46 protein-coding genes and 1 riboswitch (1 of these 47 running past the window's edge) are annotated in these 57,671 nt (G+C 62.1%); of the genes, 17 read left to right on the top strand and 29 right to left on the bottom strand.

The window, feature by feature from the left end; all coding sequences use genetic code 11:
• The 9 genes from folD to ndk all read right to left on the bottom strand — a co-directional run.
• Positions 1 to 831: the 5' portion of a bifunctional methylenetetrahydrofolate dehydrogenase/methenyltetrahydrofolate cyclohydrolase FolD gene (gene folD, locus HDE77_RS13940; protein WP_184418147.1), read on the bottom strand. 39 nt of this gene lie to the left of the window's left edge; only the first 831 of its 870 coding nucleotides appear in the window; it begins with the start codon at positions 829 to 831; its stop codon lies beyond the left edge, outside the window.
• A 77-nt stretch (positions 832 to 908) separates the two neighbouring features.
• Positions 909 to 2,078 carry a molybdopterin-synthase adenylyltransferase MoeB gene (gene moeB, locus HDE77_RS13935; protein WP_184418145.1) on the bottom strand — a complete coding sequence of 390 codons (1,170 nt, stop codon included), beginning with the start codon at positions 2,076 to 2,078 and terminating at the stop codon, positions 909 to 911.
• A 136-nt stretch (positions 2,079 to 2,214) separates the two neighbouring features.
• Positions 2,215 to 3,618, bottom strand: a complete 1,404-nt coding sequence (der, locus tag HDE77_RS13930; protein ID WP_184418143.1) for a ribosome biogenesis GTPase Der — start codon at positions 3,616 to 3,618, stop codon at positions 2,215 to 2,217.
• Between the two features lie 22 nt (positions 3,619 to 3,640).
• A complete protein-coding gene (gene bamB / locus HDE77_RS13925) occupies positions 3,641 to 4,837 on the bottom strand; it encodes an outer membrane protein assembly factor BamB (protein WP_184418141.1) in 1,197 nt (398 codons plus the stop codon).
• Positions 4,834 to 5,484, bottom strand: coding sequence for a tetratricopeptide repeat protein (locus HDE77_RS13920; protein WP_184418139.1), 651 nt, complete (start codon positions 5,482 to 5,484; stop codon positions 4,834 to 4,836). The genes bamB and HDE77_RS13920 overlap by 4 nt, the downstream gene beginning before the upstream one ends.
• A gap of 151 nt (positions 5,485 to 5,635) precedes the next feature.
• Positions 5,636 to 6,625, bottom strand: coding sequence for a RodZ domain-containing protein (locus tag HDE77_RS13915; protein ID WP_184418137.1), 990 nt, complete (start codon positions 6,623 to 6,625; stop codon positions 5,636 to 5,638).
• Positions 6,626 to 6,630: 5 nt separating this feature from the next.
• Positions 6,631 to 7,416 (bottom strand): type IV pilus biogenesis/stability protein PilW, encoded by a 786-nt coding sequence (pilW, locus tag HDE77_RS13910; protein WP_184418135.1) that lies wholly within the window; start codon positions 7,414 to 7,416, stop codon positions 6,631 to 6,633.
• Positions 7,406 to 8,536 (bottom strand): 23S rRNA (adenine(2503)-C(2))-methyltransferase RlmN, encoded by a 1,131-nt coding sequence (gene rlmN / locus HDE77_RS13905; RefSeq protein ID WP_184418134.1) that lies wholly within the window; start codon positions 8,534 to 8,536, stop codon positions 7,406 to 7,408. Before rlmN ends, pilW begins: the two co-directional genes overlap by 11 nt.
• Positions 8,537 to 8,563: 27 nt before the next feature.
• Positions 8,564 to 8,989, bottom strand: a complete 426-nt coding sequence (gene ndk, locus HDE77_RS13900; RefSeq protein ID WP_184418132.1) for a nucleoside-diphosphate kinase — start codon at positions 8,987 to 8,989, stop codon at positions 8,564 to 8,566.
• Positions 8,990 to 9,225: 236 nt separating this feature from the next.
• On the opposite strand from ndk, the gene HDE77_RS13895 reads away from it, so the two are divergent.
• The 5 genes from HDE77_RS13895 (at position 9,226) to HDE77_RS13875 (ending at position 14,352) form a co-directional block, all read left to right on the top strand.
• Positions 9,226 to 9,840, top strand: a complete 615-nt coding sequence (locus tag HDE77_RS13895) for a TetR/AcrR family transcriptional regulator (protein WP_343206115.1) — start codon at positions 9,226 to 9,228, stop codon at positions 9,838 to 9,840.
• Between the two features lie 93 nt (positions 9,841 to 9,933).
• Positions 9,934 to 12,321 (top strand): 3-hydroxyacyl-CoA dehydrogenase/enoyl-CoA hydratase family protein, encoded by a 2,388-nt coding sequence (locus tag HDE77_RS13890; protein ID WP_184418128.1) that lies wholly within the window; start codon positions 9,934 to 9,936, stop codon positions 12,319 to 12,321.
• A gap of 103 nt (positions 12,322 to 12,424) precedes the next feature.
• Entirely contained in the window at positions 12,425 to 13,630 is a 1,206-nt protein-coding gene (locus HDE77_RS13885; RefSeq protein ID WP_184418126.1) for an acetyl-CoA C-acyltransferase, read from the top strand.
• A gap of 135 nt (positions 13,631 to 13,765) precedes the next feature.
• On the top strand, positions 13,766 to 14,044 hold the full coding sequence (locus HDE77_RS13880) for a type II toxin-antitoxin system RelE/ParE family toxin (RefSeq protein WP_184418124.1): 279 nt from the start codon (positions 13,766 to 13,768) through the stop codon (positions 14,042 to 14,044).
• Between the two features lie 8 nt (positions 14,045 to 14,052).
• Positions 14,053 to 14,352, top strand: a complete 300-nt coding sequence (locus HDE77_RS13875) for a HigA family addiction module antitoxin (RefSeq protein ID WP_184418122.1) — start codon at positions 14,053 to 14,055, stop codon at positions 14,350 to 14,352.
• 90 nt (positions 14,353 to 14,442) lie between these two features.
• On the opposite strand, the gene HDE77_RS13870 is transcribed toward HDE77_RS13875, so the two are convergent.
• Positions 14,443 to 15,630, bottom strand: a complete 1,188-nt coding sequence (locus HDE77_RS13870) for a hypothetical protein (RefSeq protein ID WP_255482720.1) — start codon at positions 15,628 to 15,630, stop codon at positions 14,443 to 14,445.
• 250 nt (positions 15,631 to 15,880) lie between these two features.
• Between HDE77_RS13870 and HDE77_RS13865 the strand changes: the two genes are divergently transcribed.
• The 7 genes from HDE77_RS13865 to HDE77_RS13835 all read left to right on the top strand — a co-directional run bounded on the left by HDE77_RS13865 (position 15,881) and on the right by HDE77_RS13835 (position 24,812).
• Positions 15,881 to 17,461, top strand: a complete 1,581-nt coding sequence (locus HDE77_RS13865; protein ID WP_184418120.1) for an SDR family oxidoreductase — start codon at positions 15,881 to 15,883, stop codon at positions 17,459 to 17,461.
• A gap of 194 nt (positions 17,462 to 17,655) precedes the next feature.
• Positions 17,656 to 18,546, top strand: coding sequence for an oxidoreductase (locus HDE77_RS13860; RefSeq protein ID WP_184418117.1), 891 nt, complete (start codon positions 17,656 to 17,658; stop codon positions 18,544 to 18,546).
• A gap of 28 nt (positions 18,547 to 18,574) precedes the next feature.
• Positions 18,575 to 19,573 (top strand): AraC family transcriptional regulator, encoded by a 999-nt coding sequence (locus HDE77_RS13855; RefSeq protein WP_184418114.1) that lies wholly within the window; start codon positions 18,575 to 18,577, stop codon positions 19,571 to 19,573.
• Positions 19,574 to 19,800: 227 nt separating this feature from the next.
• Positions 19,801 to 20,799 carry an NAD(P)H-quinone oxidoreductase gene (locus HDE77_RS13850; RefSeq protein ID WP_184418255.1) on the top strand — a complete coding sequence of 333 codons (999 nt, stop codon included), beginning with the start codon at positions 19,801 to 19,803 and terminating at the stop codon, positions 20,797 to 20,799.
• Between the two features lie 122 nt (positions 20,800 to 20,921).
• Positions 20,922 to 22,880, top strand: a complete 1,959-nt coding sequence (locus tag HDE77_RS13845) for a serine hydrolase domain-containing protein (RefSeq protein ID WP_184418112.1) — start codon at positions 20,922 to 20,924, stop codon at positions 22,878 to 22,880.
• Positions 22,881 to 23,072: 192 nt separating this feature from the next.
• Positions 23,073 to 23,774, top strand: a complete 702-nt coding sequence (locus tag HDE77_RS13840) for a pirin family protein (protein WP_184418110.1) — start codon at positions 23,073 to 23,075, stop codon at positions 23,772 to 23,774.
• 105 nt (positions 23,775 to 23,879) lie between these two features.
• Complete coding sequence (locus HDE77_RS13835; RefSeq protein ID WP_184418108.1) at positions 23,880 to 24,812, top strand: MBL fold metallo-hydrolase; 933 nt, start codon at positions 23,880 to 23,882, stop codon at positions 24,810 to 24,812.
• Here HDE77_RS13835 and HDE77_RS13830 read toward each other — a convergent pair.
• From HDE77_RS13830 to cmk, 13 genes are all read right to left on the bottom strand, one after another.
• Positions 24,809 to 25,258, bottom strand: coding sequence for a GNAT family N-acetyltransferase (locus HDE77_RS13830; protein WP_184418106.1), 450 nt, complete (start codon positions 25,256 to 25,258; stop codon positions 24,809 to 24,811). The two genes, HDE77_RS13835 and HDE77_RS13830, sit on opposite strands and share 4 nt — an antisense overlap.
• Position 25,259: 1 nt before the next feature.
• The gene (locus HDE77_RS13825) at positions 25,260 to 25,616 is read right to left on the bottom strand and encodes a tRNA-binding protein (RefSeq protein WP_184418104.1); all 357 of its coding nucleotides are present in this window, start codon (positions 25,614 to 25,616) and stop codon (positions 25,260 to 25,262) included.
• On the bottom strand, positions 25,613 to 26,902 hold the full coding sequence (locus HDE77_RS13820) for an FAD-binding oxidoreductase (protein WP_184418102.1): 1,290 nt from the start codon (positions 26,900 to 26,902) through the stop codon (positions 25,613 to 25,615). The genes HDE77_RS13825 and HDE77_RS13820 overlap by 4 nt, the downstream gene beginning before the upstream one ends.
• A gap of 66 nt (positions 26,903 to 26,968) precedes the next feature.
• Positions 26,969 to 29,362 carry a penicillin-binding protein 1C gene (gene pbpC, locus HDE77_RS13815; protein ID WP_343206114.1) on the bottom strand — a complete coding sequence of 798 codons (2,394 nt, stop codon included), beginning with the start codon at positions 29,360 to 29,362 and terminating at the stop codon, positions 26,969 to 26,971.
• Positions 29,363 to 29,449: 87 nt separating this feature from the next.
• A complete protein-coding gene (locus tag HDE77_RS13810; protein ID WP_184418100.1) occupies positions 29,450 to 35,527 on the bottom strand; it encodes an alpha-2-macroglobulin in 6,078 nt (2,025 codons plus the stop codon).
• Between the two features lie 522 nt (positions 35,528 to 36,049).
• Positions 36,050 to 36,925 (bottom strand): UTP--glucose-1-phosphate uridylyltransferase GalU, encoded by an 876-nt coding sequence (galU, locus tag HDE77_RS13805; RefSeq protein ID WP_184418097.1) that lies wholly within the window; start codon positions 36,923 to 36,925, stop codon positions 36,050 to 36,052.
• On the bottom strand, positions 36,922 to 38,820 hold the full coding sequence (locus HDE77_RS13800) for a nucleoside-diphosphate sugar epimerase/dehydratase (protein WP_184418095.1): 1,899 nt from the start codon (positions 38,818 to 38,820) through the stop codon (positions 36,922 to 36,924). The genes galU and HDE77_RS13800 overlap by 4 nt, the downstream gene beginning before the upstream one ends.
• A complete protein-coding gene (locus HDE77_RS13795) occupies positions 38,807 to 39,829 on the bottom strand; it encodes a glycosyltransferase family 4 protein (RefSeq protein ID WP_184418252.1) in 1,023 nt (340 codons plus the stop codon). The genes HDE77_RS13800 and HDE77_RS13795 overlap by 14 nt, the downstream gene beginning before the upstream one ends.
• A gap of 7 nt (positions 39,830 to 39,836) precedes the next feature.
• Positions 39,837 to 41,009 (bottom strand): lipopolysaccharide assembly protein LapB, encoded by a 1,173-nt coding sequence (gene lapB, locus HDE77_RS13790; protein ID WP_184418093.1) that lies wholly within the window; start codon positions 41,007 to 41,009, stop codon positions 39,837 to 39,839.
• Positions 41,006 to 41,266: a lipopolysaccharide assembly protein LapA domain-containing protein gene (locus HDE77_RS13785; protein ID WP_184418091.1), complete on the bottom strand. Its 261-nt coding sequence runs from the start codon at positions 41,264 to 41,266 to the stop codon at positions 41,006 to 41,008. Before HDE77_RS13785 ends, lapB begins: the two co-directional genes overlap by 4 nt.
• Positions 41,267 to 41,541: 275 nt before the next feature.
• Positions 41,542 to 41,841: an integration host factor subunit beta gene (locus tag HDE77_RS13780; protein ID WP_184418089.1), complete on the bottom strand. Its 300-nt coding sequence runs from the start codon at positions 41,839 to 41,841 to the stop codon at positions 41,542 to 41,544.
• 111 nt (positions 41,842 to 41,952) lie between these two features.
• Positions 41,953 to 43,626: a 30S ribosomal protein S1 gene (rpsA, locus tag HDE77_RS13775; protein ID WP_184418087.1), complete on the bottom strand. Its 1,674-nt coding sequence runs from the start codon at positions 43,624 to 43,626 to the stop codon at positions 41,953 to 41,955.
• A gap of 177 nt (positions 43,627 to 43,803) precedes the next feature.
• The gene (gene cmk / locus HDE77_RS13770) at positions 43,804 to 44,484 is read right to left on the bottom strand and encodes a (d)CMP kinase (protein ID WP_184418085.1); all 681 of its coding nucleotides are present in this window, start codon (positions 44,482 to 44,484) and stop codon (positions 43,804 to 43,806) included.
• Positions 44,485 to 44,593: 109 nt separating this feature from the next.
• On the opposite strand from cmk, the gene HDE77_RS13765 reads away from it, so the two are divergent.
• The 4 genes from HDE77_RS13765 to ykgO all read left to right on the top strand — a co-directional run bounded on the left by HDE77_RS13765 (position 44,594) and on the right by ykgO (position 48,563).
• Complete coding sequence (locus tag HDE77_RS13765) at positions 44,594 to 44,851, top strand: acyl-CoA-binding protein (protein ID WP_184418083.1); 258 nt, start codon at positions 44,594 to 44,596, stop codon at positions 44,849 to 44,851.
• Between the two features lie 328 nt (positions 44,852 to 45,179).
• Complete coding sequence (locus HDE77_RS13760) at positions 45,180 to 47,198, top strand: NADPH-dependent 2,4-dienoyl-CoA reductase (RefSeq protein ID WP_184418081.1); 2,019 nt, start codon at positions 45,180 to 45,182, stop codon at positions 47,196 to 47,198.
• Between the two features lie 263 nt (positions 47,199 to 47,461).
• Positions 47,462 to 48,373: a LysR substrate-binding domain-containing protein gene (locus tag HDE77_RS13755; protein WP_184418079.1), complete on the top strand. Its 912-nt coding sequence runs from the start codon at positions 47,462 to 47,464 to the stop codon at positions 48,371 to 48,373.
• A 64-nt stretch (positions 48,374 to 48,437) separates the two neighbouring features.
• Positions 48,438 to 48,563, top strand: a complete 126-nt coding sequence (gene ykgO, locus HDE77_RS13750; RefSeq protein WP_184418077.1) for a type B 50S ribosomal protein L36 — start codon at positions 48,438 to 48,440, stop codon at positions 48,561 to 48,563.
• A 94-nt stretch (positions 48,564 to 48,657) separates the two neighbouring features.
• On the opposite strand, the gene HDE77_RS13745 is transcribed toward ykgO, so the two are convergent.
• The 5 genes from HDE77_RS13745 to carA all read right to left on the bottom strand — a co-directional run bounded on the left by HDE77_RS13745 (position 48,658) and on the right by carA (position 55,292).
• Positions 48,658 to 49,119, bottom strand: coding sequence for a hypothetical protein (locus tag HDE77_RS13745; protein WP_221444286.1), 462 nt, complete (start codon positions 49,117 to 49,119; stop codon positions 48,658 to 48,660).
• 68 nt (positions 49,120 to 49,187) lie between these two features.
• On the bottom strand, positions 49,188 to 50,351 hold the full coding sequence (locus tag HDE77_RS13740; RefSeq protein ID WP_184418075.1) for a glycosyltransferase: 1,164 nt from the start codon (positions 50,349 to 50,351) through the stop codon (positions 49,188 to 49,190).
• 96 nt (positions 50,352 to 50,447) lie between these two features.
• Positions 50,448 to 50,924, bottom strand: coding sequence for a transcription elongation factor GreA (gene greA, locus HDE77_RS13735; RefSeq protein WP_184418073.1), 477 nt, complete (start codon positions 50,922 to 50,924; stop codon positions 50,448 to 50,450).
• Positions 50,921 to 54,148, bottom strand: coding sequence for a carbamoyl-phosphate synthase large subunit (gene carB / locus HDE77_RS13730; RefSeq protein ID WP_184418071.1), 3,228 nt, complete (start codon positions 54,146 to 54,148; stop codon positions 50,921 to 50,923). The genes greA and carB overlap by 4 nt, the downstream gene beginning before the upstream one ends.
• 1 nt (position 54,149) lies before the next feature.
• Positions 54,150 to 55,292, bottom strand: coding sequence for a glutamine-hydrolyzing carbamoyl-phosphate synthase small subunit (gene carA, locus HDE77_RS13725; RefSeq protein ID WP_184418069.1), 1,143 nt, complete (start codon positions 55,290 to 55,292; stop codon positions 54,150 to 54,152).
• A 214-nt stretch (positions 55,293 to 55,506) separates the two neighbouring features.
• On the opposite strand from carA, the gene HDE77_RS13720 reads away from it, so the two are divergent.
• Positions 55,507 to 56,202: a 2OG-Fe(II) oxygenase gene (locus tag HDE77_RS13720; protein ID WP_184418067.1), complete on the top strand. Its 696-nt coding sequence runs from the start codon at positions 55,507 to 55,509 to the stop codon at positions 56,200 to 56,202.
• Between the two features lie 56 nt (positions 56,203 to 56,258).
• Here the strand turns inward: HDE77_RS13720 and HDE77_RS13715 are convergent, their stop codons facing one another.
• Positions 56,259 to 57,299 (bottom strand): sodium:calcium antiporter, encoded by a 1,041-nt coding sequence (locus tag HDE77_RS13715; RefSeq protein WP_255482719.1) that lies wholly within the window; start codon positions 57,297 to 57,299, stop codon positions 56,259 to 56,261.
• Positions 57,280 to 57,481: riboswitch (yybP-ykoY riboswitch) on the bottom strand. (Overlaps the previous gene by 20 nt.)
• Positions 57,482 to 57,671: the final 190 nt, after the last annotated feature.

The following is a 57,671-nucleotide window of genomic DNA, read 5'->3' as shown; positions in this document are numbered from 1 at the left end:
TTCCAGCGTGTTCTCGATCAGCGTAGCGACCGTCATCGGGCCGACCCCGCCAGGGACTGGAGTGATCCAGCTGGCCTGCTTGGCCGCCGCATCGAAATCCACATCGCCCACCAGCCGGCCATCGTCGAGGCGGTTGATGCCAACATCGATCGCCACCGCGCCAGGCTTGATCCAGTCACCCTTGACCAGCCCCGGCTTGCCCACCGCCACGACCAGGATATCCGCCTGCCGCACGAAGCCTTCCAGGTCGCGGGTAAAGCGGTGACAGCTGGTGGTGGTGCAACCGGCGATCATCAGCTCCAGCACCAGCGGACGCCCGACGTGATTGGACACGCCAACCACGACGGCATGCTGGCCGCGTACCGGCCGGTCGGTATGGCCAAGGAGGGTCATCACGCCTTTCGGCGTGCACGGGCGCAAGCCGAATCGGCGCAACGCGAGGCGGCCTACGTTCACCGCCTGGAAACCATCCACGTCCTTGTCCGGATCAATGCGGTCGACCAGCGCGTCTTCGTCGATATGGTGCGGCAGCGGTGACTGCACCAGGATGCCGTGCACGTCCGGATCGGCATTCAGCCGGTCGATCAGCTCAAACAGTTCAGCCTGCGTCGTGTTCGACGGCAGGTCGTAGTCGAACGAACGGAACCCGACCTGATGGCAGGCCTTGCGCTTGTTGCGTACGTAAACCGACGAGGCGGCATCGTCGCCCACCAGCACCACCGCCAGTCCTGGTGCGGCCTGCCCCTGCGCCAGCCGCTGGGTGACGCGCTTGCTGACTCTCTCCAGCAATTCCTGTGCGATGCGTTTGCCGTCGAGGATGCGTGCGCTCATGGGGATGCCTTGCAGGAGATGACTCATTATCGCGGCTCGTCCACACCCGCACAAACAGCCAGTCGCGAACAGGCAGCTCAGTTTGCGGCAGCGCAGAGCTCGGCAATGTCCTCGTAACCGCGAAAGACGACCGCGCGACCACAGCCCGGGCAATCCGGATCCCGAGGCAGCCGGGTCTCGCGAAAGTGCATGCCGAGCGCGTCGAATGCAAGCAAACGGCCAACCAGCGGCTCGCCCAGTTCGAGCAGCAACTTCAAAGCCTCGGTCGCTTGCAGCAACCCGACCATGCCCGGCAGCACGCCGAGTACGCCGGCCTCGCTGCAATTTGGCGCGTCGGTGGCAGCCGGCGGTTCGGGGAACAGGCAGCGGTAACACGGTGAATCGTCACGACGCGGATCGAACACGCTGACCTGCCCGGTGAAACGCTCCACAGCGCCATACACCATCGGCATTTTCAATCGAAGCGATGCAGCGGCCAGCAGGTAGCGCGCAGGAAAATTGTCGGCGCCATCGATCAGCAGGTCATGTCCGGCAAGCAGCCGCTCCACATTGTTCGCCTGCAAGCGCTCGGTGCATGTTTCGATGCGGATGCGCGGATTGAGCGCTTGTAGTGCGATCCGCGCTGACTCGGTCTTGGCCATGCCGACCCGTGCATCCGCATGGATGATCTGGCGATGCAGGTTGGAACGCTCAACTTTGTCGTCATCGATCAGCGTGAGCTTGCCCACGCCAGCGGCGGCCAGGTACAGCGCGACCGGCGCACCGAGGCCACCAGCGCCAAGCACAACCACCTTCGCCGCCGTCAGTCGGGCCTGCCCTGCCTCGCCCACCTGTGGCAGGCGCAGCTGGCGCGCGTAACGATCCACGGCATCCACGTCGAGCGTGCCGCTGGAGATCGGCAAGCCTTCGGTCTTCCAGCGGCCGAAGCCGCCCGCTACCGAACTGACCTGGCGATAGCCCATCCGCAGCAATGCCTCGGCAGCGAGCAGCGAGCGCTGCCCGCTGCCGCACAGCAACAGCAGGGGACGGTTGCGATCGGCCTCGATCTGTTCGATGCGCAATTCGAGGAATCCGCGGGATAGGCCGAGCGCATTGGCGGGCATGCCCGTCGCGCGTTCGGCGTCTTCCCGCACGTCGACCAGCAAGGCGCCTTGCGCCTGCTGAGCCAGTGCTTGCACCGGCGTTATTTCAGCAATGCGTTCGCGCAACGCGTCGAGCCAGGCTTCGCGATTCAGTGGTTCGCTCATGGGGTCAGTCTACGAGAAGCTGACGGGCGTGTGCTTGCGGACGATGACGGCACCGGATCACAGCAGACTCTTGCCCGTCATTCCTGCGCAGGGATGACGAGCTGGATGTACAGGGCGTCGACGGTATTCGAACGGCTCAGCGTGTGCGCTTGATCAGGTCACTGACCCTGCGTCGGGCTTTCTGCTGCTGCTCTTTGGTCAGTACCTTCTTGCGCCCTGCGTACGGGTTTTCACCCTCTTTGAAAGCAATGCGAACCGGAGTGCCTTCGAGCTTGTAGCGCTTGCGAAAGAAGTTTTCCAGGTAGCGCTGGTAGGCGGGTGCAATGTGCTTCGTGCGCGTGCCGTGAATAACAATGGTCGGCGGATTGTTGCCGCCCGGGTGCGCGAAACGCAGCTTGGGCGCATGACCATTCACCAGCGGCGGCTGGTAGCTTTCGTAGGCTTTCTCGAGCGTCTTGGTGAGATCCGAAGACACCAGCACCTTGGTCGCCGACGCATGCGCACGAACCACCGCACGCATCAGCTCGCGCAGGCCTGAACCGTGCAACGCGGAGATGTAGACCTGCTTGGCCCAGTCGACAAACACCAGTCGGCGATCCAGTGCGCGCAGGCACTCGTCGCGCTGGTATTGGTCCATGCCGTCCCACTTGTTGACGGCAATCACCAGCGCCCGGCCCTCGTCCATCGCGTAACCGATCAGGGTGAGATCCTGGTCGGCCAGGTTTTCGCGGGCATCGATCATCACTACCACGACCTGCGCGGCAGCAATCGACTGCAGCGTCTTGATGACGCTGAATTTCTCCACGGCCTCTTCAACGCGTGCCTTGCGTCGAATACCAGCGGTATCGATGAGTGTGTAACGCTTGCCGTCACGCTCCAGTGGCACCCGGATTGGATCGCGGGTGGTGCCGGCGACGTCGGAGACGATCAGCCGATCCTCGCCCAGCAGGCGATTGATCAGGGTCGACTTGCCGGCATTCGGACGGCCAACAATGGCAACGCGAATACTGCCGCTCTCGCCGTCCCCTTCAATCGTGCTTTCTTCGTCGACGGGCAGCAGCGGCAGGATGACCTGGATGAGATCGTCGGTGCCGCGATTGTGCGCGGCGGACAACGGTAAGGTAGTGCCGATGCCGAAGGCAGAAAACTCGGCGAGCACGGCCTGCTCTTCAAGTCCGTCGGTCTTGTTGACTGCGGCGATGATCGGCTTGCCGCTGCGACGCAGCTCGTTGAGGATGACGTAATCCTGCGGCAGCAGGCCATCGCGGGCATCGACCACGAAAACCAGCACGTTCGCTTCTTCGATCGCGAGGCGCACCTGCTTCGCGGTCAGGACATCCATGGCCTCTTCGACACCGGACAGACCACCGGTATCGACCACCACGAACGGCCGTTCACCGCTGCGGCAGACACCGTAGTGGCGGTCGCGGGTGACGCCCGGCATGTCGGCCACCAAGGCATCACGGCTGCGCGTGAGCACATTGAAAAGCGTCGATTTACCGACATTGGGACGACCAACTAGCGCGACTACGGGAAGCATGATTTAAGCAAAGTCCCCGCGATCAGTGCGCGGACAGACGGTAGGCGCCGATATGGCCCTTCACGTCCTCGACATAGACGATGTCACCCACGACCAGCGGCTGTGCACGGATCGCTTTCTTGGACAGGCGCTCGCGCCCGGCCAGTGCGCCATCACCGACCTGCAACCAGTGCACGTAGCCTTCCAGGTCGCCGACCACGGCGTAGTCACCCTGCACGGCCGGCCCGGTCACCCAGCGGTATTTGAGCGCGTCGTTCTTCCAGATATTGGCACCACTGCTCTTGTCGAATGCCATCACCTGGGAGTCGTCGTTGACCCCGAAAATTGCATTGCCGTTCGCAGCCAGCGCATCAAAAGTGGAGAGCGGGTGTGTCCACAGCGGCCTGCCGCTGGGGCCGTCCACAGCCACCAGGTTGCCGTGATAGGCCGCGCCATAGAGCGTGGTGCCATCCAGCAGGACCGAGCCGTCGACGTCATCCAGTCGATCGATTTCGGTGCGGCCGACGCCGCTGCCCAGCCGTTGTTCCCACAGCTTCGCGCCATTGTCCTGGCGCAGCGCGATCAGCTTGCCGTCGTCGCTGCCGTAGAACACCACGCCATTGGCTGCCAGCGGCGACCCATTGCCGCGCAGGCTCAGCAGCGGCACCGTGCCCTGGTCATAGACCCAGCTGCGATTGCCGGTTGCCCGATCCAGACCGTAGAGGCGACCGTCCTCGGTGCGCACCACCACGAGGTCACCGACGATGGCGGGGGAAGCGAGCACCTCGGAATTCAGTTCGGCCTCCCAACGCGGGGTCCCGTCTTTGGAATTGACCGCATAAACATGGCCATCCAGCGTGCCGACGGCGAGCAGGTCGCCATCGACGGCCGGACCACCGGCATACATTGCATCCTTACGCTTCTTGTCGCCCCAGCCGAACCAGCCATGGACGGTGGAATTTTTCGTCCACAGGGTCTTGCCGCTGGTGGCATCGATCGCTACCAGGTCACCGTCGGTGCTGTCGGCGTAAAGCACGCCGCCCTCGACGGTCGGACGCATACGCACGCCACTGGCGCCGGCGCCTTTACCAACGCTGGTACTCCAAACCTTGGTCACCTGCACGGTGGGCTTGAAATCCTTGTCCAGCACAGTCGGTGGCTGGACGTTTTCTTTCTTGAACGAATGGCAGCCAGCAAGGGCTACCAGTGAAGTCAGCGTGATCAGCAAAAATCGTTTCATGCACCCTGCTTCCCGGCTACGGCCAAATCATCAAGTTTCATCTTCAAGGCGCCGCGTTGCGGTGCCTCCTCGCTCAGGGCCGACAAGGCCGCCTGATAGGCCTTGCGCGCGTCGTCCGAACGCCCAAGCTTGACCAGCACATCGCCGCGGAGTTCCTGCACCAGCCCCTGATAGTCGTTGGCCGGGATGCGATCGAGCGTGGACAAGGCCGCCGCGGTGTTGTCGCGACCCAGCTCGACCTGCGCGATGCGCAGTTGCGTCAGCGACTTCAACGCCGGATCGCCTGCGTGGCTCTCGGCCCATGCGAGCGAGGCCTCGGCCTTGTCCAGCTGCTTGGCCTGCAGCTGCTGCTTGGCGCGGTCGCTGGCAGCAAAAATGGCGTACGGCGACTTCGCGTAATCCGTCATCAGCTGCTCGCTAAACTGCGCGGCGATGTCCTGCTTGCCGGACGCCTGCGCGATCTGCGCCTGCTTATACAACTGCGACGCCATACTTTCGTTGCGCGCCTGGTGGTTGCGCCACTGCTGCCAGCCGAAAATACCGACCAGACCGATGGCGATACCGGCGACTATGGACAGGCCGTTCTCACGCAGCCATTTTTGAACGCGTTCGCTTTGTTCATAGTTGTCGTATTCTTCAAATGCCATGCATTCACCGTTCATGAGGCTGCATACCTGCTGGCGCGTGAGGGCGGCCAGCGCGGTAAATAAAGGGTAAGCCGATCAGGTCCGCTCGTTACCAAGCAGACAGTGGGCAAGCATAACCGAAATGAACCGCCTGGAGCGGTCTGGACGGTGATCAGAGGCTGGCTGCGGAAGCCTTGCCGTCCTGCACCTGCACGCGGAAATGAGCCACGTTGGCATGCTTGAAATCGTCCAGCCCAACCTGCTGGCCATCGATGCTGACCTGCGCACCGACGGAGTTGCCGATGCGCACATCCAACGGTTGGTCACTGTGGTACGTCTTGTTGCTGCCAGCTGGCAGCAGACCGTATTGCAACCGCGTGCCATCGTGGTCGATCACTTCGACCCAGCTCGCTGAACTCAGATTCAGATTCAGGCTGTGACTGCCGGTACCCACACTGGCCGCGGGCACATCGGCAGGCTTGGGCGCCAACACCGGAGTGGCACTGTCAAGGCTCGGGAACGGTGCCATTGAAGCCATCAACGGCTGCTCTTGCGCCGGCGCTGGCGTCACTGACGGCGGCGTCGCCTGCGCGATGGCGTGAGTTGCCGAGCCGGCGCTGCTGCTGGCCAAGGCCGGCGCATCCTGCTGCGCCACGGGAGCGGCGTCCAGCGGGGCCAGGTGACTCAGGTCCCGATCCAGGGTGCCCCGTACACCCAGCCAGATCATCGGCACCACGATCACCGCGGTCAGGATGACGTAAGTGGCAGCGGTAGCGTAGCGATCCAGCAGGAAGCGCGAATGCGAGATGCCACCGGTCGCCACCAGGGTCGGCTCGATTTGCTTGATGCGATCGAGTTCAACCTGGATCGATGCCTCGTTGATGCCGAGGAATTGACCGTATTTGCCGATATAGCTGCCGAGGTAAATCTTCGAATCGATTCCGTCGTATTCGTCGCGCTCAAGCTGACGCAACACGCGAACCGGCAATTTCAGCGTATGCGCGCAGGTCTCCAGGTCCAGTCCGCGAGCTTCACGCGCACCATGCAGACGAGTGCCGAAACTAGGCACATGCGGCATCGTCGAGGGGCCATCCATGTTGAGCAGGTTGATCCCGAACAGCTCCGGTTCGCTTGAACCGTGTTCGGCCTTATGGGGCTGCATGGAGTTCATGGGCTGGCAGTCGACTCTAGGGCGCGCGCCTGCTCCGAATCCGGGAACTGGCTTTGCAGCCGCTTGCTATAGGTAAGGGCACCTTCCTGGTTACCCAGACGAGATTCAATATCGTGGCCGAGCTTGAGCGCCGCGGGTGTTGGCGCGCCCAGCGCATCAAAGCGCTGGATGAAAGCCCGAGCCCGAAACGTATCGTTGTTCAGAAAAAGCACATTGGCAAGCTGGAAGAGTGCATCCGCGTTGTTCGGGTTATGCGCGATCGCGTCACGAAAACTCGCTTCCGCCCCGGCAACGTCATGCGCGCTCAGCTTGCACACACCGGCATTTGTGAGCGCGACATCGGGCGTCTGGTAGAACGGGTCAGCCACGGCTTTCTGGAAATACACCTGCGCCTCGGCGATCTTGCCGGTATGGCACAGGAAGACGCCCAGGTTGTTGTTCGGGTCGCCCTTGGTCGGCTCCAGCTCAACCGCCTTGCGATAGTGCAGCTCGGCTAGCGGCAGGTTGTTGATGCGCTGGTACAGCACCGCGATGACCGTATGCGCCGGCACATAGTTGGGATCGTACTTGAGCGCCATGTTCAGCTTTTCCAGCGCCCCTTGCAGGTCGCCGTTGGCCATATAGGTCTGGCCCAGCTCGGTATGCACCTGAGCCGCACTCTCGGCCTGGCTGGTCTTGCTGCCTTGCGGCAGCTTGCCAAGGCTGTTGCTGTCGGTGTTCGTGGTGACGCAACCAGCCAGTGGCAACAGCAAACCGAATATCAGTGCCCGCTCAAAGCGCATGCATGGTCCCCTCATCCTGCCGTTTGCGAATATCGGCGCTGCGCCGAGTGCGATCCGTGACCTGCCCCGCCAACTGGCCACAGGCCGCGTCTATATCATCACCACGGGTACGCCGCAACATGGTCAGCACACCGGCATTCAATAATTGCGTCTGGAAGTCACGAATATCGTTCGCATCGGAACGCTCGAAGCGCGTGCCGGGGAATGGATTGAACGGAATCAGGTTGACCTTGCAGGTCGGCAGCTTGCGCATCAGCTTGATCAGCTGTCGGGCATGCTCGGGCTGGTCGTTGACGCCCTTCATCAAGGTGTACTCGAACGTGATCGAGGTACGCGGCTTGCGCGCGACCCAGCGCTGGCAGGCAGCCAGCAGATCGGCGATCGGATAGCGCTTGTTGAGCGGCACCAGTTCGGTGCGCAGTTCATCGTTGGCCGCATGCAGCGATACCGCCAGCGACACGTCGATAGCATCCGAAAGCTGGTCGATCAGCGGCACCATGCCGGCGGTAGACAAGGTCACGCGCTTGGCGGCGAGGCCAAACCCCAGGTCGTCGCGCATCAGGCTCATCGCCTTGACCACGTTGTCGAAATTGGCCAGCGGCTCGCCCATGCCCATCATCACCACGTTGGTGATGCGACGATTCTGGTGCGTGACATTGCCCAGGTATTTCGCCGCCACCCACACCTGACCGATGATTTCGGCGGTCGACAGGTTGCGGTTGAAACCCTGCGCACCGGTCGAGCAGAACTGGCAGTTCAGCGCACAACCGATTTGCGAGGACACGCACAAGGTGCCGCGGGTCGGCTCGGGAATGTACACCGTCTCGATCGCGTTGCCCGAGTCCATGCCCAGCAGCCACTTGTGCGTACCGTCAGTGGCGGCCTTGTCCAGCAGCGTCTTCGGCGCACCGATGTAGCAGACCTCGGTGAGCTTGGCGCGCAGCGCCTTGCCCACGTCGGTCATGTTTTCAAAGTTGTCTTCCAGGTCGTGGTAGATCCACTTCATCACCTGCTCGGCGCGATAGGGCTTCTCGCCGATTTGCGTAAAGAAATCACGCAGTCCCTGGCGATCGAAGTCGAGCAGATTGACCTTGGGGGGGTTCACAACAACCTGGTTCACAACCTGTGCCTCACAACAATGGATCGCTCAGCGCGAAAGTACGTCCGTCGCGGCGAAGAAATAAGCAATCTCCACCTTGGCGGTATCGACTGCATCGGAGCCATGCACCGCATTGGCATCGATGGAGTCAGCGAAGTCGGCCCGAATCGTGCCCGGCGCGGCTTCCTTCGGATTGGTGGCGCCCATCAGGTCGCGATGCTTGAGAATCGCGTTCTCGCCTTCCAGCGCCTGGATCATCACCGGGCCGGAAATCATGAACTCGACCAGCGCGTTGAAGAATGGACGCTCACGGTGCACGGCGTAGAAGCCCTCGGCCTCTTTGCGCGACAGCTGCTTCATCCGAGCGGCGATGACCTTGAGGCCAGCCTTCTCGAAACGTGCGTAGATTTCACCGATGACGTTCTTGGCAACGGCGTCGGGCTTGATGATGGAAAGGGTGCGCTCCAGCGCCATACGGGTCTGCTCCGGAAAAAGACAAATTCAGGTTAAAAGTCGTGGCCGAATGGCCGACAGATGGGCTAAACCTGACAAGGATTGAGGATTTAGCTCGCGAAAGTGTGACAGATTCTAACTCATACGGAAATACGCCGCCATTGACAACTACCCCATGGTTTGACGGTGGCGAAGCTGTCCGCGTATGCTCAAACGATCGTTTGAACCGGCCTGACGGCCGATGGATGATCCCGCTCGTGAACAGCTCCGGCTCGACCAAGGAACGCATACTCGGCGCTGCCGAGGTTTTGTTTGCCCAGCGCGGTTTCGACGGCGCGTCGCTACGCCAGCTGACGGCCGCCGCCGGCGTCAATCTGGCTGCCGTCAACTACCACTTCGGCTCCAAGGAAAAGCTGGTCGAGCAGGTCTTCCGCCGCCGACTGGACGCGCTGAACGAGCGCCGACTGACCGCCCTGGCCAAGGTAGCTGGCGCGGACGGCACCACCCTGGAAGACGTGCTCGCTGCCTATATCCGCCCCGCGCTGGAGCTGTCGCACGACGACAACGGCTCCCTGTTCATGCGCGTGCTGGCCCGCGCGTTTGCCGAGCATGACGACAGCCTGCGCCAGTTCCTGTCCGAGAACTACGGTCATGTGATGCGCCAGTTCACCGCCGAATTCGCCCGCCTGCTGCCGCAACTGAGCAAGCAGGAGCTGTACTGGCGCATCGATCTGGTGACTGGCGCGCTGACCCATGCGATGTCCGGCTTCGGCATGATCCAGCGCAAAAGCGACGTCAGCGAGCATGCCCATCGCGAGCAGACCGCGCAGCATCTGATCCGTTTCGCCGTCGCGGGCCTGAGCCATCCCTGATTCCGTGTCATCGGCCGGCAACGGCCCTTAGTCCCATCTCAACGTGCAGTCCCATTCCCCACAAGTTTCGTGTTCGCTCAATCGGAGAAGCCAATGACCGCAGCATCCCCACCCTCATCAGTGCTACGCATCCGCAAGGCTGCCGTGCTGGGCGCCGGCGTCATGGGCGCGCAAATCGCCGCGCACCTGACCAATGCCGGCGTCGAAACCGTGCTGTTTGACCTCGCCGCAAAGGAAGGCCCGAAAAGCGGCATCGCGCTCAAGGCCATTGCCAACCTGGCAAAGCTGTCGCCTGCCCCGCTCGCCGACAAGAACCTCGCTGCCGCCATCATTCCGGCGAACTACGACGAGGACATGGCGCATCTGAAGGACGTCGACCTGGTGATCGAGGCGATCGCCGAACGGATGGACTGGAAACTGGATCTCTACAAGAAGATCGCACCGCACCTGTCGAAGACGGCGATCATCGCCTCCAACACATCGGGCCTGTCGATCAATAGCCTGGCCGAAGCGTTACCCGAAGAGATGCGTCATCGCTTCTGCGGCGTGCATTTCTTCAATCCGCCGCGCTACATGCATCTGGTCGAGGTCATTCCCACCCGACTCACCGACGCCAACGTGGTCACCGGGCTGGAAGCGTTCCTGGTAACCACCGTCGGCAAGGGTGTCGTCATCGCCAAGGACACGCCGAACTTCATCGGCAACCGCATTGGCGTGTTCTCGATGCTGTCCACGATGTATCACACCGACCAGTTCAAGCTTGGGTTCGACACGGTCGACGCGCTGACGGGTCCGGCGCTGGGCCGTCCGAAGAGCGCCACCTACCGCACGGCGGATGTGGTCGGCCTGGACACTATGGCGCATGTGATCAAGACCATGGCCGATACCCTGCCGGACGACCCGTGGCACCAGTACTTCAAGGCGCCGGTTTGGCTGCAGGGATTGATCGACAAGGGCGCGCTGGGCCAGAAGACCGGCGGTGGTTTCTACAAGAAAGTCGGCAAGGACATCCAAGTCCTCGATGTCGCCAAGCAGGATTTTCGCCCGTCAGAACAGAAGCCGTCCGACGAAGTCGCCGCGATCCTGGCGATCAAGGATCCGGCCGAGAAGTTCGGCAAGCTGCGTGCATCGGGCGATCCGCAGGCGCAGTTCCTGTGGGCCAGCTTCCGTGACCTGTTCCACTACACCGCCTACCACCTGGCTGATATCGCTGACACCGCGCGCGACGTCGACTTCGCGATCCGCTGGGGATACGGCTGGAAGCTTGGCCCGTTCGAGACCTGGCAAGCCGCCGGGTGGCAGCAGATCGCCAGCTGGATTAATGAAGACATCGCCGCGGGCAAGGCCATGAGCAAGGCGCCGTTGCCGGCCTGGGTCACGGATGGCCGAAAAGGTGTGCATGGCAAGGATGGCTCGTATTCGGCCAGCGCCAACGCGGACAAGCCGCGCTCGAATCAGCCGGTGTACAAGCGCCAGTTGTTTCCTGATCCATTGCTGGGCGAGAAGTTCGACCAGGGAACCACGGTGTGGGAAAACGACGGCGTACGTTTGTGGACGCTGGGCGACGACGGCATCGGCATCCTTTCGTTCAAGACCAAGATGAACACGGTCAACGACTTCGTGCTCGACGGCGTGCAGCACGCGATCAAACTGGCCGAGGAAAAGCTCAAGGCCCTGGTGATCTGGCAGACCGGCGAACCGTTCTCCGCTGGTGCGGATCTCAAAGGTGCGCTAGGCCTGCTGCAAGCCGGCAAGATCGCCGACTTCGAGAAGATGGTGGAAAACTTTCAGCGCACCAGTATGGCAATCAAGTATTCGCTGGTGCCCGTAGTGTCCGCCGTGCGCGGCATGGCATTCGGCGGTGGCTGCGAATTCCAGATGCATTCGGCGCGTACCGTCGCTGCGCTGGAAAGCTACATCGGTCTCGTTGAGGCCGGCGTGGGCCTGCTGCCGGCTGGCGGTGGTCTGCATGAGCTGGCTGTGCGCGCGGCCAAGGCAAATCCGGGCGATCCGTTCGAGGAGCTGAAGAAGGTGTTCGAGACCATCGCCATGGCCAAGGTCTCCGCCAGTGCGTTCGAAGCCAAGCAGCTCGGTCTGCTGCGCGACAACGACGTGGTGGTGTTCAACGCCTACGAGCTGCTCTACGTCGCCAAGCAGGTGGCCAGCGCGCTGGCCGAAAGCGGCTACCGTCCACCGCTGCCGGCGCGTGCGATTCCGGTTGCAGGCGACGTCGGTACCGCCACGTTCAAGGCTTCGCTGGCGAACCTGCAGGCCGGTTACTTCGCGTCCGAGCACGATGTGGCGATTGCCACGCGGATCGCCGACACCCTGTGCGGTGGCGTGATCGAGCGTGGCTCGACGGTCGACGAGGAATGGCTGCTGGCGCTGGAGCGCAAGCATTTCGTGGAGCTGGCGCAAACGGAGAAAACCCAGGCCCGCATCGCCCACACGATGACCACCGGCAAACCGCTGCGCAATTAATCGATCGTCATTCCTACGAAGAGACAACCGGCCTAGCCGGGATGACGACCAAGAAAATCACAGGGCGTCGCCGCGAATCGCGCGACGCAACGGAGCAAATCCCATGACCAAGCAAGTGCAAGATGCCTACATCGTCGCCGCCACCCGCACCCCGGTAGGCAAGGCGCCGCGCGGCGTATTTCGCAACACCCGCCCCGACGACATGCTCGCCCACGTGATCCGTGCCGTGATGGCGCAGGCGCCAGGCATCGACCCCCATCGCATCGGTGACGCCATCATCGGCTGCGCCATGCCCGAGGCGGAGCAAGGCATGAACGTGGCGCGCATCGGCGTGCTGCTGGCCGGCCTGCCCGACACCGTGCCCGGCGTCACCATCAATCGCTTCTGCTCTTCCGGCCTGCAGGCCGTCGCGATGGCGGCCGACCGCATCCGCCTCGGCGAAGAGCACCTGATGCTCGCCGGCGGTACCGAGAGCATGAGCATGGTGCCGATGATGGGCCACAAGATCGCCATGAATCCGGCGATCTTCAACGACGAAAACATTGGCATCGCTTACGGCATGGGCATCACCGCCGAGAACGTGGCGAAAAAGTGGAAGGTCAGCCGCGAGCAGCAGGACGCCTTCTCGGTGGAAAGCCACCGTCGCGCGCTCGCCGCCATTGCCGCCGGTGAATTCAAGGAAGAGATCAGCCCGTTCGCGCTCGATGATCACTACCCGAATCTCGTCACCCGCGGCATCGTCACCGACAGCCGCCACATCGACACCGACGAAGGTCCGCGCGCCGGTACCACGCTCGACGTACTGAGCAAGCTCAAGACCGTGTTCCGCAACGGCCAGTTCGGCGGCACCGTCACTGCGGGCAACTCCTCGCAGATGTCCGACGGCGCCGGTGCCGTGCTGCTCGCCAGCGAACAGGCGATCAAGGATTACGGCCTCACACCGCTCGCCCGCTTCGTTGGTTTCTCCGTCGCTGGCGTGAAGCCGGAGATCATGGGCATCGGCCCGAAGGAAGCGATTCCGAAGGCACTCAAGCAGACCGGGATCACCCAGGATCAGCTGGACTGGATCGAGCTCAACGAAGCATTCGCCGCACAGGCGCTTGCCGTGATGGGCGACCTCGGCCTGGATCCCAGCAAGGTCAATCCGCTCGGCGGAGCGATCGCACTCGGCCATCCTCTCGGTGCCACGGGTGCCGTGCGAATCGCCACGTTGCTGCACGGCATGCGCCGGCGCAAGCAGAAGTACGGCATGGTCACCATGTGCATTGGCACCGGAATGGGTGCGGCGGGGGTTTTCGAAGCGCTTTAACCTTGTTGCTGCTCATGTAGATATCCAGCTTCTTCCTGGTGACGAACAACGGCGCCGCAGCAATGCGGTGCCGTTGTTCGACACGGCATGCGTGCCCTCTTTGACGTATTACGCCAAACGTAATAGCCTCCGCCCATGATCAGGAGCTTCCGCTGCAAGGACACGCAGGCGCTTTTCGAGGGTGGCAATCCGAAACGATTCCGCGCCATTGAGGGCGCGGCCATCCGCAGGCTGTCCCAACTCGACGCTGCGCATACACTGGAGTTCCTACGCTCGCCACCGGGCAACCAGATGGAAGCGCTGAAACACGACCGCGCAGGCCAGCACAGCATCCGCATCAACCGGCAGTGGCGAGTATGTTTCGTCTGGACAGCCGCCGGCCCGGAATACGTCGAAATCGTGGATTACCACTGAGAATTGCCATGAAGCCACCGGTCAATCGCATGCGTCCCGTACATCCCGGCGAAATACTGCGCGAGGACTATCTCGTGCCGCTGGACATGAGTGCCAACGCATTGGCCCTTGCGCTCAGCGTACCGGCCACACGCATCCATGAAATCGTCAACGAGCGGCGCGGCATCAGTCCCGATACCGCCGAGCGTCTGGCTCGTTACTTCGGCGGCGATGCCGTGTCGTGGCTCAATCTGCAAGCCACTTACGATCTGAAAACTCTGCCCACTCGCGAGGAAATCAAGCGACGAGTGGAGCCGAGGGCGGCTTGAGTTTCCTTATGGCAGCCACATCCCTTTAGCGCTTCAGGCAAGGACATACGCGGCGGGCGAAACGTGGGCATCGATCAGTAGCGGCCCCGCTCAACCCGGCAATGAAGTTTTCGACAGGGCATCCGCGGTGCGTGAGCGGGTGCGATTCCAGCCGTTCACGAACGTGCGCAGCTTCCCGCCTACGACGGCGATCACCGGATATGCCGACAGGCGTATGGCCGGGAACGTCCCCGGCGACGTGGCCAGGCCGATCTGATGCTCGGCTCGCATCCTGGCCGCCTTCGCGGCAAACAAGGCCTTGGTACCCGATCGGGACACATCCGAAGCGGAAGCCGCCTGGCGCGAGGTCTCGATGCTCTGATGCAGGTGGGCGAGATGAAGTTCGCTGAACGCCTGGCTCAGTGCGGGAATCTTGAAGGGTGATGCAATGTACTCATCCAGCAAACTGCCCAGCATGGCGGCGACGCGTAGTGCGATCTGACGATTCGCGCGCTCCACGTGCGCCACACTGACGGGCACCTGATAGGCGCCTTCAATGGCGGTCACCAGTGCCTGGAACTCGGCCTGGTTGAGCGGGCGATGATCCAGCGGCGTCATTCTGCGATTTTTCAGCCACGCCTGATCGGCGGCGGCAAGCGCGTGCGAGCGATGGGCTGCACGGTGCATAGCCTCTTCCATCGACAGACCGTCAGTGACCGTCAGCCGTGTGGCCAGTGCCTCCTGAGTCAACGGTTGCGGCCGTGCCGTGCCGTCGTCTTCGTACCAACGGCGGTACTCCAGCGTGGAAGCATAGAAGAGATTCACTGGCGGGCGAACGGTAGCCAGTGCCTCGGCGGCATAGTCAAGCGCGGGAGCGATCGGGCGCAGCCCGACGGATCGGGCGCCCAGCACGCGGTCAAGCAGAACCTCCGCCGTAACCAGGTGCAAGTGATAGGGCGCTCGAGGATCGTTCTCACCAAGCACCGGAAAGTAGACAAAGCGAATGCGTCGGGCGTGGGTTGCGGTTGCTGCCGGACGCGTGTCGGCAGTCCCGGTGGTCTTTCTCGCGCCATGACAACCGTGGCCGGCGATCCGGTGCCCGATGGGCGCCCGATGCGCCGTAGGCAGATTCCCCAGGATGGCGTCGACGGTCGGGTTGGAAACAACGACAGACTGGGCCGGCGTGGCCTGTTGTACAGCTGAGGTTACCGCGACCTGCGCACTCACATAGCGACCTTTTTGTGTGTGGCCACGGCGCTTGTCTTCGCAAGCGCCGTGGCCACCTTGGACCCGCGTCATCCAGCCTGGACAACTTCGGCTTCAAGATCGCATTCCGTCTGCTTTGAAAGTGTGCTCCAGATACCAGTAACCGAACTCCGTCGCGGCTTCAGGGGAGGATAAACGGCCGACGGCCGCTAACGCTGGTGCGCCGCAATCCCCGAAAGGCACCCAAAACAGGCAAAATAGCGGGTTGGCGACGTGCGCCGACGGCTCACCGCATGCAGCGGAAGCGTCCCCGCGCTCCCCTACCCGACGACGGATAACACCTTTGACGAACACCCACGCCACCCCACAGCCAACCGACGATGCGGACCTCGCACTGCAGAAACGTCTGCACGCCGCGCTCGACTTGCTTGAGTCGGTGGCATCCGACCGGCAGCTACTGGATCGGCTGCCTGCGCAGGACCGTGAGCGTCTGCACCAGGCGGTGGCGCAGGTGTATCACCCCGATCCTGTCGCCCGCCGGTTGAAATTGAAAGCCGCCGAAAAGGCGCGCAACGCGGCCCAGGTGCGAGCCGACGACGAGGTACTGCACCAGACCGGCATCCGCGCCTTGCGCCGCAAGCCGGTGTTCACCACGCCGAATGTGTTTGCGCCGCAGGGTTTCGAGCCGCACGACGCCGATCGCGGCACCGATGACGTGCAGCCGCGCGAGTCGATCGAGCCCCAGCATTGCTACGTGTGCAAGCAGAAGTACTCGGCGATCCATTTTTTCTACGACCAGCTTTGTCCCACCTGTGCCGCGTTCAACTACGCCAAGCGCACCGAGCTGGTGGACCTGCGCGGCCGCGTCGCGCTGCTGACGGGCGGTCGCGTGAAGATCGGCTATCAGGCAGGCCTGAAGCTGCTGCGCGCAGGTGCCGAACTGATCGTCACCACACGATTTCCGCGCGACTCGGCTGCGCGTTACGCCGAGGAAGCTGACTTCGGTGACTGGGGCCATCGGCTGCAGATCTACGGTCTGGACCTGCGCCACACACCCAGCGTGGAAGCTTTCTGCCAGGAGCTGATCGCCACCCGGCCGCGCCTTGACTTCATCATCAACAACGCTTGCCAGACGGTGCGCCGTCCGCCGGATTTCTACGCGCACATGATGGACGGCGAAACGGCGTCGCTGCACGATGTGCCGGAACACGTGCGCCAGCTGGTCGGCCACTATGAGGGGCTGCGCACCTCGCACATCCTGCCTGAAGCGGACGCCCCCGCGATGGCGCTCACGGGTCATAGCTCGAAAGTCCCCGGCCTGACCCGCGCCGCCGAACTGTCGCAGGTACCGCTGCTGCCCGAAGAATTGCTGGCGCAAAGCCACCTGTTCCCCGAAGGTCGGCTCGACCAGGATCTGCAGCAGGTCGACCTGCGCGGGCGCAACTCCTGGCGGCTGCTGATGGCCGAGGTATCGTCCGTCGAATTGCTGGAAGTGCAATTGGTGAATGCGATCGCGCCGTTCATCATCAACGCACGCCTCAAGCCGCTGATGCTGCGCACGCCCGATCGCGACAAGCACATCGTCAACGTGTCGGCGATGGAGGGGCAGTTCTATCGCAGCTTCAAGACCACCCGGCACCCGCATACGAACATGGCCAAGGCCGCGCTGAACATGATGACGCGCACGGCCGCGACGGACTATCACAACGACGGCATCCACATGAACAGTGTCGATACCGGTTGGGTGACCGACGAAGATCCCGCGGAGCTGGCTGCACGCAAAGTCATCGAAGAGCGCTTCCACCCACCGCTTGACATCATCGATGGCGCCGCCCGCATCGTCGATCCGATCATCAGCGGCATCAACAGTGGCGAGCACGTGTGGGGGCAATTCCTGAAAGACTATCGACCCACCGACTGGTGAGTGTCGGCGGTAGGCTCAGACGAACATTCGACTCCTGAGTAGGGAGCCGGCCGCCCAAGCCGGTATCTCGATGCGTTCCCTTTCGCCGCACTTTTGGCGCGATCGGATTTTTTGTCATGCGACATGGCGCCTACAGTCGTGTCCTGAAGTGGCCCTCCCGGGCCATCACCATGACAACGCACAAGGAGACTCCCATGTCCCAGATCTGGCTTATCACCGGTAGCTCGCGCGGCTTTGGCAAGGCCCTTTCAGAAGCGGTGCTTGCCGCCGGTCACTCACTGGTCGCGACAGCCCGCGACCCCGCCCAGCTCGCTTATCTGAAAGAGCAGTACGGCGACAAGGTAAGCACCGTGGCGCTGGATGTCACCGACGCATCGGCTGCGCAGGCCGCCGTTCAAACCGCGGTAGATACCTTCGGCCGGCTCGACGTACTGGTCAACAACGCCGGCTACGGCAATCTCGCGGCATTCGAGGAGATGGACGAAGCGGATTTTCGCGCGCAGATGGAGACCAATTTCTTCGGCGTGGTCAATGTCACGCGTGCTGCCTTGCCCGTCATGCGTGGCCAGCGCGCTGGCCGCATTCTCCAGTTCTCATCCATTGGTGGCCGCACGGGTGCACCCGGCCTTGCGGCTTACCAGTCCGCCAAGTGGGCCGTCGAGGGGTTTTCCGAGGTACTGACGAAGGAAGTTCGTCCGCTCGGTATCTACGTCACCCTGGTCGAACCGGGTGGCTTTCGCACTGACTGGGCAGGTTCTTCCATGAGCATCAAGGACCCGGGCGAGGACTACGCCAGCACGGTGGGCGCACTGGTTGATTACCGGCGCAGTCACAACGGCCAGCAGCCCGGCGACCCGGCGAAGGCCGCGCAGGCGCTGCTATCCATAGCCAGCGAAGCCCAGCCGCCGTTGCGCCTGCTGCTCGGTGCCGACGCGGTGTTCATGGCCGAGCAGCAACTGAAACTCATGGCCGCCGAGGACGCCAAGTGGCGTACGCTCAGCCTGTCGACGGACTTTGACAGCACACCGGAAACCCTCGAAGCCAATCGACGGAAACTGGAATCACTTCTGCTCAAACAGCCCTGACCAGCGTGCCTGCGATAAAGGCCACGGTATGAAAACCGACCACATCCCACTGAGTCGCAGCCTGTTCGACCGGATTGCCGCGCAGGGACTCGACGCACGGGCGATCTTGCAACAGGCCATGCTTCCGCCCGAACTGGTCACGCAAGCGCGTGCCACGCTCACCACGGCACAGTACTTTGCGTTGTGGCGGGCGATCGAGGCGGCGAGCGACGATCCGGCGCTCGGGCTGCGCATCGGTGCGGCAACGCTGTCGGAAATCAGCGACGTTGCGTCGATGGCCGCGCTGCATTCAGCCAATCTCGGCGACGCGTTGCAAAAGCTTGCCCGCTACAAACGGCTGACCTGCCCGGAGGACATCAGTGTCGAAAATGAAGGCGGCGTGGCGGCCATAAGCTTCCGCTGGATGCTCGCTGAGGGACATGCCCCGCCGTTGCTGATCGATGCCATCTTTGCATCCATGTTGGCCCTGGCGCAGCGCGGTGTCGGCGAGCGGGTCGTGCCGCGACGCGTGGAACTTACCCGTCGCACGCAGCATACCGGCATGTACTCGTACCACTTCGGTGGCGAAGTGCGGTTCAACGCCGGGCAGGATCGACTGGTGTTCGATCAGGGCGATCTGGCCCGGCCTTTTCTCAGCTACAGCGAAGACCGACTGGCCACGCTGATGCCGTCGCTTGAAAGCGCATTGCGCGAACAGAATGAGAGTCTCACCCTGCACGATCAGGTTCGTCACGTGCTGGCGCGCGGCATGCGCGGCGAACCCCAGCGAATGGCGGAAATCGCCAGTGTCCTGCAGCTCAGCCCACGCACGCTTCAGCGGCGGCTCAGTGAGATGGGGACCAGCTATCAGGACGTGCTGAACCAGGTGCGCCGCGACACCGCTCGGCACCTGCTCGACGCCACCGACCTGGACACCGGCGAGATCGCGTTCCTGCTCGGCTTCGAGGAACTCAACTCGTTCACCCGTGCGTTCCGACAGTGGGAAGGACAGACACCGCAACGATGGCGACGGCCTGTGGGCGACTGAAGGAAGGTCCATTGCCACAGCCTGTGTGCCTGTCACCGGTGACTCACCCAGAAATACACCATACTCAGCACCTCAAGGCGCCGCGTCTCGGGGTGAGTGTCTTCGCGGTAAATATCGCCCCCTGACGAGGAGTTCCGCCGCGGGGTGAAACCAGAAAAGCCGTGCGCTCAATCCCGATCGAGCCGCGCGAATCACTGACCAGCCGGAGCACGACCACGATGTCCACCATGCAAGCCATCGAGATCACCCAGCCCGGCGATCCGGATGTATTGAAGCTGACCTCTCGGACGATTCCAAAGCCGGGTGCTGACGAAGTGCTGATCAAGGTAGCGGCGGCCGGAGTCAATCGGCCGGATGTGTTTCAGCGCCAGGGCAACTATGCGCCGCCGCCGGGAGCCTCCGATCTGCCGGGGCTGGAGGTTGCCGGTGAACTGATCGATGGCGACCTGGGCGGCAACAACCCGTTCGGATTGCGCCGTGGCGACGCGGTGTGCGCGCTGCTGACGGGCGGCGGCTATGCCGAGTATGTCGTGGCGCCACTGGCGCAATGCCTGCCCGTCCCTGTCGGTTTTTCGATGATCGAGGCCGCTGCACTACCGGAGAATTACTTCACCGTATGGAGCAACGTATTCGATCGCGGCCAGCTGGGCCACGGCGAAGGCGGTGCCGACGAATCCCTCTTGGTGCAGGGCGGCTCCAGCGGTATCGGCGTCACCGCCATCCAGCTCGCACACACCTTGGGTCATCGCGTGTTCGCTACCGCCGGCAACGCGGAGAAGTGCGCCGCATGCGAGAAGCTCGGCGCCATTGCGATCAACTATCGCAACCAGGATTTCGTGGAAGAAGTGAAGCGCCACACCGATGGTCGTGGCGTGGATGTGATTCTCGACATGGTGGCTGGCGACTACGTGCCGCGTGAACTCAATGCGCTCGCCGAAGGTGGCCGGCTGGTTTTCATTGCCACACTCGGTGGCAACAAGGCCGGTATCGATGCGTCGTTGATCATGCGCCGCCGCCTTACCGTCACCGGCTCTACCCTGCGCGCGCGATCAGTCGCCTTCAAAGGGGCGATCGCCTATCAGCTGCACGCAAAGATCTGGCCCCTGCTGGAAAGCGGAAGGGTGCGTCCGGTCATTCATCAAGTGTTCCCCGCTGCCGAAGCGGCGAAGGCACACGCACTGATGGAGAGCAGCGCACATATCGGCAAGATCATGTTGCAGTGGTGAGCGAACGCCGCATGGCTCACTTGAGCCTCAGCTGAAATGACGGGTTTCGCGAAGCTGCTGTAGGATTCCACAGTTGCATTGCCGCCCCTGGCGATCGACCGGTCATCGTGGGAGTTCCTGTGTTGAAACGCTTCGTCTGCACTCTCCTGTCAGCTGGCCTCTCGCTGTTTGCCGCCAACGGCACAGCGCAAATTCAAATCAACCCGCTGCCTGAGTCCAAGCCCATTGTTCCGATCACGATCGGCAGCCACGAGCTGAGCGCCGCGGATGCGGGGGCCTGGCTGGATGGTCTGTTCCCCTATGCACTGCGCAAGAACAATCTCGCGGGTGCCGTCGTCGTCGTCGTGAAGGACGGTCAGATTCTCGTATCCAAGGGTTACGGTTACGCCGATGTGGCGGCGAAAAAGTCCGTTAATCCAGCCAGCACGTTGTTTCGCCCCGGCTCGATCTCCAAGACCTTCTTGTGGACGGCGGTCATGCAGCTGGTCGAGCAGGGCAAGCTCAATCTGGATGGGGATATCAACCAGTATCTCGATTTCGCGATACCGCCGCGCGACGGCAAGCCGATCACGTTGCGTGACCTGATGACGCACACGGCCGGCTTCGAGGAAACAGCAAAGAACCTGTTCTCTGGCGATGTGGCCTTGCCGATGAGCAATGAGACCTGGCTGAAGGAATGGGTGCCCGCACGCGTCTTTCCGGCAGGCGAAGTCTCGGCCTACTCCAACTACGGCGCCGCACTGGCCGGCTATATCGTGCAGCGCGTGTCGGGCCAGCCATTCGATGAATACATCGAGCAGCACATTTTTCAGCCGCTGGGAATGCAGCACGCGACGTTCCGTCAGCCGTTGCCGACCACCCTCAAAGCGGATATGGCCCAGAGCTACGCGTCGGCCACTACACCGCCCAAACCCTTCGAACTGGTCATACCCGATGTAGCCGGTGGTATGTCGGTAAGTGGCGAAGACATGGCGCGCTTCATGATCGCGCAGCTGCAGAACGGCCACTACGACAATGTGCAGATTCTGCGGCCGGAGACGGCCAAGCAGATGCATGAGTTCACGCACTATGCGATACCCGGGCTGCTGCCGATAGCGCTCGGCTTCTACCACATGGATCGCAACGGCCAGACGATCATCGGTCACGCTGGCGACACCGAGCTGTTCCACAGCAACATGATGCTGTTCCTGCAGCAAAACGTCGGCGTCTTCGTGTCTGTTGACGGAGACAAGGACGGCGGCCTGCGCAGACAGCTGCTCGACGGCTTCACCGATCGCTATTTCCCGGCCCTGCCGCAACTGCCCCAACCGACCCTGGCCACGGCGCGCGAGCACGGTGCGCTACTGGTTGGCCGTTACGTGTCCAGCCGTGCCTCGTTCGACAACTTTTTATCCCTCGGGAACCTGGTGCAAGCGCAGGTCCGGATGGCAGCGGATGGCACCTTGATCACGCCGTCCTTCAAGGATCTTGCCGGAGAGCCGAGGCACTGGCGCGAGGTGAAGCCGTTTATCTGGCTGGATGACGTCAGCGGCAGCCACCTGGGCGCTCTGATGCAAAACGGCAAGCCGCGCTGGATATCCGTCGATGAAGCCTCACCGGTCGCCGTTTGGATACCGGTAACCGGCTGGAACTCGGCCGCTTGGAACTTGCCACTGCTATTCGCCTCGCTGCTCGTTTTCCTGCTGACGGCGCTACTGTGGCCGATCGCCAGCGTGGTACGTCGTCGCTGCGGGAAGCCCTTTGCGCTCCAGAACCCTGCGCGGCGCTGGTATCGATGGAGCCGTGTTGCCGCGATAGTGAGCCTTCTATTCGCTGCTGGCTGGTGGTTCGTCGTTATGCGATTTGACGATAGCGCCGCAAATGCCAACGACCGCTTCGACGTCACACTGCGGCTGATCCAACTGGTTGGCGTACTGGCGGTCATCGGCACGTTTGCGGCGGTCATGAACGCCTTCCATGCCTGGCACGAGCGCGGTGGCTGGTGGCGTAAATTGAATAGCGCGGCCCTGGTGCTCGCCTGTTTCGCCATGATCTGGTTTGCCTTCAGCCTGCATCTGTTGAATCTGCACCTGAACTATTGATCTGCCGGAGGATGAGGGTGCCAAGTGCTTTTCCTGTCTATCGGATTATCCGATGTCTTGGCACAAACCTTCGAATCATGCCGATTGGGCAACAATCCGTTTCCTTGAGGCCCGTTTAAGTACGTACCGCCCCCCACTACATTGTTGAGTCAGGCGCCGATGATGGCGCGATGCGCGTACCGGAGAACCCTCATGATTGAACGCCGATCTTTTGACAGCCTGGGTGGAGCCGACCACGGCTGGCTCAACGCCAAACATCATTTCTCGTTTGCCAGTTACAACGACGCCAGGCGCATGGGCTGGGGCGCGCTGCGTGTGTGGAACGACGACACGATTGCGTCGCAAACCGGCTTTCCGCCGCATGCACATGCAAACATGGAGATCATTACCTATGTTCGCGAGGGTGCGATCACCCACCGTGACAGCCTTGGCAACGAAGGGCGCACCGCGGCTGGCGACGTGCAGGTGATGAGTGCCGGCAGCGGTATCACCCACAGCGAATTCAACCTCGAACCAGGTACCACGCGCATCTTCCAGATCTGGATCATTCCGGACGAACAGGGCAAGCCACCGTCATGGGGTGAAAGGTCGTTCCCGGTGGGCGATCGCTCCGGCCGCTTCGTGGCGCTGGCCAGCGGTTTCAAGGAAGACGCCGACGCCCTCCCCTTGCGCACCAATGCCCGCGTACTCGGCGCCACCCTGAAGGCCGGCGAGACAACCGAGTACACACTGACTGACGGCCGCTATGGCTACCTGGTGCCGGCCAAGGGCAGCATCGAAATCAACGGCGTCAAGCTCGATGCGCGCGATGGCGCCGCCATCCGCAATGAATCCGTACTGCGGGTGAAGGCGCTGGAGGATGCGGAACTGGTGCTCGTCGATACGGCGGAGTGACTCAAGTGGGCGCTTGAGTGGGCACTTGGTATCCTCACTAGATCGAATCCGCGCTGGATGAGTCAGCGCGGATTTGCATCACGAACGGGAGCACCGCGAGACAGCATGTCTACCAGCCACGGCATCCACACCATCGACACCGGTTTCGTGCGACCGCAATTCGACGCGGCGTACCTGATTGTTGAGAACGGGCGCGGCGCGTTCATCGATTGCGGTACCAACCATTCGGTGCCGCGCATGCTGGCCGCACTGGAACCGGCAGGACTCACCCCGGCGGATGTTGACTGGCTGATCCTCACCCACGTGCATCTGGATCATGCCGGCGGTGCGGGCGAGCTGATTTCAAACCTGCCGAACGCGACCTTGGTGGTGCATCCGCGCGGCGCACGCCACATGATCGACCCATCGCAATTGTGGGCCGGCGCCAGCGCGGTGTACGGCGAAGCGGTGATGGAGCAGACGTATGGAAGGCTGCGGCCGATTCCATCCGAGCGCGTCATCGAGGCAACGGATGGACACGTGGTGGATCTGGGCGGCCGTCCGTTGCGCTGCATCGACACGCCGGGTCACGCGAAGCATCACCTCACGGTATATGACGCTCGCGCGAACGCGTGTTTTACCGGCGATGTATTTGGCCTGTCCTATCGCGAATTCGACACGGCGAAGGGCCCCTTTATCCTGCCAACCACGTCACCGGTGCAGTTCGATCCCGAAGCGCTGCATGCTTCGATCAACCGGCTGCTGGCACTGCAGCCGGCGGGCATGTACCTCACCCACTTCAACCGCGTTGAAGATGTTCAAAAGCTGGGCGCCGACCTGCACGTGCAGATCGATGCGATGGTCGCGCTGGCGCATTCGGTACACGGCAAGCCGGACCGGCATGTCGCGCTGACGGACGCGCTTACTGAGCTTTACGCCAGCCGCGCCGAAGCTCATGGCTGGATGCAAGGCCGCGACGCGCTGCACCAGTTGCTCGCCATGGATATCGAGTTGAATGCCCAGGGCCTGGAAGTGTGGCTGGATCGGGAACGCGGCTAGCCAGCCTGACCGAGCGGCTTGCTGTAGAGATGCTGGGTCTTGCGCCTGACATAACCCAGGCTCTCGTAAAACGGATGTGACTCGGCGCGCGCCACATTGGAACGCACGAGGATAGAGTCGAAACCCTGCGCCAACGTCCAGCGTTCGGCGTCAGCCACGAGGGCTTGCCCGATGCCGCCGCGTCTGGCGATGGGACTCACTACCAGGCCGACAATCTCGATCCGTTCACCAGATTCCAGCGTCAGCCGACGCTCGACGGCAATCCAGCCAAGCAGTCCGTCGTCACCTTGCGCCACCACCACATGATGATGCGACTGTGGCAGCAGCGTCGTGAGGCGCGCGGCAATGTCCTGTGTCGTCGAGGGATAGCCGAGCTCATCGGCTAGCCTTGCGATTTGCGCGGCATCGTCCTGCCGTGCGGGACGCAGGAGCAGCGATTCGCCCATCTCAGGCCAACCGGGTGCCGTTCGGTACCGGCCGTTCGATGGCAGTGATCACCACGCCGTCGTCGGTGTGGAAACCCGTGAGCAGGAACTGCGAGCGGAACGGGCCAATCTGCTTTTCAGGGAAGTTGATCACGCCGACGATCTGGCGCCCGACCAGATCCTCGGCCTTGTACAGCGCAGCGATCTGGGCGCTGGTCTTCTTCTCGCCGTAGGGTCCGAAATCCGCCCACACTTTCCATGCGGGTTTGCGCGCTTCAGGGAACGGCTCCACCCTCGTCACGGTGCCGGCAACGAGCAGTACCTTCTCGAATTCAGCCCAACTTATTTCCGCTGTGTGCTGCAAATGTTGTTCGCTCATCCTTCCAGCCTCGTCTTGAACCAGTCGTTGCTTTGATGCCACCAGTAGCTGGCCTGCGCCCCAAGAAAGCCCAGGGGTCGGTGGGTGCTGTCCAGACCGTAGTTGGAAAACTGCTTCCAGCCCTCGTCACCCTTGGCGATGGCGGCGGCCAGCAATTCGCCAGCCGCACATGTCGGTGCCACGCCGTGGCCACCAAACGCCTGCGCCCACCAAAGCCCATCGCCATTGCTTCCGACCTGAGGCATCTGATGGCGCGCGTAGCTCATCAATCCGGACCACGCGTAGTCGATCTTCACACCTTTCAGCTGTGGAAACACCCGCAACAAGTCATGTCCCAGCAGCCGTTGTACCGCATGTGGAGAGCGATTGCGGACGGAAATGCGGCCACCCCATAGCAATCGCGTGTCCGGCAGCGGGCGGTAATAGTCGAATGCGAAGCGGCTGTCATAGACCGCGGCGCGCGACTGCAGGCACTCATCAAGACGATCACCCAGCGGCTCGGTCGCCATTACATAGGTGGCGATGGGCAGGATCGCGCGGTCGATCTTCTTTTGCAGGCCGGCCAGATAGCCGCCGCAGGCCAGTACCACCTGATCCGCCAGCAATTCACCTTGGGATGTGCTCAGACGCCAGCGCGTACCTTCGCGGCGCATCCGCCAGACATCGCTGTCTTCATGTATGCGCACACCCTGCCCGGCTGCAGCCGCGGCGAGGCCGATCGCGTAGTTGAGGGGATGCAGATGCAGCGCGTTCCGTTCATACAGACCGTCGTAGTAGCGCTCGCTGCGCACGCGTTCGCGTAGTTCTTGCTGTGGCAGCCAATCCCAGTGTGTATCGAAATGATCGGCGAGCAACTGCTGGCGCTTGCGTAGTACGCCCGGATCGCGAAACCAGTTAGCCCAGATCACGCCCTGGTCGACCATATCGCAGTCGATCGCGTATTTCTTCACGCGTTCGCGGATGCGCTCAACCGCCGCCGTGGTGAGATTGAACAGCGCACGCGCACGCTGTTCCCCAAGCTGATCAAGCAGCGCCTGCTCACCCAGCGAATAACCGCCGAAGACGAAACCGCCGTTGCGGCCCGAGGCTCCGAAGCCGACCTGCTCGCGCTCAAGCAGGACCACATCGCGCACGCCGCGTTCGGCCAGGCCCAGCGCCGTGTTGAGGCCAGCATAGCCACCACCGACGATGGCGATGCGTGTCTCGTGCTGGCCTTGCAATGGTGCGTACGGTACGTACGGCGTAGCGGTGGCGCGATAGTAGGAAGGAGTCGAAGGCTGCTTCATGCTCGGGCGTCTGCTCGTGGGGCTCAGGGGCGACGGCCGAGCATAGCGCGGCTCATTCGATCAGGTTCATTCAACCAGACTTACCCCCAGCGGTCGCTGGTCGCTGCGCCCGTGGTCGTCCACCACGCGCACGCTGTACCGGGCCGCGCCGGGTGGCTGCCAGAACAACGACTCGCCCGGTGTGCTGCTGCCGATATAGGCATCGTCGACGAACCAGTACAAGGCGTGCGTATCGGCATCGGTAGTCGCGGTGAACGCAATGCGTTCCATCCCCTGCTGCTTGAGGCGCAGCGCGTACGTGCTTCCGCGTAGCGGCGAGGTAATCTGCGGCGGATCGCCGTCCGCCTGACCGGCGCCGGTACAGGACGGATTTTGCGGCGGCTTGCGCCGGGGAATGCCGGCCTGCGCAAAGACCTGCTGCAAATCGGACGGCCAGAATTCGTAGACGTCTACATGGGTCTGCTTGCCGGCATAGGGCGGACACGCGGGTTGGCCGGTCGCATCGTCGATCACTACCGGCCGATGCACGTTACTGACCTTGATCGGCGACTTGCCCGGGATGAACCAGGTCCAACCCTTCTGAGGGCACCACCGGTTCGGCAATTCCCCACTTGCCAGGCAGATCTCCACGCGCTTGAGGTTGGCAGGCATGTGCCGAACAGGTTCCTGCAAGTGCGGATGTTCCGCATGCAAGGCATCGACTATCTGGAAGAACAGCGGAGCCGCTGCTTCTGCGCCGACAAAGGCAGGATTGCCGGTACTGTCGAAATTGCCGACCCACACCACCAGAACGTACGGACCGAAGCTGCCGGCCGTCCATGCATCACGGAACGCCCACGACGTGCCGGTCTTCCAGTACACCGGCCATGGCGTCGGCTGCGCGCCGGTGGTCTCGTCCGGGCGCGGATTCTGTCGCAGCATGTCCATCACCATGAAGCTCGCTTCGTCACTGAGCAGGCGAGTGCCGGGCGTCGGTGGATCGTCCGCGCGCAGCCGTAGTGGCTTTAGTACGCCACGATTGGCAAGCATCGCGTACAGGCCAGCCAGTTCCTGCATGGTGACTTCCCCACCACCGAGCACCAGCGCAAGACCGTAGTGCTGCTCGCTCGCCATATGGCTGATGCCGGCTTGACGCAAGAGGTCGTAAAGGTTGGGATGCTGAAGTTGCGAGGCAACCCACACCGCAGGAATGTTGCGGCTGCGTATCAACGCTTGGGCGGCGGTGATCGGGCCGAGAAAATGGCCGTCGAAATTCTCAGGCGTGTAAGGGCCGAACGCGGTCGGCACATCGCGCAACACCGTCTGCGGATGCAGCACGCCTTGATCGAAGCCCAGTGCATAGATGAACGGCTTCAGCGTAGAACCTGGCGAACGTTTCGCGAGCGTGCCGTTGACCTGCCCCTGGATCGATGAATCGGCGTAGTTCACCGAGCCGATCATCGCCTTCACGCCCATGTCGCGTGTGTCGACCAGAATCGCGGCCGTATTGCGGATGCCACGCGACGCATTGCGCTGCACGTAACGCGTCATCTGCTGCTCAAGCGTGTGCTGCAAATCAAGATCGATGGTGGTGATCAGCTTTGCCGAGTCTTCGTCCGCCGTAACGTGCTGCGTGGCGAGGGCCTGCTCCACGGCATGCGGCGCTTCAAATGGCAGCTTTGCGAGCGGACGCAGATTCAGTGGCAATGCAAACAATGGTGTCTGCGACACATCGAGCGGATGGTTGTGCAGCCAAAGCGCATACAGCCGGTTGCGTGCCAGCGCCAGCGACGGATTGATCATCGCGTCGTCGGTCCCGTGCGTGGCATGCAGGCGCCGCGCCGGATCTTGCGGGACAACGGCAAGCGTCAGCGCCTCCGGCAGAGTGAGTTGATCCGGCGGCTTGTCGAAATAGGCCAGACTCGCGGCACCCACACCTTCCACATTGCGGCCGTACGGCGCATCGTTGAGGTAAGCCTCGAGAATGTCCTGCTTGGAATAAAACAGCTCGAGTTGGATTGCGCGCGCCACTTGCCGTAGTTTGCCGCCGGGCGTGCGCGTGTTGAGCTGCCACAACAGGCGCGCCAGTTGCATCGTGATGGTCGAGCCGCCTTGCGGATGGCCGTGCCGCGCATACGTAACCCATGCGCCACGCAGCAAACCGTACGGATTGAAGCCCGCATGCGAGTAGTACCAGCGATCCTCATGCAGCAAGACGCCCTCGACCAGTTGCGGCGAGATGTCCTTCAGCGGCACCCACAATCGATAGCGATCGTCACTGGCGAGCGTCAGCCGCAGCAAGCGACCGTGATCGTCGTACACCGCCGTGGACGATGGCAGCCAGCCGCGCAATGGCGGATGTGGCCATAGTCGACAGCCGATCATCACGGCGGCGATCAGCGTGAGAGCGACGAGCCAGTTCTGCCAGCGATGGAGCCAGCGGCTTAGCGTACCGAACAGGTCGGGCTTTATGGCAAGCACCCGCCCCTCACCCCAGCCCTCTCCCCGATGGGGAGAGGGGGTAGATTCCCGCCTTCATGACGGGAAGAGTGAGATCGGTGCGGCGGGTCACGGCTTTTGCGTCACGGTCAGAGTGGAACCGCCGGGCGAGCGGGCCTGGATGGCGCGGTCGTACATCGATTCGCCGTAGGCCGGTGGCACGATGAACTTGCCGGCATTGGTCGCCTTGATGCGGTAGACGAACTCACGCACGTCGGGCGTCGCCGTACCGTAGATCACCACGCGATCCTCGCGGATATCCGCGTATTCAGGCTCCCACGTCGAGCTGGAGAGGCCGATCGGCGAACGCCATGCCTGCGGCTTGACCTCGCTGTCGCCCCCTTGATCGCTACCCTGATCGCCTGCGCCTGGCGAGCTGTCGCCCTGTTGGCCGGTTACCGCTGGCGGTGGCTGGATCACGGGCTCGAACCCGCCCGGCAGCAAATCGACAATCGACACGTTGCCGACGCCGCTGTCACCGGTCGCGCGAATCTTCACATGTACATCGATCTCGTCACCCACGTTGATTTGCGTAAGCGCTTTGCCCTGTGCATCGGTGTAGTCGCGCACGATCTCGATGCCATCCTTGATCGCCTTGTCCGCTGCCGTGCTGTCGTAACCACCCTGGCTCGCGACATACCACGTCGCTACGTCGCCATGGTTGATGAAACGCAGCTTGCTCGCTGCCGCATCCCAACTACCGGCCTGCAACAAGTTCGCCTGCAGCGCCGCGATCGACTTCGCGCTGCCATCGGCGTGCACCTCCTGGATATCAAGCTTGTCCAGATCGCCTGCGGTCTGTTTGGAGTAGCTGTCCAGCGCAAGTATCGTCATCGACGCCGACAGCGTGTTGTACCTGTCTTGACCGAGTGGCCACGCGATGTTTTCCATCACACGCGGCGACAGAGCCTTCGCCCGCTCCGGGAAATGTTTCGTCAGTAGGTACAGCACGCTTGCGTCACGAGTCAGCGGATCGTAGTAGTAGCCATAGATGAAATACTTGTCCCCCAGCTTGCGCTCCAATTGCTGTTGCGGGCCGGCGATCAACTTGTCAGCTTCGTCGTCCTGCTTGAGCATCTTGTACGAGGCGGCCAGCCAGGCGGCGGCCAGATCCTTCTTCCACTCTTTCGGATCGACTTCATCCAGCCGCTTCTGCACGGCGGCCAGATCGTTCGTCGTGACATTGCCCTGACGCGTCAGCAAGTACACCGCGTACGCGCGCTGACGCAGATCGTCGAGCGTGTTCATGCTGTCGTCGGCAGCCATTTTCTTCAGGTACTTGTTGCCACCATCGAGCATGTCCTGCGGCACGCTCGTGCCGCGATCGCGTGCTTCCAGCAGGAAGTTCATCGCATAGGCCGACACGAACGGCTCGGATTCCGGCGTCGCTGACCACAGGCCGAAGCCGCCTTCGCTGTTCTGACGTGAATGCAACGTATCGAGGAACTTGGCGAGAGCTTCGTCATTGCTGATTGGCTTCTCGCTGAAGGTCGGCTGCAAGGCATGCGCGAATACCGGCACGACCGGCCACTTCGCAACCACCAGCAACGGCATTGCCGAGCTGATGATCTGCTCGCTGCAGTAATTCTGGTAGTTCACCAGATAGCTCGTAATGCCCTGGGCGAGCACCAGCGGCAAGCTGGATGTCGCTGCGTCGCGCGACGCATGCGCGTCATACATCGAACGCAGATGTGCAAGCTCCGCCTGACCACCCGCATCAACGCGCCCCCCATCGACCTGGGTGCGGTAGGCCGCCGCCGGGCGCACTGACAGATCGACGCTTTGCTTCGCCGACTTGCCGCCATAGCCAGCCGTAAAGCTCAGGTTACCCGAACCCAGCTTGTCGGTGGCCTTGACCCGGAACGACAGCACGCCCTCGCGCATCTCGCCGAGATTCAGACTCTTGCTAGCGGGCCCAAGCACCTGCAATTGCGGGCCGACATTCAACGCAACCGCGACCGGCACAGTCTTGCCAGCCAGGTCAGTGAGATTGTTCGCGACACCGACGCTGATTTCCGCTTCGTCACCGGGCGCCAGGGTAAGTGGCACATTCGGCGACAGCACGAAGTCGGCTCGCACGGTCGTCGAGCCTTCAAAGGTGCCGATCTGATCTGGCGAAACGGCAACCGCCATCACCCGCAGCTTGCCGTTGAAATAATCCGGCACGGCATAGCTGAAGTCCTTGTCACCATCGACATCCACGATGCCCGACCAGAACGCGACTGGCTTGTCACGCTTGCGCTTGAACGGATTGAGCTGGCGAGCCATTGCCGCATCGGCATCGCCACCCGGCGCGGCCATCGCCATCATCTTCTCGAACTCCGGCAGGATCAGGTCGAGGATCTGCGAAGTGTTGACGTCCAGCATTTTCTTGCGGAAGAAGAACTTCAGCGGATCGCCAAGCTTGTAGCGCGCTACCTGCAAGATGCCCTCGTCCACCGCGAACAGCACTACCTTGGTCGGCCGCGCGGCATGCAGCTTGAACGTGACGGTATTGCCCGGCTTTACCAGTGCGGGGGAGTCCACTGTGATCACATCGCGCCGTGCATCGAGATTCACCGAGAACGGCACCACGCCGTAACTCAATGGGCTCATGAACACTTCGTCCGACGACGGATCGCGGACGTACTGCACGTTGATGTAGCCGTTGCCCTCGAAGTCTTTCGGCACGGTGATATGTTGCACCGAACTGGTGGTATCCGCGTGGAACCATGCATGCGCGTAGACCTTGTCACGCTCGATCGTGATCAGACCACTGCCGGCATACGGCGCGCGTATCGCGATTTCCACGGATTCGCCCTGAGCGTAATCCTGCTTGCTCAGGTTCAGCTGCAACTCCGCATTGCGATCGAGCGAGCGCGTGACGTTCGCATCGCCGGCGACCGCGTATTCCACCCGGTTGATCTCGATGTTGTCCGCCGCCCGACGAATCACCAGCGCGTAATTGCCCGGCTTGTCGGTGGGCAGCGTGTAATCCATGCCGGCAGCGGGGATCGTCAGCGGCTGTTCGCTTATCGGAATTTCCTTGAGCTTGGAGTCGTATTTGTAGACGCCCGAATCCTGCTTGGTCAGCACCGACACATAGCGCCGTTCGATCAACTGCGCTTTCAGGTCCTTCAGCTCAAAGGCTTTCGCCTGCGGGTTGATCGCGACCAGGTGCACCGCGCGCGGGCTGCTGCGCGTGATGTAGTCGAGACTGTCAACCGACTTGTAGCCGACCAGCCAGTCATTGCTGGATACCAGTGTCTGCGCGGCAGCCGCTACGCTGCGCCCGCTATCCGCTTCAAACGCCTTGCCGAGGAAGTACAGCTGATACGTCGCATCCGCGTATTTCTTCAGATCAAGGTCGAATTCGGCATGACCCTTGTCGTCGGTCTTGCCATCTTGCAGCGACTCCTCATAGCCTTCCTTCGCACGACGCACGTCGTAGAAGTGGTAGTCGGGCCAGCTATGGAACGCCGGCCATGCCGGACGCAAGGTCAGCGATGCTTCGACACGACGATTGGCGGCTGGCGTGCCGAACAGATTCTGCGCATCGACCACACCCTTCAGCTGATCGGGCTTCACCCAGCCTTCTATCACCTGTTGCGACAGCGTGGCGGTGACCTTCATTCGGTCGGGAAGGAATTCCTTTACCTGCACCGTCGTGCTGCCGATCTGCGTGTCGGCCTTGTCGTCCTTCACGATATACAGGTTCACTGTCCAGGTGCCGGTCGGCGCGGTCTCGGCGGGCGTGTAGTCCAGCTCGCCGAAACCGGAAGCGTCCATCTTCATGTCCTTCCACGTCACGCTGACGCCACGTGGATCGACAATCTCGGCCTTCAACGGAATACCGGCGACATTGCGCGACCAACTCGCCGCACGAACGATCAAACCGATATGGAACAGATCGCCCGGCCGGTAAATGCCGCGATCGGAAAACAAATAAGCGGAAAGCTGGCCCTGGTTCAAAGCGTTTGGCTCGCCGCCAATATCGAAGCGAGAGTAGTCGAGCTGGCGATCACTGCCACCGATCGGCAGGAACGACAGGTCGTCGGCCTTCTTCACCACATACAACTCCGGCGTCTTCTCGTGATCCAGTCCCTTGAACGTCGGGAAGTGCACCATGCCGTCGGCTGCCGTGGCCTGCGTGTAGAGCGTCTGGCCGTTCATCGAAAGCACGGAAACAGTCGCGCCCTCCACGGGCTGGCCGGTGTGGATCGACTGCACGAATACGTCCTGGCTGCCGTCCAGTGCACGCTTCACCAGCATGCCCAGGTCGGTGACCACGATCATTCGCGTGTCGGTCGCGCTGACGTCTTGCGTATCGCCGTTGTCGTTGTCATTCGAGCTGTCGCTGGATGACGAATCGCCGCTGCCGTCAGCGGAGCTCGCCGCGTTCGAGCTGTCAGCATTGGCATCGTCCGTGCTGCCGTCAGCCGCATGCGCGATGCCCTGCTGCGCGCGGGCCTTCACCTTCGCTGCGGCAACTTCTTTCTTGTGCTCCCCTACAGGGTCGTAACTGGACAGGTGCAGCAAGAACACGCCGCGCTTGCCGTCTTTCAGATACTGGCCGAGATCGACGCCCTCGTAATGGGGCTTGCCCGGATCGATTGGGGGGAATGCGCGCTTTTGCTCGAAGCGCTCGACGATGTGATCTTCACTGAATGCGTAGCCGAGGTCCGGCTTGATATAGGTTCCCTGATTGAAACTCACCAGGTGCTGCAGCTGATCTGGCAAGACGCGGCCAATCTCCAGCTTCATGCCAGGCAGGTTGCGTCCTACGACGGAAATCCGCTTGCTGCCGCTCAGCGACAGCAGCGAACCATTCGCCATGAAGCGCAGCAGTTTCGGGTAGTCAGGCACACCGAATGTCTGCGTGGATGACTTGCCGAGGATGTAGCCACCGAACGATTTCAGGCCGTTGCCGATGCGCACGTAGACACGCTGGCCGGGTTCGGCGTGATATTTGAAACTCTGCAGCGCGGCATAGTCGTCTTCAGTCGGAACCAGCTCCAGCTTCAAAGGCTGCGACTGGCGCAGCACGGCCTCGCTGACCTCTCTGACGCCCCAACTGTAGGGCGCATCGTCGTCCGCCTGATTCTCGCCAGGCTTGCGCTTGGGCAGGACCCAGGCCTTCGTCAGCGCAGCCAATTCGCTGCCGCGCACGGTACCGCTGAAATTGGCGACCAGCACCTGCTCGGGTTCGTATTTATCGTTGTCCACGAGAGTCGGGCTGAGTTCGTCCGCTCTGAGGCTGTACAGACCCGGGACGCGCACACTCGCCTTCAGCGGCTTGTCGGTGCCGTCACCGCCGCGCGAACTGCGCACACCACTGTCGATCGTCAGCGCTACCGCGCCGTCGTCATGCGGCAGATCCAACGGCTGCGAATGCACCCACGCCTGCAACTTGTTCTTGTCGTAGGCCACGCTGAATTTCAGCGCCGGTCCACTTTTGCCATCCTTGGCCATCAACGCGAGCGCGATGCGTTTCTCAAACTGCGCCGGATCGACCGCATAACTGAAGGTGATCGGGAAGATGACTTTCTTCGCCGTCGCATCCTGCGGGTCCTGATAGAACTCGCCGGCGCCAAGTTTCGCTGTAAATGAAATGGTATCGAAATTGAAGTGATCGTCAGCCATAAGCACGTGGCTGGCAAACGCCTTGGCAACGTCGAAGCTCACCTTGTAGTGCTCGCCTACCGGCCAGTCTGCAGCGGGGACGAAGCGCAGGGTGCGGTCGTCCGTCCAGCTCCACTGCCCCTTGGACTCAGGCGACATTGTGATTCCGACGGTGACCGGCTTTCCGACCAGCTCGATGGGCGCTGCCGAACCGGAAAAGCTCAGCTCCAGCGGATGGATGACGATAGGCTGCACCGTGTAATCCGTCAGCTCCGGCGCCTTGACCTCCCAACTGATGCGCTCCGGCTCCGGCGGCCGCGGCCGATGCTGGTACCACTGCCAGCCAAACCAGCTGCCCCCGGCAAGCAAGACAAGCGCAAGCAATGCACCTGCGGAATGCAGCGGTCTACGCTTTACCAGCAGCACCCAGCCTGGCGCCGACCAAGACATGTTGCCAACCAACGGGCGTAGCACCACGCCGATCATGTGCAACAGGGCGCGCAGCAAGCGCACCGGCAACAAGAGAAGAAACCGCAGCAAATCCATCGTGCTTTCCCTGGTTTTCGCCCGCTAACCCCATTTGCGTCATCGCAAATGCCGAGTTATCTGCCATTGGCCAAGCATCACGAGCAGGCGCGATGCTTGGATAAACGAGTTTTCCCCTTGCGTATCCTGCACGGGAGACATGGCAGAACACGGCTTCAATTCTGGCACGATTCAGACACGGTCCGGCGGCGCGTCAGTCAGACCCGCTACCTGATGATGCCTCGTCTCAGCTGATTGACGCCCTGCCTCCATCAGGGAGAAAAGGTGCCCCTTTGATCGTGGCAACGCCATACGAATTGTCTGAAATGCTGATCTGGCTAGCGCCGGTCTCCAGCTATCGTTCGCCTGATGTGAGGCTGCCGTAGCGGTTCAACAGAACAACCTGCTGATTCAATCGACGCTCCCGTCTGATCGGTGCCGTAAAACCTTGGCCGCGCGCCACGATCCTTCAACCTTGCGCAGAATTGCTCTGCGCAAGGGCAACTCAAGCCTTGGCTGATCCCGACGCTGATCAGCGCTACCTCAAAGCTGGCTGAGGAACTCACGCACGGTTGGCGCAAGCTTCGGATCCTGCATCGCCATGTGCATCGTGGCTCGCACCAGGCCCGCCTTGTTGCCGCAATCGAAGCGCGTGCCCTCGAAGCGATAAGCCAGTACCTTGCCCTGCTCCTTCAGCAGCGCATCGATCGCATCGGTGAGCTGGATCTCACCACCGGCACCCGGCGTGGTCTGCTCCAGCAGATGGAAGATGCGTGCGGGCAGGACATAGCGGCCGACCACGGCCAGGTTCGACGGTGCGTCGGCGGGTTTGGGTTTCTCCACCATGTGGCGGATCTGCGCGCTGCGCTCATCAATCGGCGTGGCATCGACGATGCCGTATTTGTCGGTTTCGTTGTGCGGTACTTCTTCCACCGCGATCACACCGGCTTGCTGCGCCTCGGCGAGTTCGGCCATCTGTCGCAGCGCGCCCTTGCCAGTACCGTTCCAGATCAGGTCGTCAGGCAGCACCACACCAAAGGGTTCGTCGCCGACCACGGGTTTCGCGCACAGCACGGCATGGCCAAGGCCAAGTGCTTCGGGTTGGGTCACGAAGATTGCCCGCACATGCCGCGGCAAGGTGCCCTGCACCAGCGCGAGCAACTCGTCCTTGCCCTTTTCCTGCAGCTTCGCCTCAAGCTCGTAAGCCTTGTCGAAGTAGTCGGCGATGGCGTGCTTATAGCGATTGGTGACAAAGATAAGCGTGTCGGCACCGGCGTCCACCGCCTCGTCGACGGCGTACTGGATCAACGGCTTGTCGAGTACCGGCAGCATCTCCTTGGCTACCACCTTGGTCGCCGGGAGAAAGCGCGTGCCAAGGCCGGCAACCGGAAACACCACTTTGCGTAGAGGTTTGCTCACTCACTTTTCTCCGGATTCGTGCGGCGGATCGACACCACGTTGTCCGGTTGCGCCACTTCGCTCCAACGGAACGAAGGCAGCAATCCGGATACGCAGCGTCGAAGTTCTTCTTCATTGAAAACGATCACCGCCTCGGCAGCCTTGCTCAACAGTGCCTGCAGCAGTTCCCACGATACTTCGCGATGTTGCGCGAGAAAGATCTTGGCATGTCCCGTGGCACTGTAATTTTCCAGCGGGTGGAACAATTCCTCGAACAATTTTTCGCCGGCGCGCAGTCCGGTATAGACGATCGGAATTTCGCTGCCGGGTTTCTTGCCGGCCAGACGGATCATCTGCTCGGCCAGATCGCGGATCTTCACCGGCTCGCCCATGTCGAGCGCAAAAATCTCGCCGCCCTTGCCGATGCTCGCCGCCTGCAGGATCAGCTGGCAGGCCTCGGGAATCGTCATGAAGTAGCGCGATATCTCCGGATGGGTCACCGTGACCGGACCACCATCATTGATCTGCCGCCGGAACAACGGCACCACCGAGCCCGCCGAATCCAGGACGTTGCCGAAACGCACCGTCATGAAACGGGTGTTGGCATGCGCGTTGAGATTCTGGCAATAGATTTCGGCAACGCGCTTGCACGCGCCCATGACACTCGTCGGATTGACCGCCTTGTCGGTGGAGATCAATACAAAGCATTCGACCCCGGCTTCGCGCGCCGTGTCAGCCACCGTGCGTGTGCCCAGCACGTTGTTGCGAAACGCCGAGCGCAGTTGCCCCTGCAGCATGGGTACGTGTTTGTAGGCGGCCGCATGGAACAACACTTGCGGCTTGGCCTCGGCAAACGCCTTCTGCATGGCTACCAGGTCGCCACAGTCCGCCAGGATGCCTTCAAGAATCAGCTCAGGGAAATCCGCGCGCAGTTCCTGGGTGATGCGATACAGGTTGTATTCGCTCTGCTCGACCACGGTGAGTGACTGCGCCCCCAGTCGGGCGATCTGCCGGCACAATTCCGAGCCGATCGATCCGCCGCCGCCGGTCACCAGCACCCGACGCGCCGTAAGGGTTTCCCGGATCGCGGTCCAGTCCAGCTCCACCGAATCGCGACCGAGCAAATCCTCGATGGCGACTTCCTTGATCTCGTTGAACTGCGCACGGCCGGCGACCACGTCTTCCAGCCGCGGCACGGTGCGATACGGCAGACCTGTCGCGTCGCATAGCGCCACCACCCGGCGCATCTCGGTGGTCGATGCCGCAGGCAGTGCAATCAGCAGCATTTCCACGGCTGCCTCACGCGCGACCTCGGTCAGCTGATCGAAACGCCCAAGCACGGGATGACCATTGATGCTGGCGCCGCGCAGACTCGGCTTGTCATCGACAAAGCCGACCACAAGGTAACGACTGTCATGACGAAGGTCGCGCGACAGAACTTCACCGGCGCGATCCGCACCCACGATCATGACCCGCTTGGCGGTGCTGTTCTGCAGCAGGTCGCCGCGGCTGTCTTTCCAGAATCTATAGGCTAACCGTGGCCCTCCGAGCAGCACCGCCAACAAGATCGGATACAGCAGCAGTACCGAGCGCGGCACACCGTCGAGCCGGTTGTACAGAAACAGCGAGAGGTAGATGGCCACGGTTCCCAGCACCACGGCGCGCAGGATATTCCACAGATCCGGCAGGCTGGCAAAGCGCCACACGCTTTTGTACAACCCCGTCCAGCGAAAAATCAGGCCTTGCACCAGCAGCACGATCGGAAATTCAAGCAAGTGATAGCTGACGATGTCGTCCGGTCTGAAGGTGTAGCGCAGCAGCTTGGCGATCCACCACGCAAGCGCAGCCATCGTCAGGTCGTGAGCCACGACGGCGATACGCGGGTGAATGATGCCGACAAATTTACGCAGCGACATGGCGGCCTCCGGGCAGATTGCGTCGCAGACAACGACGTTTCAGCGCCAGCCATGCGGCCGCCGCGATCAGATATACAACGATGGTAATCGGCAACGCGATCTGCAGATGACTGTAGGCCAACCAGGTCAACGGTGCCGCGATCAACAGATTCCACGCCAGATAAGCCACATCCGCCTGGGCGTGCGTTCGATCAGAACGTACCAGCCACTGGTACAGGTGTTCGCGATGCGCCGTGTGCCAACGGCGGCCACGCAGCATGCGCGTCAACAAGGTCAGGCTGGCATCCACCACGAACGCCGACGACAGGATCAAGGCCGGCCACAGCAAGGCAGGCTCCACCCGCCACAGCATCGCGGTGAACGCGAAGATCAACAGACCGATACTGCCGCTACCGACATCGCCCATGAAGATCTGCGCCGCCGGGCGGTTGAAGAACCAGAAACCCAGACTGGCCGCGGCCAACGAACCCGTAGCAACCGCCAGCGCAGGCTGCGCCGCCACCCACGCCATCCATGCCAGACCGCTGGCCACGAAGATCGCCTGCTGCGCCAGCAGGCCATCGATGCCATCCATGAAATTGTGCAAGTTGATGCTCCAGGTACCTGCGCCCAACAATAATGGCAACCACCACCAGGACAAGCCCGTCGCCATCAACGTGAACGAGAACCAGAGCACCGCGAGCAGCTGGGCTCCCAGTCGCGGCAACACCGGCAGGGGTCGGTGGTCGTCCCACCAGCCAGCCAGTGCCACCAGCAGCAGCGCACCCAAAAGGCTTGCGATCACGCTGACCGGCCATGCCGCGGGCAAGCTCCACAACGCACCGGGCAGGCAAATCAGCATCGCCACCACGATGCCGATACCGCCGCCGCGCGGAGTCGGCGTGCTATGCGAACGACGTTGCCCCGGCTGATCGAGCATGCCACGCCGATGGGCATAGGCGATCGCGCCGCGCACCAGCAACAGGGTGATCAGCAAGGCAGCCAACAACCATCCCATGGTCATGAACATCCTCATGTCACTCGCTGGCAACGCCGTGGATCGGACGAATCGTGCTCCAGCTCTTGCAGCTTGGGCATTGCCAGTGATGCGCTTTGGCACCGAACCCACACCGGCTGCAACGGTACATCGCCTGCCCCTCCAGCAGTTTCTTGGTGAGATCGCGCAGGATCAGGAAGTTCTCGCGCGCCTCACCTTCGATCTTGTCCATGGTCGCGTCGATCAGTGCCATCAGGCCGCGCACCGACGGCCGCATGCGCAGCTGCGACGTCAGGAAGTCGATCGCCGCCCGTTCGCCGTCACGCTGCTGGTAGAGATGGGTCAGTGCCAGTACCGGTGAAATGCCGCTATAGCGGCCCAGCATATCGCGCAGAAAGACCTCGGCACGCTCCATCTGCTGCGAGCGGGCATAGCTGTTGAGCAGCGGCGGCAGGATCTCCGGAACGAACGCGATGTCGGCATCGACCGCCGCTTCGTAAGCCGTCACTGCTTCGGCATGATGGTCATCCTCCGATTGCAGGCGACCGGTCAGCATGAAGGCGCGAACACAATCTGCCTGGCATTCGAAGGCCTGGCGCAAATAGTCGCGTGCCTCGGCGCGGGCGCCGTGCTGGCGCGATCGATCGGCCAGCTCGCAGTAGAACTGGGCAATCATCGGCCGCTCGTCCTCGCCGGTCATTACCTCCAGCCGGCGCGCATGCTCGATTGCCTTGTGCCAGTCGCGCTCGTGCTGGTAAATAGCAATCAGATGACGCAACGCCGATGGAGCATGTGCGTCCATTGCCACCAGATCGGAGAACAGAGCCTCGGCGCGATCGAGCAGACCGGCACGCATATAGTCCTCGCCCAGCTCGAGCAAGGCCACGGTCTTCATCGCGTCGGACAGGCCCGGTCGCGACACCAGATGCTGGTGCAGCCGGATCGCCCGATCCACCTCGCCGCGACGGCGAAAAAGATTGCCTAGCGCAAGGTGGGTTTCCACCGTGTCGCGGTTGTATTCGGCCAGCTTGAGGAAGACCTCGATCGCCTTGTCCTGCTCTTCGTTAAGCAGGTAGTTCAAGCCGCGAAAATAGTCCGATGAAAGCTCGCTGACCTCTGCCCCGGAGCGGCGCGCCCCCACCCTGCGGGAGGCCCACCAGCCCAGCACAAAAGCAGCTGGAACCAGCACAACCAGCTCATACGCAGGATTCATGAATTGACCGGCAGGTTCTTGTCTGCACTGCGCAGTTGCCGGCGCCGCAAGCGACGCTGCTGCGTCGTCACCCCAAGCCATGCAGTGAGGCCGCCAAGCAGCCAGCCGATCACCAACGCGCCCAGCAGCGCGGCGCCTTTAGGCAGTCGCATCTGCACGAACGCGAGGTCATAGCTGACCAGGTCGGCATTGAGCGCGCCCAGCACAACGCCAGCGGCAATGAAGATCACAAGGATGAATATCACGAGCAGTCGCATCCTGAGACTTTACCCGATTGGTTGTTACAGGCACAGATAGTGCAAGCGAAAGATGCGGCAATAGTTCAGACGATCGTCCGAATCAGGCTGGATTCTGCGCAACACGAAGGCAGAATCGACTTACGTCGCCGGTCGCTTAAAGAAGACGAAGGCAAACCTGGCCTGCGCCGCTGCTGCGCAAAAAGAAGGCAGGATCGGCTTACGCCGCCTGCTGCGCGCAAAAAGAAGGCAGGATCGGCTTACGCCGCCTGCCTTCGTTCATCTGGCTTGCCGTCTTACTGGCTTGCCTGTTCCAGGTTTAGATTGACGCGTTCGCGCAACTCCTTGCCTGGTTTGAAATGCGGAACGTGCTTGCCCGGCAATGCTACGGCGTCGCCGGTCTTGGGATTGCGACCCATGCGCGGCGGCCGGTGATGCAATGCAAAGCTGCCGAAACCGCGCACCTCGATACGCTCACCATGAGCCAGTGCATAGCTCATTTGTTCGATCACGCTCTTGACGGCCATTTCGACGTCAGCGAACGCAAGGTGGGTCTGGCGCCTGGCCAGCGCCTCGATCAATTCGGATTTAGTCATGGGGCCCCAATGTCCGTGACATGAAACAACGGGGCGGCGATGTGCCGCTGCCCCCTGATACTAAACAGCGGGGCGGCTTTACGCCGCCCCGCGTCAAACGCTTGCTTACGATCAGTCAGCCTTGTCGAACTGCTCTTTGAGCAGTGCGCCAAGCTTGGTCGTACCGGTGGAAGCGGATGCGTAGTCGACGATAGCCTCCTGTACATCTTCCTCGTCCTTTGCACGGATCGAGAGCGCCAGCTGGCGACCCTTGCGATCCATACCCGTGAACTTGGCTTCGACCTTGTCGCCCACCTTCAGATGCAGTGTGGCATCTTCGATGCGCTCCTTCGCGATGTCGTTGGCGCGCAGGTAACCCTCGACGCCCTCGCCCAGATCGATCACAGCGCCCTTGGCGTCAACTTCCTTGACCGTGCCATTGACGATGCTGCCACGCGGATTTGCTGCCATGAACTGACCGAACGGATCCTGCTCCATCTGCTTGATGCCGAGGGAGATGCGCTCGCGCTCCGGGTCCACTGCCAGCACCACGGCCTCGATCTCGTCGCCCTTCTTGAAGTTGCGCACGAGGTCTTCGCCAGACATCTGCCAGGAAATGTCGGACAGGTGCACCAGACCATCGATGCCGCCGTCCAGACCAATGAACACACCGAAGTCGGTGATCGACTTGATCTGACCGGAAACCTTGTCGCCCTTCTTGTGCATGGCGGCAAACGCTTCCCACGGGTTCGAGCGGGTCTGCTTGATACCCAGCGAGATGCGGCGACGCTCCTCATCCACGTCCAGCACGGTGACTTCTGTCTCGTCACCGACCTGAACCACCTTGGCCGGGTTGACGTTCTTGTTGGTCCAATCCATCTCGGACACGTGCACCAGGCCTTCCACGCCCGGCTCGATCTCGACGAAGCAGCCGTAATCGGTGACGTTGGAGACCTTGCCGAACAGGCGGCTGCCGACCGGGTAACGGCGGGCAATGGCGACCCAGGGGTCGTCGCCCAGCTGCTTCAGGCCCAGCGAAACGCGGTTGCGCTCCTTGTCGTACTTCAGCACGCGCACGTCCAGCTCGTCGCCGACGTTGACCACTTCGGACGGATGACGCACACGCTTCCACGCCATGTCGGTGATGTGCAGCAGGCCGTCGATACCGCCCAGATCCACGAACGCGCCGTAGTCGGTGAGGTTCTTGACGGTGCCCTTGACCACGGCACCCTCGGTCAAACGCTCAAGCAGCTTCTCGCGCTCCTCGGAGAACTCGGTCTCGACGACGGCGCGGCGGCTGACCACCACGTTGTTGCGCTTGCGATCCAGCTTGATGATCTTGAACTCGAGTTCCTTGCCCTCGAGGTAAACCGGGTCGCGCACGGGACGCACATCGACCAGCGAGCCCGGCAGGAATGCGCGGACGTCCTTGATGTCGACCGTGAAACCACCCTTGACCTTGCCGGAAATCATGCCGACGATGGTCTCTTCCTTGTCGAACGCCTGCTCCAGGTCGTCCCACACCATCGAGCGCTTGGCTTTCTCGCGCGACAGCTTGGTCTCGCCGAAACCGTCTTCCAAAGCTTCGAGGGCTACCTTCACCTCGTCGCCTACCTGTACCTCCAGCACGCCCTGCTCGTCGCGGAACTGCTCGATCGGGACGATGCCTTCGCTCTTCAGGCCAGCGTTGATCACGACGACGTCATTGCGGATTTCCACAACGATGCCGGTGACGATGGCGCCGGGCTTCAGCTTGGAGATAGCCTGTTGGCTCTGTTCAAACAGTTCGGCAAAACTTTCAGTCATGTTGATTCCATAGTGGGAAAAGACCGTTGTTCGCAGCGCCACTGGTGTGTTGCGTACGAGTCAATCGGTCCACCGGTTGAGGGTGTCTTCAGGTGGTTCCTCTGGAACCGACCGTCGCCACCGTTGGCCAAAATCCCTGCCTGGGCAGGGCGCAGAAACCGCCGCGCAACCTTCACTTCAAGGGTGCACAACGGCGAGTACTTTCGCGACGACGTCCTCGATACCCATGCCGGTGGTATCCACCAGCAGTGCATCTTCGGCAGGCTTGAGCGGCGCGACCGCCCGCGATGCATCGCGGCTGTCACGCGCCTCAATTTCGCGCTGAAGGCCGCCAAGTGTAACGCTGAGTCCCTTTTCCTTCAACTGCTTATAGCGCCTTTTCGCCCGTTCGGCGGCGCTTGCGGTAAGGAAAACCTTGAACCCGGCATCGGGAAAGATCACCGTCCCCATGTCGCGTCCGTCCGCCACCAGCCCGGGCGCCTTGCGAAAGCCCAGTTGCAGCGCCACCAAGGCCTCACGTACCGATGGCATTGAGGCGATCGCCGACGCCGCTGCCCCGGCGGTCTCGGTGCGCAGCTCGTCGGTGGCGTCATGGCCGTTGACGACGACCCGGGTCAGGCCGCCATCGCTGGCCGCTCGGAACTGGATTCGGGTGCCTTGGGCGCAGCGGGTCACCGCATCCACGTCCGACAGGTCCAGCCCTTCCATGCCGGCGGCATAACCCACCGCGCGATACAGCGCCCCGGAATCGAGCAGACGCCAGCCCAGATGCTCGGCCACCAAGGCACTGATCGTGCCCTTGCCCGATCCCGACGGCCCGTCGATGGTGAGTACGGGAACGGGTGAGGCATGACTCATGGCAATTCCTGGCTGAACAGAAGAAAGCGAAAGTTTAACGCGTTGACCCCGTTTGGAACGCGTGCTATCTAGCCGTTCTCCTTTGCTCAAAATCTTCCCAATTCACCTTATGACCGATCTTCGCCGCGAGTTCGACCAAGCCGCCGAGGACATCCAGCGACTGGATATACGCCCGGACAATGACACCCTGCTGAAGCTGTACGCCCTCTACAAGCAAGGCTCGGAAGGCGATATGCAGCGGGCCCAGCCCGGCTTTTTCGACTTTGTCGGCACCGCAAAGCACGAGGCTTGGGCGCAGCTCAACGGCGTACCCGAACAAGAAGCCATGCGCCGCTACATCGCCCTGGTGCACCAGCTTCTGGCTTGAGGCTCTCGCATAGGCGGTCCTGACCGCTAGGCGGTCCTAGCCGCATATAGTCGGTCCTGGCCGCCCCTCCCCCAGTTCGTTATCCCTGCGAAGGCAGAGGCGCTTCTCAACAGCGAAACTGGTCAACCCAGCAACCTCAAGCTGCTTGCCGAGCACGGGCTCTGGGCCCCTGCCTTCGCAGGGATGACGAGCAAGGTGTGGTTTCCGCACGCCCCTGCGGTCTCCTGGGCCTCAAGCCCCTCAAGTCGCCCTGCTCGCACGCGGCGCTTGCTTTTCGGTACCCAACACCGGCACATTCATACGATCGTTTGATTCGGCGCCCGATCGCATGGATTACCCCAACCTGTTCGCCCCGCTCGATCTGGGCCATGTCACGCTGCCCAATCGCATCCTGATGGGCTCGATGCATACCGGGCTGGAAGACAAGGCCAGCGATTACGACAAGCTGGCCGCGTATTTCGCCGAGCGCGCCCGAGGCGGGGTCGGCCTGATGGTCACCGGCGGTATCGCGCCGAGCATCCAGGGCTGGCTGAAGCCGTTCGGCGGGCGCCTGTCGATGCCCTGGCACGTGCCGCGACATCGCAAACTCACCAGCGCCGTACATGCCGAAGGCGGGCTGATCTGCATGCAGATACTGCACGCCGGGCGCTATGGCTATCAGCCACTGTCAGTGGCGCCGTCGAAGATCAAATCGCCGATCACCCCGTTTACCCCGCGTGCGCTGTCGTCGCGCGGCGTGGAGCGCACCATCGACGCCTTCGTGCATTGCGCGAAGCTGGCGCAGGACGCCGACTACGACGGCGTCGAGGTGATGGGTTCGGAAGGCTATCTGATCAATCAGTTCATTGCTGCGCGCACCAACCATCGCAACGACGCATGGGGTGGTGACGCAACCCGCCGCATGCGCTTCGCGATCGAAATCGTGCGCCGCACGCGCGCAGCGGTCGGTCGCAACTTCATCATCATCTACCGGCTGTCGATGCTCGATCTGGTCGAGGACGGCCAGGACTGGAGCGAGATCGTGACACTGGCCAAGGCGATCGAAGCGGCCGGCGCCAGCATCATCAATACCGGCATCGGATGGCATGAGGCGCGCGTACCTACCATCGTCACCAGTGTTCCGCGGGCAGGCTTTGCCTGGGTCACCAAGAAACTCAAAGGCGAGGTGGCGATCCCGCTGATCACGACCAACCGCATCAACATGCCCGAGGTCGCCGAACGCATCCTTGCCGATGGTGCCGCCGACATGGTTTCGATGGCGCGCCCCCTGTTGGCCGACCCAGCCTGGGCGAACAAGGCCAAGGGCGGTCGCAGCGATCGCATCAACACCTGCATCGCCTGCAATCAGGCCTGCCTCGATCACGTATTCCAGAACCGCCGCGCCAGCTGCATGGTCAACCCGCGCGCCTGTCACGAAACCGAACTGAAGATCGAACCAGCCAGTGTGCGCAAACGCATCGCCGTGATTGGCGCCGGTCCCGCGGGCATGGCGTGCGCCAGCACCCTGGGCGAGCGCGGCCACGCGGTAACCCTGATCGATCGCGCTACCGAAATCGGCGGCCAATTCAATTACGCCAAGCAGATTCCCGGCAAGGAAGAGTTCCACGAAACGCTGCGTTATTTCGGTCATCAATTGAGCGACACCGGCGTCGACGTGCAACTGGGAAAGGCGGCCGATGTTGCATCCATGCGTGCCGGCGGCTATGACGAAGTAGTGATCGCCACCGGCATCACACCACGCAGCGTGAGCTTTCCCGGCAGCGATGATCCTCGTGTATTGAGCTACCTCGATGTATTGGCACAGCACCGACCGGTGGGCGCGAAGGTGGCGATCATCGGCGCAGGCGGCATCGGCTTTGATGTAGCGGAGTTTTTGGTCGAGCACGCGCCATCGCCCACCACCGACGTTGCGCGCTGGACACGCGAATGGGGGGTCGACATGCAGCTGGCCAACCGCGGCGGCCTGGAGAAGCCCCAACCGGAAGCGCCGGCCCGGCAGATCTGGCTATTGCAGCGCAGCGAAGGTCGCCCCGGCGCACGGCTCAACAAGACGACCGGCTGGGTGCACCGGGCCACGCTCAAGGCCAAGCACGTGACGATGCTGGGCAAAGTCAGCTATCAGCGTTTCGACGATGAAGGTCTGCACATCACGGTTGACGGCACCGCGCAGATCCTGCCGGTCGACAACGTGGTGATTTGTGCCGGACAGGAACCGAATCGACGCCTGGCTGACGAGTTGATCGCGGCCGGCGTGAAAGTTCATGTCATTGGCGGGGCCGATGTGGCCGCCGAACTCGACGCCAAACGCGCAATCGCCCAAGGCACAAAGCTTGCCAGCGACCTTTAGGGAAACGCAGAAACGCCGACGCCGCTGTCGGTTGGACAGCGGCGTCGGGGAGCAGAAAAAAAAGCGCCCCGCGGTGCGACGCATCAATATGGGCTCAAGGGGGGTAAGCCAGATATCGTATTTAGCGTCGCTGCGGGGCGAGGGTCACCACCACTAGGGGGAGGGGGAAGTGGTGGGACGGATGAGAGTTTATGATCGACGCAATAGAGTATCCAATATATATTTAGAGCCTAACTAATTCGATATCGCTATATATTTGCTATATGTTTGACTTTCGCCAGCTGCGCTATTTCATCGCCGTCGCCGAAGAGCTGAGCTTCACCCGCGCAGCCATCCGCCTGCACCTGTCCCAACCTCCCCTATCCCAACAGATTCAGGCGCTGGAGCAGGACTTGGGCGTGCGCCTACTTGAGCGCAACAAACGCAATGTGGCACTCACGGAACCGGGCCGGGTTTTTCTGGAGCAGGCGCGACAGATCCTGGCCAAGGCCGACGAGGCGCGCAGCCACGTGGTTGCCGCTGCCGCCGGCTACAGTGGCCAGCTGCGGTTGGCGTATACGGTGTCGGTCTCGTTTCATCCGGCGCTGCCACAAACCTTGCTGCGCTACGGCCAGGTTGCGCCCAATGTCCTTTTACAGCTCAGCGAGATGTACACCGAGCCACAGTTCGCGGCACTGCTGGCGGGCCAGATCGATGTCGGCTTCGTGCGGGATGAGCCTACCCATGCGCAGGACGCTCGCAATCTGCGGCTGAGTGTCATCGATCGCGAACCCCTGCTACTCGCCATGCCCGCTCGTCATCCGCTGGCAAACCGCAGCAGCTTGCGCCTCGCCGAAGTGGCTGCTGACCCGTTTGTGTCGCAACCGCGCGAACTCGCCTCCACGCTTTATGACCGGCTGGTCAGCTTGGCAACCAGGGCGGGTTTCCAGCCGCTGATTGGTCAGCACGCGCAGCAGATCAATGGCTTGCTGGCTCTGGTCGCTGCCGGCCTGGGTCTGGCTTTGGTGCCCGCCTCCATGCGCGCGGTGCGACTGGCTGGCGTGAGCTACGTGCCGCTGGAAGACTCCGATGCGTATCTCTTGCTGGCCGTGGCCTGTCGCAGCGACGACCATTCGCCCGTACTGCAGCAGTTCCTTTCAACGGTCGCCGAATCCGCCGTCGCCTTAGGCTTGTGATAAGCCACGCAAGCCGTTACACTTGCGCGCTTAACTAATCCCCGTTTAGTGTCAGGAGCTGGCCGTGAAGGTGCTTAACTCTTTGAAGTCCGCCAAGTCGCGGCACCGTGACTGCAAGGTTGTGCGTCGTCGCGGCAAGGTGTTCGTGATCTGCAAGAGCAACCCCCGTTTCAAGGCTCGTCAGCGCTGATCCCAGCGTTACGTGTCGATGAAAAGGCCGCACATGTGCGGCCTTTTTTGTGGGTGGCGCTCGGGAAGCGCGCCCGGGAAGCCGCTGCAACCGCTCAGCGTGATCGCTCCGCGCGGCACGACATCCAGAACAGCACGGCCGCAATCGACAGCGAAACCCAGTAGTCGCTAGGTGCCGGACCCCACCAGTGGATATGCCAGGGGATGTAGCGCGGCGCGAAATGCGCCACGCCATAGGCAGGGTTCAGCACGAACCACAGGAAATCCTCGCTGATCCAGAACAGCATGATGCAAGCGAATACGCGCGCCTCGGCACGCCAGCTCCAGTTCCCGGCAAAAGCCAACGGAAAATGGAAGAACAGCGCCATGCACGGAAACAGCCAGGCGTGATAGCCGGTCATCGGGCGGCCACCCCAGAAAATATCCAGCAACCAGTGATGCTCGATGCGCCAGGTCGGCAGATTGGCCGCCCAACCCGCCGCGCCTTCGATCTGGATCTCGACGTGGGCAAAGAATAAAGCCAGCAGTACAGTCCAGCCGAGTGTCAGCAACAGCACCAGGGGCTGTGTGGATACTGAAGCTGTTCTGCGAGTGCCAGGGAATCGCTGATCCGGCCGACGCATGCTCAAGGACACGCCTGTATCGCCGCGGGCTGCTGGCAGTCAAGCTGCGCCTGCACGATCTCAAGCACGCGTCGCGCCGCCTGCGGCTGGCCCAGGCGACGTGCGCAGTCACGCATCCGCAGCAAACGTTCCGGTTCGGCCAGCAATTTAAGAACCCGGTACTCCAGCGAGATCAGGTCTACAGCCTTCAGTGCCGCGCCCTGCTCCAGCACGTAGTCCGCATTGCGCTCTTCCTGACCGGGGATCGGCGCATACACCACCATCGGCAGTCCCATCGCGAGGCATTCGGAGGTGGTCAGCCCGCCGGGCTTGGTGATCACCAGGTCCGAGCAAGCCATCAGCTGTGCCACCTCGTTGGTGAAGCCGAAGGGGAACAGCCGTGTCGGATGCTCCGCGGCCTGAGTCTTCAGCCGGCCCAGCGCAGCTTCGTTGCGCCCTGCCAGCACGATCAGCTGGAAATCGTGCTCCAACCGCATCAGTGCCGCCGCTACCTCGTCGAGCTTGCCGACGCCGGCGCCACCGCCCATCAGCATGATGGTGCGCCGTGTCGGATCGAGGCCGAAGCGTTCGGCGCAGGCACGGCGGTCTTGTGGCACGGTGAACGCTGGCATCACCGGAATGCCGGTGGTGTGGACGCGTTCGGCGTCGATGCCATTCGCGCGCATGCGGAAGGCAATTTCATCACTCGCGGCAAAGAAGCCGGTCATGTGTGGGATCACCCACATGCCATGCAGGTCGAAATCGGTGACCTGGACCCACACCGGCACCGACATCCGTTCGCGCTGGATGTCATGCATCAGCATTTCGGCGGGCAGAAAGTGAGTGCAGACGATAGCGTCGGGGGCAAATGCATTGATCGCTCTGCGCAGATCGCCCGTACTGAGACGCTCGACGGCGCGCCGCAGCTTCTGCATCGGGCTATCCGGATCGGCATCGGAGCTGCGTTGGTACAGCATGCCCCACAGGGTCGGATAGCTGTTCACCAGCAAGATGTAGAAGTCGGTATATAGCTTGCGGAAGGCTGACGGAACGAAGCCCATCGCATCCAGGTGCATGGTCTCGATGTGCGGCAGGTTTGCCTGCGCGGTGAGGTGCAACGCCTCGGCGGCTCGCATATGGCCTGCACCGGCCGAGACACTGAGAAACAGAATTTTCTGCTGCGGCATGTCTCGATCCGTTGTCAGAGGCTCATCACAAGGCGGCCACGCCGCCGACTTTACCGGGCCGCGCGCAAGCGGCGGCCGGCAATCTCAAACCCAGCTTCAGGAATAACGCACACCGGTGATTTCGTAGTGCTTCACGCCATTGGGCGCTGTGAACTCGAAGCTGTCACCGGAGCTCTTGCCGATCAACGCACGCGCGATCGGTGAAGACACGGCAATCAGTTGCCGCTTGATGTCCGCTTCCAGGTCACCGACGATCTGATAGGTGACGGCCACGCCGGTGTCCTCGTCTTGCAGATCCACGATCGCACCGAACACCACACGGTTGCCGGGATTGAGTCGCGACACATCGATGACTTCGGCCGTGGACAGCGCGCCTTCCAGCTCCGCAATGCGGCCTTCGGCGAAACTTTGCTGATCGCGTGCGGCGTGGTATTCGGCGTTCTCTTTGAGATCACCGTGCGCACGCGCCTCGGCGATCGCCGCGATAATGCGCGGCCGGTCGACAAATTTCAGACGATCAAGCTCGGCGCGCAAACGCTCCGAGCCTTCTTTGGTGATGGGGGCGCGACTCATGCGCTCAACTCCTTGTGCAGTTCCTGCAGGCTGTGCACCTCGCCATCGCTGCGGAAATCCAGCGAATGCACGAGCGCACGGGCGCCTGATACGGTAGTGGAATAAGTGACGCGGTGCTGCAGGGCCTCGCGCCGGATCGAGAACGAGTCGGCAATCGCCTGCTTGCCCTCAGTCGTGTTGACGATATAGACAATCTCGCCGTTCTTGATCAGATCGACGATATGCGGCCTGCCTTCGAGCACCTTGTTGATACGCTCGCAGACCACGCCGTGTTCGGCCAGATAACTGGCGGTACCGGACGTCGCGACCAAGTTGAAGCCGCGCGCAATGACTTCTTTCGCTACCGGCAACAGGCGCTCCTTGTCGCTGTCGCGTACCGACAGGAACACCTTGCCCACCGTCGGCGGTTTGATACCGGCAGCCTCGTGACCGCGGGCAAAGGCAGCGCCGAAACTGCGGCCCACACCCATCACCTCACCGGTCGAGCGCATCTCGGGGCCGAGGATCGGGTCCACATTCTGGAACTTCAGGAACGGGAAGATTGCCTCCTTCACCGAGTAGTACGCGGGGATCACTTCGTGCGTCGCACCCAAACTGGCCAGCGTACGACCGGCCATCACGCGGGCGGCGATCTTGGCCAGCGGCACACCGGTCGCCTTGGACACGAACGGCACGGTACGCGAGGCGCGCGGATTCACTTCGAGGATGAACACGGTGTCGCCCTGAATCGCGAACTGGGTGTTCATCAAGCCGATCACTTTCAGCTCGCGCGCCATCAGCGCGACCTGGCGACGCAACTCGTCCTGCACCTCGGCAGACAGCGAGTACGGCGGCAGCGAGCACGAGGAATCGCCCGAGTGCACGCCCGCTTCCTCGATGTGCTCCATGATGCCGCCGATCAGCACGTTGCCGCCCGCATCGGCAATCACGTCGACGTCCACCTCGACCGCATGGTCGAGGAAGCGGTCCAGCAGTACCGGCGAATCGTTGGATACCTTCACCGCGTCGCGGATGTAGCGCGACAGGTCGGCGTCGTCATGCACCACTTCCATCGCGCGCCCACCAAGCACGTAGCTCGGCCGCACCACCAGCGGGTAGCCGATCTCGCGCGCCAGCGCCAAGGCCTCGTCGGCATTGCGGGCCGTACGATTCGGCGGCTGCTTCAGGCCGATCTTCTCGATCATCTGCTGGAAGCGCTCGCGGTCCTCGGCCAGGTCGATGCTGTCCGGGCTGGTGCCGATGATCGGCACGCCCGCCGCTTCCAGCGCACGTGCGAGCTTCAGCGGGGTCTGGCCGCCGTACTGCACGATCACACCCTGCGGTTTTTCCAGATGGACGATTTCCAGCACGTCCTCGAGCGTCAGCGATTCGAAATACAGGCGATCGGAAGTGTCGTAGTCGGTCGAGACGGTCTCCGGATTGCAGTTGACCATGATGGTCTCGTAGCCATCCTCGCGCAGCGCCAGCGAGGCATGCACGCAGCAGTAGTCGAACTCGATGCCCTGCCCGATGCGGTTCGGACCACCGCCAAGCACCATGATCTTTTTGCGATCGGTCGGTGCCGCTTCGCATTCTTCCTCATAGGTCGAATACATGTAGGCGGTGCTGGTGGCGAACTCGGCCGCGCAGGAGTCCACGCGCTTGTACACCGGCCGGACGCCTAGCGTATGCCGCAGATAACGCAGGGCGGCTTCGTCGGTGTTGACCAGTTCGGCCACTCGCGCATCGGAGAATCCGAGTCGCTTGAGTTCGCGCATGCGCGGTTCGTCGAGTGCCGTCAGGCCCTGCTTGGCAATCTCCGCTTCGGTCAGCACGATGTCCTCGAACGCCGCGAGGAACCATGGGTCGACCCGGCTCAGGTTGTGCACTTCTTCCAGCGACAGGCCGGCGCGGAACGCATCGGCGAGATGGAATACACGATCCGGGCGCGGTTCGCGCAGTTCACGCTTGAGCGTGGCCAGGCCCGCCTCAGTCGTGATGTCCAGGCCTGTTGGATTCAATCCGGTCTTGCCGATTTCCAGCCCGCGCAGTGCCTTCTGCAGCGATTCGTGGAAGGTGCGCCCGATCGCCATCACTTCGCCCACTGATTTCATCTGGGTGGTGAGGCGAGCGTCGGCTGACGGGAATTTCTCGAACGCGAAGCGCGGAATCTTGGTGACGACATAGTCGATGGTCGGCTCGAACGAGGCCGGCGTGAGACCGCCGGTGATGTCGTTCTTCAGCTCGTCAAGCGTGTAGCCGACAGCCAGTTTCGCCGCGATTTTCGCGATCGGGAAGCCGGTGGCCTTGGAGGCCAGCGCCGAGGAACGCGACACGCGCGGGTTCATCTCGATCACCACTACGCGACCGTTCTCGGCATTGATGCCGAACTGCACGTTGGAGCCACCGGTATCCACGCCGATCTTGCGCAGCACCGCGATCGACGCATCACGCAGGCGCTGGTATTCCTTGTCGGTGAGCGTCTGCGCCGGCGCGACCGTGATCGAGTCGCCGGTGTGCACGCCCATCGGATCGAGGTTCTCGATCGAGCACACGATGATGCAGTTGTCCGCGGTGTCGCGAACCACTTCCATCTCGAATTCTTTCCAGCCCAGTACGGACTCTTCGACCAGCACTTCGCCAACGGGGGAGAGTTCCAGGCCGCGCTTGACGATCTCCTCGAACTCTTCCTTGTTGTAAGCGATGCCGCCACCGGAACCACCAAGCGTGAAGCTTGGGCGGATGACGGTCGGGAAGCCCACTTTGGCCTGTGTCAGCAGCGCCTGCTCGTAGGTGCGCACCACCTCGGCCTTGGGACAATCCAGCCCGATCTCGGCCATCGCGACACGGAACAGTTCCCGGTCTTCGGCCATGCGGATCGCTTCGCGCGAGGCGCCGATCAGCTCGACGTTGTACTTCTCCAGCACACCGTTGTCGGCTAGGTCGAGCGCGCAATTGAGACCGGTCTGGCCGCCCATCGTCGGCAGCACCGCGTCCGGGCGCTCCTTGGCGATGATGCGTTCCACCGTCTGCCAGTTGATCGGCTCGATGTAGACCGCGTCGGCAGTCTCCGGGTCGGTCATGATCGTGGCCGGATTGGAGTTCACCAGGATCACCCGGTAGCCCTCTTCCTTCAGCGCCTTGCAGGCCTGTGCGCCGGAGTAGTCAAACTCGCAGGCCTGGCCGATCACGATCGGGCCAGCGCCGATGATGAGGATGCTCTTGATATCGGTACGCTTGGCCATCTCAGCGGGCCTCCTGCATCAGTGCCGCAAAACGTTGGAACAGATAGCCCATATCGAGCGGCCCGGGACTCGCTTCCGGATGTCCCTGGAAGCAGAACGCGGGTCGGTCGGTCAGCGCGAAACCCTGCAGCGAACCATCGAACAGCGAGGTATGCGTCACCCGCACATTCGCCGGCAGCGTCGCCGGGTCGACCGCGAAGCCGTGATTCTGCGAGGTGATCAGCACGCGCCCGTCGTCCAGATCCTTCACCGGATGATTCGCACCGTGATGGCCGAATTTCATCTTCAGCGTCTTGCCGCCGACCGCCAGCCCCATCAGCTGATGGCCGAGGCAGATGCCGAACAGCGGAATCTTTGAATCCAGCAACTCGCGGGTTGCGACGATCGCGTAGTCGCAGGCGGCCGGATCACCCGGACCGTTGGACAGGAACACACCGTCCGGCTTCATCGCCAGCACGTCGGCCGCAGGCGTCTGCGCCGGTACGACGGTGACATCGCAACCTTGCTCGGCCAGCAGGCGCAGAATGTTGTGCTTCACGCCATAGTCGTAGGCGACGACCTTGAAGCGCGGACCTTGCGTTGCATTCGCCGGCTGATTGAAGGCGGTGCCATCCAGGTCGTAGATGCCATCCTTCCATTCGTACGGCTTGGTGGTACTGACCACCTTGGCCAGATCCATCCCGTTCAAACCCGGAAAGGCGCGCGCCTTGGCCAGCGCCACTTCGGTGTCGACCTGCTCGCCCGCCATGATGCAACCGGACAGCGCGCCCTTGTCGCGCAGAATGCGGGTCAGTCGGCGAGTGTCGATGCCGGCGATCGCGACCGTGCCATGTCGCTTGAGATAGTCGGGCAGGCTTTCGGTACTGCGCCAGTTGCTGGCCCGGCGCGGCACGTCGCGCACGATCAGGCCGGCTGCATGGATGGCGGTGGACTCGACATCTTCGGCGTTGACGCCGGTGTTGCCGATATGCGGATAGGTCAGCGTGACGATCTGCCGCGCATAGGAGGGATCGGTGAGGATCTCCTGGTAACCGGTCATCGCTGTATTGAAGACCACTTCGCCAACGGTTTCGCCAGTCGCGCCCACGGCGTGACCGTGAAACACGCTGCCGTCTTCGAGGGCCAGCAGAGCGGGAATAGGCATACGTTAACCGCCTTTTAGATGCAGCAAGATCCGCAAGCCGCATGATTGCTGGCTTGTGGGGCTTGGGAGGGAAAGGATCAGGGCGGGTTGAAATGATAAGTGGCGGAGCGGTTTCTGTCCACCTTACGTTGAATGAACCACGCGTGTTCAGCATGACAACCGTGTGGCAGCCAGCGCTACACTAAGCCCCATTTCAAAGGAGTTGAATGCCCCCATGAGTGCTGTCGTCCTGCTCGATCCCGCCCGCCTCGATCGCCCGGATACCACGGTTCAGCAGGAACCCTTCCCGTTCATGGTTGCGCACGGCCAGTTGCCTGATGAAGCACGCAACGACCTGGATCGCGATTTTCCTCGTTACGCCAGCGCCGGATTCTTTCCTTACGACCCGAACGATTGCGGCCCGTCGGTGAATGCGCTGATCGAAAACATGACCACGCCGGCCTTTGCCAGCGCCGTCGGCAAGCGCCTGGGCATCGACAACCTCGGCCAGTATCCGACCCTGGTCACGCTGTGCCGCCTGCTCAACAAGCGCCACGGCACCATCCACACCGACAGCAAGTCCAAAGTGGCCACGGCACTGATTTATCTGAACGCGCAATGGCCGGATACCAGCGACGGTTGCCTGCGGTTTCTGCACAAGATCGACGATATCGACAGCGTCGTGGCGCCCGAACTGGCCCCACTGTATGGCGAATTTGCCGTGTTCAAGCGCTGCGAAAACTCATTCCATGGCCATCTGCCCTACGAGGGCGAGCGGCGGGTGATCCAGGTCGCCTGGCTCACCAGTGAGGAGGAGAAGCTGCGCAAGACCAAACGCGGCAAATTCTCGCGCGTGTTCAAAAAGCTGTTCGGCAAGCTGGATACCAAGCTGGGCGCCAAGCGCGATCGCAACGCTTCGCATCCCGATTGATACGGGGTTTGATTGATACTGGGTTTATAGAGGCGCGGCTTGGTTGAAGCCGTGCCTCAGCGGGCGAAATGCCAGCCGGCAAATGCCGCAAATACGCCGTACAGCAAGCCGACTGGAAGCAACCAGCGAGCATCGACCCGACCGCGGTGGAACTGCCACCACAGGTAGACGATAGCGAGCGCGGTCACCACACCTGCCGCAATCAGCGGCGCATCGAACAGCCATGGCGTCGCAAACAGGCCCAACGAACTGGGGATAGTCGCCTGGATCATCATCGCCCCTGAGATATTGGCCAGCGCGAGGCGTTCTTTGCCCTGACGCACCCAGATCAGCGCGTTGACGGTCTCCGGCAATTCAGTGGCGACCGGGCTCAATACGAGTGCCACCAGATGTGCGGGCAGTGCGAAGGCTGCGCCAATCGCTTCGAGCTGATGGACGAAGAGCCGCGATGCCGCCGCAATCACCAGCAGCGCCGCGACTGTCTGCGCGGCTACCCAGCGCATGGCCGGGTCTTTCTGGTGTGGGCGAAACTTCAGCGGCTCCAGAATTTCCTCGTCCGGTGCGCTGTCATCGCTACGCACCTCGCGCCACACGTACAGCGCGTAGGCCGCCAGAAACAACACGCCCAACCACGGCTTGAACGCGAACGCGATCAGACCGAGGCCAACCTTGATCACAAAAATCGCGAGGAACCACGACTGATCGCGCGCCAGCCGTTCATGATCGACCCGGATCAGGCGATCAGGGCGCTTGAGTCGCCGCAGGTTGAACCATAGCGCGGCTCCCACCACGGCATAGGCGATCGTCGCCAGCACCAGCGGCCCGCCCATTGCAGCGCCCACGCCGATATCGCGGGCCTCGGATGTCTTGCCGAACATCACCGCGACAAAGGTCACTGCGCTTTCCGGCAGCGCCGTGCCGAATGCAGCCAAGACCGTACCGGTGGCGGTCGCGCCCAGCTTGAGCTTTTGTCCAAACCACTCGACGCCGTTGACGAAATATTCGCAGGCGAAATAGATCGCACCGGCCGAGGCGAGAAACAGACACAAGGTGAGCAACATGGGAAATGCACTGGACCGGGCGAGCAGAAAACCCATGGCTCAACGACATCGCTCGCCCGGTCGGGTGAGGTGTCGATGGCCAAAGGTCTCGCCGGGCTGGGCCGCTACCAGACGGTAAACGGCAGCTGATCGCACCATGGCGCCAATACACCGGCGACCAGGTCTGTTGATGCGAACGCCTCAGGGGACGAGGCTGGCTACTCCCCAATGACAACGGGTCGATGCTAGCGGTACTGCGCGCGGGGCACAAGCAAGACGCAGGTCGCGAGTGTAGGAGCGCACCCTGTGCGCGATGCTCTTGTGGATCTGCTTTTTGTGGGAGATTCTATGTTTGCATGCAAGTGGTTTGGGGTAATTTGGGTTGATACTGCGAATCGGTCTTGAGCAGTGCGAAGGCGATACGGGCGA

Source organism: Rhodanobacter sp. MP7CTX1 (assembly GCF_014205795.1).
GTDB lineage: Bacteria > Pseudomonadota > Gammaproteobacteria > Xanthomonadales > Rhodanobacteraceae > Rhodanobacter.
The sequence above is the reverse complement of the archived record's forward strand: the minus strand, read 5'-3'. Positions and strand labels throughout refer to the sequence as shown.

Excerpts from the sequence above, each read along its gene's own strand:
- HDE77_RS13810 (WP_184418100.1), bottom strand. The coding sequence starts at position 35,527 with ATGGATTTGCTGCGGTTTCTTCTCTTGTTGCCGGTGCGCTTGCTGCGC.
- HDE77_RS13875 (WP_184418122.1), top strand. The coding sequence starts at position 14,053 with ATGAAGCCACCGGTCAATCGCATGCGTCCCGTACATCCCGGCGAAATA.
- HDE77_RS13740 (WP_184418075.1), bottom strand. The coding sequence starts at position 50,351 with ATGCCGCAGCAGAAAATTCTGTTTCTCAGTGTCTCGGCCGGTGCAGGC.
- HDE77_RS13835 (WP_184418108.1), top strand. The coding sequence starts at position 23,880 with ATGTCTACCAGCCACGGCATCCACACCATCGACACCGGTTTCGTGCGA.
- HDE77_RS13820 (WP_184418102.1), bottom strand. The coding sequence starts at position 26,902 with ATGAAGCAGCCTTCGACTCCTTCCTACTATCGCGCCACCGCTACGCCG.
- HDE77_RS13860 (WP_184418117.1), top strand. The coding sequence starts at position 17,656 with ATGTCCCAGATCTGGCTTATCACCGGTAGCTCGCGCGGCTTTGGCAAG.
- lapB (WP_184418093.1), bottom strand. The coding sequence starts at position 41,009 with ATGAATCCTGCGTATGAGCTGGTTGTGCTGGTTCCAGCTGCTTTTGTG.
- HDE77_RS13840 (WP_184418110.1), top strand. The coding sequence starts at position 23,073 with ATGATTGAACGCCGATCTTTTGACAGCCTGGGTGGAGCCGACCACGGC.
- HDE77_RS13855 (WP_184418114.1), top strand. The coding sequence starts at position 18,575 with ATGAAAACCGACCACATCCCACTGAGTCGCAGCCTGTTCGACCGGATT.
- HDE77_RS13715 (WP_255482719.1), bottom strand. The coding sequence starts at position 57,299 with ATGGGTTTTCTGCTCGCCCGGTCCAGTGCATTTCCCATGTTGCTCACC.
- HDE77_RS13720 (WP_184418067.1), top strand. The coding sequence starts at position 55,507 with ATGAGTGCTGTCGTCCTGCTCGATCCCGCCCGCCTCGATCGCCCGGAT.
- HDE77_RS13880 (WP_184418124.1), top strand. The coding sequence starts at position 13,766 with ATGATCAGGAGCTTCCGCTGCAAGGACACGCAGGCGCTTTTCGAGGGT.
- HDE77_RS13800 (WP_184418095.1), bottom strand. The coding sequence starts at position 38,820 with ATGTCGCTGCGTAAATTTGTCGGCATCATTCACCCGCGTATCGCCGTC.
- HDE77_RS13885 (WP_184418126.1), top strand. The coding sequence starts at position 12,425 with ATGACCAAGCAAGTGCAAGATGCCTACATCGTCGCCGCCACCCGCACC.
- HDE77_RS13850 (WP_184418255.1), top strand. The coding sequence starts at position 19,801 with ATGCAAGCCATCGAGATCACCCAGCCCGGCGATCCGGATGTATTGAAG.
- HDE77_RS13830 (WP_184418106.1), bottom strand. The coding sequence starts at position 25,258 with ATGGGCGAATCGCTGCTCCTGCGTCCCGCACGGCAGGACGATGCCGCG.
- HDE77_RS13920 (WP_184418139.1), bottom strand. The coding sequence starts at position 5,484 with ATGGCATTTGAAGAATACGACAACTATGAACAAAGCGAACGCGTTCAA.
- carA (WP_184418069.1), bottom strand. The coding sequence starts at position 55,292 with ATGCCTATTCCCGCTCTGCTGGCCCTCGAAGACGGCAGCGTGTTTCAC.
- HDE77_RS13760 (WP_184418081.1), top strand. The coding sequence starts at position 45,180 with ATGGATTACCCCAACCTGTTCGCCCCGCTCGATCTGGGCCATGTCACG.
- bamB (WP_184418141.1), bottom strand. The coding sequence starts at position 4,837 with ATGAAACGATTTTTGCTGATCACGCTGACTTCACTGGTAGCCCTTGCT.
- HDE77_RS13890 (WP_184418128.1), top strand. The coding sequence starts at position 9,934 with ATGACCGCAGCATCCCCACCCTCATCAGTGCTACGCATCCGCAAGGCT.
- HDE77_RS13765 (WP_184418083.1), top strand. The coding sequence starts at position 44,594 with ATGACCGATCTTCGCCGCGAGTTCGACCAAGCCGCCGAGGACATCCAG.
- HDE77_RS13915 (WP_184418137.1), bottom strand. The coding sequence starts at position 6,625 with ATGCAGCCCCATAAGGCCGAACACGGTTCAAGCGAACCGGAGCTGTTC.
- HDE77_RS13825 (WP_184418104.1), bottom strand. The coding sequence starts at position 25,616 with ATGAGCGAACAACATTTGCAGCACACAGCGGAAATAAGTTGGGCTGAA.
- HDE77_RS13870 (WP_255482720.1), bottom strand. The coding sequence starts at position 15,630 with ATGACGCGGGTCCAAGGTGGCCACGGCGCTTGCGAAGACAAGCGCCGT.
- HDE77_RS13785 (WP_184418091.1), bottom strand. The coding sequence starts at position 41,266 with ATGCGACTGCTCGTGATATTCATCCTTGTGATCTTCATTGCCGCTGGC.
- ndk (WP_184418132.1), bottom strand. The coding sequence starts at position 8,989 with ATGGCGCTGGAGCGCACCCTTTCCATCATCAAGCCCGACGCCGTTGCC.
- HDE77_RS13795 (WP_184418252.1), bottom strand. The coding sequence starts at position 39,829 with ATGTTCATGACCATGGGATGGTTGTTGGCTGCCTTGCTGATCACCCTG.
- pilW (WP_184418135.1), bottom strand. The coding sequence starts at position 7,416 with ATGCGCTTTGAGCGGGCACTGATATTCGGTTTGCTGTTGCCACTGGCT.
- rpsA (WP_184418087.1), bottom strand. The coding sequence starts at position 43,626 with ATGACTGAAAGTTTTGCCGAACTGTTTGAACAGAGCCAACAGGCTATC.
- HDE77_RS13780 (WP_184418089.1), bottom strand. The coding sequence starts at position 41,841 with ATGACTAAATCCGAATTGATCGAGGCGCTGGCCAGGCGCCAGACCCAC.
- moeB (WP_184418145.1), bottom strand. The coding sequence starts at position 2,078 with ATGAGCGAACCACTGAATCGCGAAGCCTGGCTCGACGCGTTGCGCGAA.
- HDE77_RS13755 (WP_184418079.1), top strand. The coding sequence starts at position 47,462 with ATGTTTGACTTTCGCCAGCTGCGCTATTTCATCGCCGTCGCCGAAGAG.
- greA (WP_184418073.1), bottom strand. The coding sequence starts at position 50,924 with ATGAGTCGCGCCCCCATCACCAAAGAAGGCTCGGAGCGTTTGCGCGCC.
- der (WP_184418143.1), bottom strand. The coding sequence starts at position 3,618 with ATGCTTCCCGTAGTCGCGCTAGTTGGTCGTCCCAATGTCGGTAAATCG.
- carB (WP_184418071.1), bottom strand. The coding sequence starts at position 54,148 with ATGGCCAAGCGTACCGATATCAAGAGCATCCTCATCATCGGCGCTGGC.
- cmk (WP_184418085.1), bottom strand. The coding sequence starts at position 44,484 with ATGAGTCATGCCTCACCCGTTCCCGTACTCACCATCGACGGGCCGTCG.